The 57671-nt window shown below is 74.3% G+C and carries 44 protein-coding genes, 1 tRNA gene and 1 pseudogene (1 of these 46 running past the window's edge); 24 read left to right on the top strand and 22 right to left on the bottom strand.

Going from position 1 to position 57671, the window contains the following annotated elements; all coding sequences use genetic code 11:
- Together AB0A69_RS29675 and AB0A69_RS29670 are read left to right on the top strand one after the other, a co-directional pair.
- Nucleotides 1-240: the final stretch of a TetR/AcrR family transcriptional regulator gene (locus AB0A69_RS29675; protein WP_361428423.1), read on the top strand. It extends 378 nt beyond the left edge of the window; 240 of the gene's 618 nt are visible here — the last part of the coding sequence; its start codon lies beyond the left edge, outside the window; its stop codon occupies nt 238-240.
- A gap of 84 nt (nt 241-324) precedes the next feature.
- Nucleotides 325-456 (top strand): annotated as a pseudogene (locus tag AB0A69_RS29670) (NAD(P)-dependent oxidoreductase); the annotation flags it as partial.
- A gap of 30 nt (nt 457-486) precedes the next feature.
- On the opposite strand, the gene AB0A69_RS29665 reads toward AB0A69_RS29670, so the two are convergent.
- Nucleotides 487-1065 carry a DUF309 domain-containing protein gene (locus AB0A69_RS29665; protein WP_361428421.1) on the bottom strand — a complete coding sequence of 193 codons (579 nt, stop codon included), beginning with the start codon at nt 1063-1065 and terminating at the stop codon, nt 487-489.
- A 121-nt stretch (nt 1066-1186) separates the two neighbouring features.
- Here AB0A69_RS29665 and AB0A69_RS29660 point away from each other — a divergent pair, with 121 nt between their 5' ends.
- Entirely contained in the window at nt 1187-3850 is a 2664-nt protein-coding gene (locus AB0A69_RS29660) for an AAA family ATPase (RefSeq protein ID WP_361428419.1), read from the top strand.
- Between the two features lie 53 nt (nt 3851-3903).
- Nucleotides 3904-3977, top strand: a tRNA-Pro gene (locus tag AB0A69_RS29655).
- Nucleotides 3978-4744: 767 nt separating this feature from the next.
- On the opposite strand, the gene AB0A69_RS29650 is transcribed toward AB0A69_RS29655, so the two are convergent.
- Nucleotides 4745-5284, bottom strand: coding sequence for a hypothetical protein (locus AB0A69_RS29650; RefSeq protein ID WP_361428417.1), 540 nt, complete (start codon nt 5282-5284; stop codon nt 4745-4747).
- A 191-nt stretch (nt 5285-5475) separates the two neighbouring features.
- Between AB0A69_RS29650 and AB0A69_RS29645 the strand changes: the two genes are divergently transcribed.
- Nucleotides 5476-6351, top strand: coding sequence for an alpha/beta hydrolase (locus AB0A69_RS29645; RefSeq protein WP_361428415.1), 876 nt, complete (start codon nt 5476-5478; stop codon nt 6349-6351).
- Nucleotides 6352-6433: 82 nt separating this feature from the next.
- Here AB0A69_RS29645 and AB0A69_RS29640 read toward each other — a convergent pair whose 3' ends face one another.
- A complete protein-coding gene (locus tag AB0A69_RS29640; RefSeq protein ID WP_361428413.1) occupies nt 6434-6790 on the bottom strand; it encodes a hypothetical protein in 357 nt (118 codons plus the stop codon).
- Between the two features lie 316 nt (nt 6791-7106).
- Complete coding sequence (locus tag AB0A69_RS29635) at nt 7107-7841, bottom strand: hypothetical protein (RefSeq protein WP_361428411.1); 735 nt, start codon at nt 7839-7841, stop codon at nt 7107-7109.
- 143 nt (nt 7842-7984) lie between these two features.
- Here AB0A69_RS29635 and AB0A69_RS29630 point away from each other — a divergent pair, with 143 nt between their 5' ends.
- Both AB0A69_RS29630 and AB0A69_RS29625 read left to right on the top strand, forming a co-directional pair.
- Complete coding sequence (locus AB0A69_RS29630) at nt 7985-8926, top strand: NADP-dependent oxidoreductase (RefSeq protein ID WP_361428409.1); 942 nt, start codon at nt 7985-7987, stop codon at nt 8924-8926.
- Between the two features lie 25 nt (nt 8927-8951).
- Nucleotides 8952-9479, top strand: a complete 528-nt coding sequence (locus AB0A69_RS29625) for a DinB family protein (RefSeq protein ID WP_361428407.1) — start codon at nt 8952-8954, stop codon at nt 9477-9479.
- A 39-nt stretch (nt 9480-9518) separates the two neighbouring features.
- Here the strand turns inward: AB0A69_RS29625 and AB0A69_RS29620 are convergent, their stop codons facing one another.
- Nucleotides 9519-10013: an ATP-binding protein gene (locus tag AB0A69_RS29620; RefSeq protein ID WP_361428405.1), complete on the bottom strand. Its 495-nt coding sequence runs from the start codon at nt 10011-10013 to the stop codon at nt 9519-9521.
- Nucleotides 10014-10165: 152 nt separating this feature from the next.
- Here AB0A69_RS29620 and AB0A69_RS29615 point away from each other — a divergent pair, with 152 nt between their 5' ends.
- Genes AB0A69_RS29615 through AB0A69_RS29605 form a run of 3 tightly spaced genes read left to right on the top strand, consistent with a single transcriptional unit; the run spans nt 10166 to nt 12070 of the window.
- The gene (locus AB0A69_RS29615; RefSeq protein ID WP_361428403.1) at nt 10166-10531 is read left to right on the top strand and encodes a hypothetical protein; all 366 of its coding nucleotides are present in this window, start codon (nt 10166-10168) and stop codon (nt 10529-10531) included.
- Between the two features lie 31 nt (nt 10532-10562).
- Nucleotides 10563-11438: a hypothetical protein gene (locus AB0A69_RS29610; protein WP_361428401.1), complete on the top strand. Its 876-nt coding sequence runs from the start codon at nt 10563-10565 to the stop codon at nt 11436-11438.
- Nucleotides 11435-12070, top strand: a complete 636-nt coding sequence (locus AB0A69_RS29605) for a class F sortase (protein WP_361428399.1) — start codon at nt 11435-11437, stop codon at nt 12068-12070. Before AB0A69_RS29610 ends, AB0A69_RS29605 begins: the two co-directional genes overlap by 4 nt.
- A gap of 70 nt (nt 12071-12140) precedes the next feature.
- Here the strand turns inward: AB0A69_RS29605 and AB0A69_RS29600 are convergent, their stop codons facing one another.
- The 3 genes from AB0A69_RS29600 to AB0A69_RS29590 form a co-directional block, all read right to left on the bottom strand.
- On the bottom strand, nt 12141-13883 hold the full coding sequence (locus AB0A69_RS29600) for a transglycosylase domain-containing protein (protein ID WP_361428397.1): 1743 nt from the start codon (nt 13881-13883) through the stop codon (nt 12141-12143).
- 103 nt (nt 13884-13986) lie between these two features.
- Entirely contained in the window at nt 13987-15648 is a 1662-nt protein-coding gene (locus tag AB0A69_RS29595) for an amidohydrolase (RefSeq protein WP_361428396.1), read from the bottom strand.
- A 22-nt stretch (nt 15649-15670) separates the two neighbouring features.
- Nucleotides 15671-17083 carry a cytosine permease gene (locus tag AB0A69_RS29590; protein ID WP_361428394.1) on the bottom strand — a complete coding sequence of 471 codons (1413 nt, stop codon included), beginning with the start codon at nt 17081-17083 and terminating at the stop codon, nt 15671-15673.
- Nucleotides 17084-17240: 157 nt separating this feature from the next.
- Here AB0A69_RS29590 and AB0A69_RS29585 point away from each other — a divergent pair, with 157 nt between their 5' ends.
- Nucleotides 17241-17873: a helix-turn-helix domain-containing protein gene (locus AB0A69_RS29585; RefSeq protein ID WP_361428392.1), complete on the top strand. Its 633-nt coding sequence runs from the start codon at nt 17241-17243 to the stop codon at nt 17871-17873.
- Here the strand turns inward: AB0A69_RS29585 and AB0A69_RS29580 are convergent.
- The 7 genes from AB0A69_RS29580 to AB0A69_RS29550 are packed head-to-tail and all read right to left on the bottom strand — an operon-like array spanning nt 17839 to nt 37510.
- The gene (locus AB0A69_RS29580) at nt 17839-18624 is read right to left on the bottom strand and encodes a 4'-phosphopantetheinyl transferase superfamily protein (protein WP_361428390.1); all 786 of its coding nucleotides are present in this window, start codon (nt 18622-18624) and stop codon (nt 17839-17841) included. The genes AB0A69_RS29585 and AB0A69_RS29580 overlap by 35 nt on opposite strands.
- Nucleotides 18625-18634: 10 nt before the next feature.
- The gene (locus tag AB0A69_RS29575; RefSeq protein WP_361428388.1) at nt 18635-19807 is read right to left on the bottom strand and encodes an alpha-hydroxy-acid oxidizing protein; all 1173 of its coding nucleotides are present in this window, start codon (nt 19805-19807) and stop codon (nt 18635-18637) included.
- Nucleotides 19808-19818: 11 nt separating this feature from the next.
- Nucleotides 19819-20547, bottom strand: coding sequence for an alpha/beta fold hydrolase (locus AB0A69_RS29570; protein ID WP_361428386.1), 729 nt, complete (start codon nt 20545-20547; stop codon nt 19819-19821).
- Complete coding sequence (locus AB0A69_RS29565; protein ID WP_361428384.1) at nt 20544-26837, bottom strand: type I polyketide synthase; 6294 nt, start codon at nt 26835-26837, stop codon at nt 20544-20546. The genes AB0A69_RS29570 and AB0A69_RS29565 overlap by 4 nt, the downstream gene beginning before the upstream one ends.
- Before the next feature lie 46 nt (nt 26838-26883).
- Nucleotides 26884-35064, bottom strand: a complete 8181-nt coding sequence (locus tag AB0A69_RS29560; protein WP_361428382.1) for a type I polyketide synthase — start codon at nt 35062-35064, stop codon at nt 26884-26886.
- Between the two features lie 23 nt (nt 35065-35087).
- Nucleotides 35088-36266 (bottom strand): cytochrome P450, encoded by a 1179-nt coding sequence (locus AB0A69_RS29555; protein WP_361428380.1) that lies wholly within the window; start codon nt 36264-36266, stop codon nt 35088-35090.
- The gene (locus AB0A69_RS29550; RefSeq protein WP_361428378.1) at nt 36263-37510 is read right to left on the bottom strand and encodes a glutamate--cysteine ligase; all 1248 of its coding nucleotides are present in this window, start codon (nt 37508-37510) and stop codon (nt 36263-36265) included. The genes AB0A69_RS29555 and AB0A69_RS29550 overlap by 4 nt, the downstream gene beginning before the upstream one ends.
- Nucleotides 37511-37664: 154 nt before the next feature.
- Between AB0A69_RS29550 and AB0A69_RS29545 the strand changes: the two genes are divergently transcribed.
- Nucleotides 37665-38393, top strand: a complete 729-nt coding sequence (locus AB0A69_RS29545) for a CAP domain-containing protein (protein WP_361428376.1) — start codon at nt 37665-37667, stop codon at nt 38391-38393.
- 47 nt (nt 38394-38440) lie between these two features.
- On the opposite strand, the gene AB0A69_RS29540 is transcribed toward AB0A69_RS29545, so the two are convergent.
- Nucleotides 38441-39208, bottom strand: coding sequence for a peptidoglycan recognition protein (locus tag AB0A69_RS29540; protein ID WP_361428478.1), 768 nt, complete (start codon nt 39206-39208; stop codon nt 38441-38443).
- A 198-nt stretch (nt 39209-39406) separates the two neighbouring features.
- Between AB0A69_RS29540 and AB0A69_RS29535 the strand changes: the two genes are divergently transcribed.
- Together AB0A69_RS29535 and AB0A69_RS29530 are read left to right on the top strand one after the other, a co-directional pair.
- Nucleotides 39407-40840, top strand: a complete 1434-nt coding sequence (locus tag AB0A69_RS29535) for a WGR domain-containing protein (RefSeq protein WP_361428374.1) — start codon at nt 39407-39409, stop codon at nt 40838-40840.
- On the top strand, nt 40837-41346 hold the full coding sequence (locus tag AB0A69_RS29530; protein WP_361428372.1) for a hypothetical protein: 510 nt from the start codon (nt 40837-40839) through the stop codon (nt 41344-41346). The genes AB0A69_RS29535 and AB0A69_RS29530 overlap by 4 nt, the downstream gene beginning before the upstream one ends.
- A 256-nt stretch (nt 41347-41602) precedes the next feature.
- On the opposite strand, the gene AB0A69_RS29525 is transcribed toward AB0A69_RS29530, so the two are convergent.
- Nucleotides 41603-42025, bottom strand: a complete 423-nt coding sequence (locus AB0A69_RS29525; RefSeq protein WP_361428370.1) for a DUF350 domain-containing protein — start codon at nt 42023-42025, stop codon at nt 41603-41605.
- 191 nt (nt 42026-42216) lie between these two features.
- On the opposite strand from AB0A69_RS29525, the gene AB0A69_RS29520 reads away from it, so the two are divergent.
- Nucleotides 42217-42798 (top strand): DoxX family membrane protein, encoded by a 582-nt coding sequence (locus AB0A69_RS29520; protein WP_361428368.1) that lies wholly within the window; start codon nt 42217-42219, stop codon nt 42796-42798.
- Nucleotides 42799-42806: 8 nt separating this feature from the next.
- On the opposite strand, the gene AB0A69_RS29515 is transcribed toward AB0A69_RS29520, so the two are convergent.
- Nucleotides 42807-43685 carry a DUF5995 family protein gene (locus tag AB0A69_RS29515; protein ID WP_361428366.1) on the bottom strand — a complete coding sequence of 293 codons (879 nt, stop codon included), beginning with the start codon at nt 43683-43685 and terminating at the stop codon, nt 42807-42809.
- A gap of 327 nt (nt 43686-44012) precedes the next feature.
- On the opposite strand from AB0A69_RS29515, the gene AB0A69_RS29510 reads away from it, so the two are divergent.
- Nucleotides 44013-44645, top strand: coding sequence for a GNAT family N-acetyltransferase (locus AB0A69_RS29510; RefSeq protein ID WP_361428364.1), 633 nt, complete (start codon nt 44013-44015; stop codon nt 44643-44645).
- A gap of 21 nt (nt 44646-44666) precedes the next feature.
- Here AB0A69_RS29510 and AB0A69_RS29505 read toward each other — a convergent pair whose 3' ends face one another.
- Complete coding sequence (locus tag AB0A69_RS29505; RefSeq protein WP_361428362.1) at nt 44667-44933, bottom strand: GlsB/YeaQ/YmgE family stress response membrane protein; 267 nt, start codon at nt 44931-44933, stop codon at nt 44667-44669.
- A 199-nt stretch (nt 44934-45132) separates the two neighbouring features.
- Here AB0A69_RS29505 and AB0A69_RS29500 point away from each other — a divergent pair, with 199 nt between their 5' ends.
- Both AB0A69_RS29500 and AB0A69_RS29495 read left to right on the top strand, forming a co-directional pair.
- Nucleotides 45133-45639 (top strand): hypothetical protein, encoded by a 507-nt coding sequence (locus AB0A69_RS29500; RefSeq protein ID WP_361428360.1) that lies wholly within the window; start codon nt 45133-45135, stop codon nt 45637-45639.
- Nucleotides 45640-45716: 77 nt separating this feature from the next.
- Nucleotides 45717-46379, top strand: a complete 663-nt coding sequence (locus AB0A69_RS29495) for a DUF6766 family protein (RefSeq protein ID WP_361428476.1) — start codon at nt 45717-45719, stop codon at nt 46377-46379.
- Nucleotides 46380-46456: 77 nt separating this feature from the next.
- Here AB0A69_RS29495 and AB0A69_RS29490 read toward each other — a convergent pair whose 3' ends face one another.
- The gene (locus AB0A69_RS29490) at nt 46457-46684 is read right to left on the bottom strand and encodes a DUF5133 domain-containing protein (protein ID WP_361428358.1); all 228 of its coding nucleotides are present in this window, start codon (nt 46682-46684) and stop codon (nt 46457-46459) included.
- A 202-nt stretch (nt 46685-46886) separates the two neighbouring features.
- Between AB0A69_RS29490 and AB0A69_RS29485 the strand changes: the two genes are divergently transcribed.
- Both AB0A69_RS29485 and AB0A69_RS29480 read left to right on the top strand, forming a co-directional pair.
- Nucleotides 46887-48056: a polysaccharide pyruvyl transferase family protein gene (locus AB0A69_RS29485; protein WP_361428356.1), complete on the top strand. Its 1170-nt coding sequence runs from the start codon at nt 46887-46889 to the stop codon at nt 48054-48056.
- A 45-nt stretch (nt 48057-48101) separates the two neighbouring features.
- Nucleotides 48102-49499, top strand: coding sequence for an FAD-dependent oxidoreductase (locus AB0A69_RS29480; RefSeq protein ID WP_361428474.1), 1398 nt, complete (start codon nt 48102-48104; stop codon nt 49497-49499).
- A 10-nt stretch (nt 49500-49509) separates the two neighbouring features.
- On the opposite strand, the gene AB0A69_RS29475 is transcribed toward AB0A69_RS29480, so the two are convergent.
- Nucleotides 49510-51726 carry a SpoIIE family protein phosphatase gene (locus AB0A69_RS29475; protein ID WP_361428354.1) on the bottom strand — a complete coding sequence of 739 codons (2217 nt, stop codon included), beginning with the start codon at nt 51724-51726 and terminating at the stop codon, nt 49510-49512.
- 406 nt (nt 51727-52132) lie between these two features.
- On the opposite strand from AB0A69_RS29475, the gene AB0A69_RS29470 reads away from it, so the two are divergent.
- Nucleotides 52133-53089 carry a hypothetical protein gene (locus AB0A69_RS29470; RefSeq protein ID WP_361428352.1) on the top strand — a complete coding sequence of 319 codons (957 nt, stop codon included), beginning with the start codon at nt 52133-52135 and terminating at the stop codon, nt 53087-53089.
- Here the strand turns inward: AB0A69_RS29470 and AB0A69_RS29465 are convergent.
- Nucleotides 53067-54398, bottom strand: coding sequence for an NAD(P)-binding domain-containing protein (locus tag AB0A69_RS29465; protein WP_361428350.1), 1332 nt, complete (start codon nt 54396-54398; stop codon nt 53067-53069). The genes AB0A69_RS29470 and AB0A69_RS29465 overlap by 23 nt on opposite strands.
- Nucleotides 54399-54586: 188 nt before the next feature.
- Here AB0A69_RS29465 and AB0A69_RS29460 point away from each other — a divergent pair, with 188 nt between their 5' ends.
- The 3 genes from AB0A69_RS29460 to AB0A69_RS29450 are packed head-to-tail and all read left to right on the top strand — an operon-like array spanning nt 54587 to nt 57581.
- On the top strand, nt 54587-55240 hold the full coding sequence (locus AB0A69_RS29460; protein WP_361428348.1) for a TetR/AcrR family transcriptional regulator: 654 nt from the start codon (nt 54587-54589) through the stop codon (nt 55238-55240).
- The gene (locus tag AB0A69_RS29455) at nt 55237-56955 is read left to right on the top strand and encodes a GMC family oxidoreductase (protein ID WP_361428346.1); all 1719 of its coding nucleotides are present in this window, start codon (nt 55237-55239) and stop codon (nt 56953-56955) included. Before AB0A69_RS29460 ends, AB0A69_RS29455 begins: the two co-directional genes overlap by 4 nt.
- Nucleotides 56952-57581, top strand: a complete 630-nt coding sequence (locus tag AB0A69_RS29450) for an acetoacetate decarboxylase family protein (protein ID WP_361428344.1) — start codon at nt 56952-56954, stop codon at nt 57579-57581. Before AB0A69_RS29455 ends, AB0A69_RS29450 begins: the two co-directional genes overlap by 4 nt.
- Nucleotides 57582-57671 lie beyond the last annotated feature (90 nt).

The raw sequence follows: 57671 nt of genomic DNA, 5'->3' as shown, positions 1-57671 counted from the left end.
GAGACGGTCATCGACCCCGAGGTCGCCGCGCTCGACGCGATGCTCCAGCGCGGCATCGCCCGCGGCGAACTCGACCCCGCCAACCCGGCCATCGCGTTCGTCGCCCCCTGCTTCCTCGGCGTCCTGCGCGTGGAACGCCTCTTCGACGACCGCTTCACCGGCGAGGACGCCCTCCCGGCCCTCCTGGAGGCGGTCCTGCTCCCGGCGCTGGGCCTCGCGCCGAGCCGGGCCGTGCGGTAGAAGGCCCTTCGGGGGCACGGTCGAAGCGCGGGGGACTTCGAGGCCCACGAGTCGGCGCTCGGCACCCTCGGCACCGTCACGTACCTGGGGGAGGACCATGGGCCGGCGTCCCTCTACGACGTGGCGGGCCTGGCCATGACGCGGAGCGTCCTGAAGGGATGGCTCCAGGGCACCGCCCTGCTCCGGACGGCGGGTGTCGACGCTGTCACGTACCCGCCGTTCGCGCGCCCCTCTCCGGCCCGCCACTCATCCCCGGCCCTCCGCATCCCCCGGCCGGGGCGCGACCAGCCGCGGCGCTTCCGCCGCCGGATCGATCACCGGATCGATCACCGGATCGATCACCGGATCGATCCCCGGGTCGGCCACCAGTTCGACCACCAGTTCGGCCGCGCCCTCCAGCCGGCCCGCCAGCCCCCGTGCCCACTCCACCAGCCCCCCGACATCGATCCCGTACACGGGCGAGAAGGCACGGATCCGCTCCGCTCCGCGCCGCAGCAACCGCGCCCCGCCCGCCCTGTTCCCGCGCGCCGCGTGCGTGAGGCCCACCGCCAGCTGCGCCAGGCCCCGCCACAGCTCGCGTTCCTCCTCCCGCTCCCCGGCGCACGCCTTCCACGCGTCCTCCAGGACCTCGTGCGCGTGGAACGGCAGCCCCGCGTCCAGCAGCCGCTGGGCCTCGCGGAGGGTTTCCCCGGGCGTACGCACCACCCCCTCCGGCTGGCGCTCCACACCCGGCGCGCCGTACGGCAGCGGGCGCCCCAGACCGTCGCGGGGGCGTGCGTTGCGTGCGCGGCCCTCGGGGTCGCGGTCCCTTCGCGTCGTGTTCACGCCTCGATTGTCACCCTTCCGGCGGGAGCGTTCCCAACCATGTCCTCCGCCGCCGGGGCGCGGCTACCCTCGGGTCCGGAGACGCACACATGCCCGGGCACTTCGTGGGGGAGGGAAGGCGATGCTGCCGTCCCGGTCGGAACACCGGCTGTCCGTACCGCTCTTGGAGCGCGAACCGGAGCTCGCCGCGGCGGCCCGCGCGGTGGACACGCTGTGCGGCGCCGGCGCCTCCGGCGGGCTGCTGGTCTACCGGGGTGAATCCGGCATCGGCAAGACGGCGTTACTCGACGCCGTACGCCGGATCGCCGCCGACCGCTGCACCGTCCACGCCGCGCGCGGCGGCGAGACCGTCACGTCCGTCCCCTTCCACGTGGTGCGGCAACTGCTGCAACCCGCCCTCGCCGCGTACGACGGCGACGAGCTGCGGCGGCTGTTCGCCGACCGGTACGACATCACCGCCCCCGCCCTCGGCGTCACCGTCCCGAGCGCCCCGCTCACCGACCCGCAGGGCGTACGGGACGGGCTGGACCGGCTCGTCGCGCGGCTCGCCGAACGCCACCGCCACCAGCACCACCGCCCGCTCGTCCTGATCATCGACGACGCGCACTGGGCGGACGCCGAATCGCTGGGCTGGCTCGCGTCCTTCGCCGTCGGCCTGCCCGCCCTGCCGGTGCTCGTCGTCCTCGCCCACCGCCCCAGAGCCGGGGCGGACCCGGCCACCGCCCTGCTCGACCGGCTCGGCGAGGCGGCCAGGCTCCGCGTCACCCTGCGCGCCCTCACGGCGGACGCCACCGCCGGCATGGTCCGGGCCGTCCTCGGCGACGAGACGGACGAGGCGTTCTGCCGGGAGGTGTGGACCCTGACCGGGGGCAACCCGTACGAGACGGTGGAGCTCCTCGCCAAGGCCCAGGACCGCATGCTGACCCCGGTCGAGGCGTCGGCGGCCCTCCTGCGCGACCTGGCCGCCTCCGCGCGCGGCAGCGGGCTCGTGGCGCGGCTGGAACGGCTCGGCACCGGCCCGACCCGCTTCGCCTGGGCGGCCGCCGTGCTCGGCACCGACATCTCGCAGTCCCTCGCCGCCAGCCTCGCCGGGATGACGGCGGCCGAGGCGGAGAACTGCACGCGACGGCTGCGCGAGGCCCGCATCGTCACCGGATCCGACCACCTGGAGTTCGTCCACCCGCTCATCGCCACCGCCATATACCGCTCCATCCCGCCCGCCCTCCGCACCGCCATGCACGGCCGGGCGGCCTGGGCCCTCACACGCGCGGGCCTCGGTGCCGCGGCCGCCTCCCGCCACCTGCTCGAAATCCACCCGGACGACGACGAGGAGGTCGTCGCCCAGCTGCGCGAGGCCGCCCGCGAGTACCTCGCCCTCGGCGCCCCCGCGGCGGCCCGCCGCTGCCTGGAACGCGCCCTGCAGGAGCCGCCGCCCCCGGAGGCGTACGCGCAGGTCCTGTACGAACTGGGCTGCGCCGCCCTGTTCACCTCGCCGTCCGCCGCCGTGCGCTACCTGCGTTCCGCCCTCGCCCTGCCGGGCCTCACCGGGCCCCGGCGCACCGACGCCACCTGCCGCCTCGCGCAGGCCCTCGCCCACACCGACGAGCCGCGCGAGGCGGCCCGCGCCGTCGCCGCGGAGGCCGCGCGGACGCCGCCGGGGCCGGCCCGGACGCGGTTGGAAGCGGCCCGGTTCATGTACGAGGGGTTCCAGGCCGCCGAGGAGGACGGACCCGGCCGCTCCCGCCGCCTCGCGGACCTCGCCGGCCGCCTCCCCGGAGCCGACAACGCCGAACGCGCCCTGCTGTCGCTGCGCGCCTTCGACGCGATGCTCCGCGGCGAGAACGCCGACCACGTCCTCGACCTGTGCGCGCGCTCCCTCCCCGACGGCCGTCCGGCGCGCGGCCTGGGCTGGACCGACACCGAGTGGGGCTGCGAGACACCGGCCATGGTCGGCGTCGCGTACGCCTTCACCGACCGGCCCGACCACGCCCGCGCCCTGTTCGAGGAGGCGGTGCGCGCCTTCGAGATCTCCGGCTGGAGCGGTGCCCACCTCGCCTTCGCCCACACCCTCCTCGGCCTGGCCCACCGCCGCCGCGGCGCGCTCGTGGAGGCCGAGAGTTTCCTGCGCGAGGCGCTGCGCCTCGCCGACCGACTCGGCACCGGGCTGCCGGTCCAGTGGGACGCCGTCTGCCTGCTCATCGACACGCTGCTGGCCCGGGGCCGGACCGCGGAGGCCCGCGCCGTCGCGGACCACTACCGCTTCGGACCGCCCTGGCCGCACGCGATGGTCGTGCCCGACGGTCCCTGCGTCCACGGCCGGCTCCTGCTCGCCGAAGGCCGCACGCGGGAGGCCGTCACGGAACTGGAGTCGGCCGGCCGCGCATTGGAGCGACGCGGCCGCCTCAACCCCGTCTGGGCCCCTTGGGCCTGCGACCTGGCCCGCGCCCTCGCCCCGGCCGACCGGCCCCGCGCGGCCCGCTATGCCGAACAGGCCCGCGCCCACGCCGAACGTTTCGGCACGGCCACCGCCCTCGGGGAAGCCCTGCGCTGCGCGGCCCTGTTCGCCCGCCCCGACGAGGCCGTCCACCTCCTGGAACGGGCGGTCCGGCACCTGGAGACCTCCCCCTCCGCGTACGAACACGCCCTGGCCCGGTACGACCTCGGGCTCGGCGCCGGCTCCCCGGCGGAACTGACCCGCGCCGCCACCCTGGCCACCACCTGCGGCGCCGACACCCTCGCGACCCGCGCACGCGAGGCCCGGGAGACGAACCCACGCCGAGAGTGAGGTAATCTTTTCCTGCGCGCTCACCGCGGCGACCAGCCGGGGGACACGCGCATCGGGACGTGGCGCAGCTTGGTAGCGCACTTGACTGGGGGTCAAGGGGTCGCAGGTTCAAATCCTGTCGTCCCGACTTTGCGAAGTCGCAGGTCAGGGGCCGTTTCAGAGCAATCTGAAACGGCCCCTTGATCGTTTCTGGGGACCACTTGGGGACCCACGCGCCTTGACCGCGTCAGCGGGCGACCACGATGTGGCGTCATGCAGGGACCGCGGTGGAGATACGGCCGCCCGATGATCGCGAACAAGGCCCTGTCGTGGCTCATCATGCTGGGTGGCGCGATCGTCTCCTGTGGATCGTCGCCCGCTGGGACAAGGGAGCGGAGCGGCCCTTCTCGGCGTACCGCACCTGGTGACGACAGACCCGGCGCACTGGGCTGCCGTCACCCGTGCCCAGCTGGGGCGAGGTCGGTGAGTCGCACCTGACGTACGCCCGGGCGGAGACCGTTAGCCCCAGGACAAGAGGAGCGGTCAGCGGAGGTGCCTGACGGTCGCCCACACCGCCATCCTCAGTAACCCCGGAGGTACTCGGCTATCCGTTCGAACTTGTCCGGGTCATCGGTGCCTCGCCGCCCGCTTGGCGATCTCCTTCTGATCTTCGTGGCACTTGGCGCTGTCGCATACGTACGTCCACACGGTTTCGTCTCCGCTGGACACGAATCTGCGCTCGTTCCTTCCTCCGCAGCACGCGCACTTGGGCGTCCCCTTGATCTGCGACATTCCGACCTTCACGAGTCCTTTCCTCAGGCGCGCCGACTGTTGAGCCGAGAGGTCATTCGGCGTCCGAGCCGCAGTCGGCGACGCGGTGCCCCGACGTGGCGCGGCGGGTACGCGGGTGAGCGGTCACCCTCGGCAAGCCTGTCGTGCGAGGTCCTCGAACGCCCCGCTGGGCATGGCGCCTTGGCCGGTCAGCACCTGTCCGGTCGGCAACGCCGCGAGTTCCCGGGCGTCGAACGTCACCGAGGCGGTGTAGGCGTAGGAGTCGTCGGGGTCGGCGAACGCGAGCTCATACGAGTGAGCCGGTTGCAGGCTTTGCGGACCACGGGTCTCGGCCGACCATGACGAGGGTGGGGCGAACAGGGGGAAGTCGGCGGCCTCGTGGTGCCCACGGGTATCCCAACCGGTCCAGGAGTCCTCCGCCAGGGGCTCCGCCGGTGCGCTGCCCCGCGCCTCGTCCGGTGCGGCACCTTCCGTACCCCGCGCGAGGGTGCCGCGCAGCCCGGGCCCGCGCACCCGGCCGTCGTCGTCGCACGACCTCAGCAGCGCGTACGGGACACCCCGCTGGTCCACGTACACCGCCACCAGCGGACGCTGCTCCGGCGAGCACCCCGTCACAGACAGGAGCAACGCCCCCGCCAGCACCGGAACGAGGCTCGCCCGCATCCTCAGCCTCTTCAGCACACCCACCAGTCAGCCCCCCACCACGAGCATCCGTGTGGCGCGCAGTGTCGCACAGCGCGCACCTTCACGTCCGCGGCCGCACGGCGTCGGTCCGCAGGCGGGGGGAGTCCAACACCCGTGTTCCGCCCCGTCCTATCGTGGAGCGTCGAGCAGATGGACGAACGGTACGGATCATGGACTATGGCGTAGCGGAGCCGGAACGGCTGGGAGAGGCCCGGCTGCCGGACGGCCGGCTCCTCGGCTGGGCGGAGTGGGGCCCGGTCGACGGCATCCCGGTGCTGGTGTGCCCGGGGGCGGCCACCAGCAGATGGCTCGGATTCGGCGGCGGCCTCGTCGATGCGGCCGCGATCCGGCTCATCAGCGTGGACCGGCCCGGCCTCGGCGCCTCCGACCGGGCTCCCGGCCGGACCCTCACCGACTGGGCAACCGACATCCAGCACTTCGTCCAGCAGCGGGCTTTGCGCGACCCGTTGGCGGTGGGGTTCTCGCAAGGGGCCCCGTTCGCGCTCGCGCTGGCGGCAAGCGGCCTGGTGAAGGCGGTGGCCGTGGTCTCCGGCAGCGACGAACTCGCCCATCCGCGCTTCGCTGATGTGCTCGCCCCGCAGGTCAGGGACATGGTGGACGCGGTCGCGGCCGACCCCGACGCCGCCATGGCCTCCTTCGCCGGCTTCGGCAGCGCCGACGCCCTGTGGGAGCTGGTCGTCACCACCGGTTCCGAGGCCGATCGCGCGGTCTACACCGACGCGGTCTTCCGGCACGCCTTCCGGCGCGCGATGGACGAGGCGTTCAGCCAGGGCCCGGCGGGCTACGCCCGCGACACCGTCCTGGCGATGGCCCGCTGGCCCTTCGACCCGGCCGGCATCGCCGTTCCGGTCGACCTCTGGTACGGGGAGCAGGACACGAGCCCGGTCCACTCCCCGGACCTGGGCGCCTCACTGGCCCGGATGATCCCGATGGCGACCCGGCACCTGCTTCCCGCCGCCGCGGGTTCCCTGCTCTGGACACACACCGAGGCCGTGCTGCGCACCCTGCTCTCCCGCGTCCCATGAGGGGCCGGGCGGCGTGCGGGCATGCCCACGGCAGGAGGGCCCGCCGTCACCATCGAGGTGGGCGGGCCGACCCGCCCGGACGTCAGCAGTGCGGGGCGTAATACCGCCACCTGTCCCCGGAGCCGGGCGTGCCGTTGCCCGAGGAGTTGACGTACACGGCGGACGCGTAGCCGTAGACGCCGGTGGCGGCGTTCCGTCCACGCACCCACACCGTGCTGCCGGATACGGACGTGCCGTCCGTCCAGCAGTCCACGTTGAAGGTCTGCAGGCGCTGCCCCTGGCCCACCACCGTGCACGAGGTGTAGGGACAGGTGCGGATGTTCACGCCGTCCCCGAGGAAGAACCCGGCCGTCGCCGCCTGCGCGGTGCCGGCCAGCACCACTCCGCCGAGCGCCAGTGTGGCACTGGCGACCACCGTCGCCCGAAGCGCGTTTCTCATGTGACTACCCCCGTAGGTCGACTCCTCGACTGGCTGCACCCACCCAACAGAGGGGGCATGATCATGTCAAGACCCGGGTGTCCGGCTACACGTCGATCCAGCCGAGATCGACCGCCCGCTCGCGCGTGTCCTCTTCGGCCGAGGATGGGGAGCCTCACTGGAACGGCTCAGGCGCGAGGCGGGCTTCCCGGACGCGGGGGCGGGGACGCGACGCACCGGGCGGCCGGGCCGTCCGCCCATGCCGCACTCCGGCGGCCCGAGGCGGACGGCGCCGCACCCGCACTCCCGGAGCCGACGGCGACGCGGCACCATGCGGTCAGGAGGCCGACGAACCCCAGGCCGTCGTGAGGCCCTCCAGCCAGGCGGGCGGCAGTTCGGCGGCGTCCCACTCCTCCCGCAGTTCCGACGGCGCCGTGGCGAGCCGTTCCAGTACGGCGATGCTGGTGGGGGAGTGGATGAGGGAGTAGCGGCCGTGGATGGCGATGGCGCTGCCGGGGCCGTACTGGGCGTACAGCTGTTCCAGGCGTACGCGGTGGACGGAAGCGAACTCGGCCAGCCGCCCCGCGTACCCGGCCCGCTCGCGGGAGTTCATGGTGCCGAGGACGGCGGTGAGCACCTGTTCGGAGACCTCGGGGTCGAGGTCGGAGACGTCGGTGAAGGAGAGGTAGAGGGGCATGACCGTCACCTTCGCCCGCTCCACCTGCATCTTCCTGACGGGAGGGCGGTCGTCCGGAGCGGAGGCGGACGGGCCGGAGGCGACGGCCTGCCGCAGCGCCCGGTCGGCGAGGTCGCCGAGTCCGTCGGTGACCGCCTGGGCGCCGTCGAGCCAGCCCGTCTCGTACAGCTCTCCCTTCCCGCCCGGAGCGCTCCGCCCGATCTCGCCGATGTTCCGGTACGCGACGGCGAGGGCTCCAGCCTCGACGAGCCCGATCAACTCCTCGGCATCGCCCGAGAAGACCCCCGCCCGGGCGAGCAACTGGAGCAGCGTCTGCTTCGCGTTCAGTACGCTCGCGGCGTCCAACTGCTGCCGTCCTTCGTCGGCGGTGTCCATGAAGTCCTCCTCATCCTCCTCATCGCGTGAGTGGTGCGGCACTCCGCACCATCCTCTCAGCACCACCCCGGTCGGCCCCGGCATCTGCACAGGTGTTCCCGGAACGCCCGCCGTCCGCTGTTGCCGATGCTTATGGTGTGATCATGAAAGCGATGGCACTGCAGCAGTACGGCGGCCCGGAGCAGCTCGCCCTCGTCGAGCTGCCCGAGCCCAAGGTGGCGCCCGGTGAAGTCCTGGTCCGGGTGAAGGCGGCGGGGGTCAATCCGGTCGACTGGAAGATCGCCGAGGGACTCCTCGACGGACTCATGGAGGCCCACTTCCCCATGATCCCCGGCTGGGACGTGGCGGGCGTCGTGGAGCGCGTGGGCCTGGACGCCGGGGAGTTCTCCGTCGGTGACGAGGTGTACGGGTACGTCCGCAAGGACGAGGTCCAGCACGGCGCGTACGCGCAACTGGTGTCCGCGAACGTCCGCATGCTCGCGCGCAAGCCGGCCGCGCTGAGCTGGGAGGAGGCCGCCGGGGTGCCACTCGCGGGCCTGACGGCGTACCAGTCGCTCAAGCGCGTCGGCGTACGCGGGGGCGACACGGTCCTCGTCCACGCCGCGGCCGGCGGGGTGGGGTCCCTCTGCACCCAGATCGCGGTGGCCCTGGGCGCCCGCGTCATCGGTACCGCCGGCCCCCGCAACCACGACTTCCTGCGCTCCCTCGGGGCCGAGCCGGTCGCCTACGGCGAAGGGCTCGCCGACCGGGTCAGGGAGCTCGCGCCCGAGGGCGTGGACGCGGCGCTCGATTTCGTCGGGGAGGGCGCGGTGGAGGTCTCCCGGGAGCTGCTCACGAGCCCCGAGCGCCTGGCGTCCATCGTGGACGCGGACGCCCTGGCGAAGGGCGGCCACTATGTGTGGGTACGCCCCGACAGTGCCGACCTCGCGGCCCTCGCCGCCTTTGCCGACGAAGGGCGCCTCGCGGTCCACGTGGAGCGCGTCCTGCCGCTCGACCAGGCCGCGGAGGCGTGGAACCTCAGCCGCTCGGGCCGTACCCGCGGAAAGCTGGTGCTCAGCGTCGATGGAATGGAGGACGCGAACTGACCTATACGGTTCCTACGGTCAGTCCATGACCACTTCATCGCAGAGCCCCGCCACCCCTCTCCCCGGCGAGCGCGGCGAGTTGCTGCGCGCCCTCGCCGAGCAGCGGGAGCTGCTGCTCATCACCGTCCGCGGCATCACCGACGCGCAGGCCGCGCAGCGCACGACCGTCAGCGAGCTCACGCTGGGCGGGATCGTCAAGCACATGGCCAGTGGCGAGCGGGTGTGGGCGCAGATCATGGCCAAGGGGGACGGGGAGATCCCGGACGGCATGCTCGACACCGGGCAGTACCGCATGAGCGAGGAGGACACCCTCCCCGCGCTGCTGGAGACCTACGAGACCGCGTCGCGCATGCTCGAAGAAGCTGTGATCGCCCTGCCGGACCTGGACCGGAGCGTCCCCCTTCCCAGGACTCCCTGGTCCCCGCCGGAGACCGTCTACTGGTCGGCGCGGCGGATCCTGCTCCACCTGATCCGGGAGACGGCCCATCACTCCGGCCACGCCGACATCATCCGGGAAGCGCTGGACGGGGCCAGCACCACCGCTCAGCGGTAAGCGTTGTCACCGCCCCGTGCGGCGGGGCCGGCCGCCGCCTCAGGGCCGCACCGGCCGCACGGGGTGCAGCGGCCGTACCTCGAAGCCGCCGTGGCCGTCGAACCGCACTTCCCGTACGTCGTCGAACCCGTCCGACCGCGACGGCCTGCGCAGCCGCTTGAGCGTGGCCAGGACGCCGACGTCCGGGACGCGGTCACCGGCCTCGCGGGCGGCGTTGCGGCGGAGCGAGCCCGCCACGTCCGGCGGGAACCAGTACGCCGTCACCGTCGCCCCCTCGGCGTGGGCCAGCTCCACCAGCGGCTCCCACTCCTGCGGCGACGGATTGGTGTTGTCCACCGCCACCGGCCGCCCGGCGGCCAGGTGCTCCCGCACCAGCCGCATCTGCCGCGCCTGCTTGTGGCGGGCCTTCCGCGGCATCAGGTCCTTGCTCACGAGCGCGTACCGGTCCGACAGGCAGCGTGCGTAGAAGGTGGACTTCCCGGACGCCTGCAACCCGACCAGTACGGCGACGTCCTTGCCCGTCGGCGATCCCATACGACCACGATGGCACGTCCGACGACCACGATGGCACGCCCGGGCCCGCCGTGAACATGACGCCCGCGCACTGCGTACTACCGGCTACCTGCGCCCTGCCAGGTGCGGCGACACGTCTCTGCCTCGACGACAGGCTCGACGACAGGAGCGATATGACCGATCGCAGTGAACCGATGATGCAAGGGCTCCCGGGCGGCGGCGCCGAGCTCTCCGTGGTGCTCAGCCTCGGCTGGGACGACGTGGCGGCCCTCGGCCGCGAGGCCAGCCGGCTGGCCGAGCAGCGCGGCGGGCCCGTCACCCTCGACGAGGCCGCCAGCCACCGCCTGCGCACCTGGTCCTCGGTGGCGAACGGACCCGACGAGCGGCACAGGGCCGCACCGCCCCCGCCCCTCCCCGACACCGCGGCAGCCGACCGGGCCCGGCCGCAGGTGACGCGGCTGAGCGAGACGGCGCAGGTCGCCACGCTCCCGCCGCACACCCCCGCCCCCCAGCACGCCCAGGTCCGCCGCACCGGCTGACGGACGACACCCGAAAGGTAACGAACGCATCGTGATAGCCCAGCGCACCGGCCGTCGTACGACCCGCCGTACCGCACGTCTCACCACGCTCATCGCCCTGCCCGCCGCCCTCGCGTTCGCGGCGGCCGCCTCGCCCTCCGCCACGGCCGACGACCACGGCGGCGGACGGACCGGCGGTCAGGCCGGCGGTCAGGCCGCCGAAGGGTCGGCGTTCCAGATCGACCTGGACCCGCTGAACGACTCCGGCGCGAACGGCACGGTGATGCTCAGCCTCGACGGCACCCGGCTGACCGTGAAGATCGAGTCCGAGGGGCTCACACCGGGACAGCCCCACGCGCAGCACATCCACGGCTCCACCGACGGCCACGACTTCCGCTGCCCGGACGCGAGCGCCGACAAGGACGGCGACGGGATCGTCACCACCAGCGAGGGCGTGCCCATCTACGGCGACATCAACATCTCGCTCACCACGGAGGGCGACACCACACCCGACAGCGGGCTCGCCGTGGACCGCATGCCGGTCGCCGACAAGGACGGCAAGCTGTCCTACGAGCGGACCATCGACGTCTCCCAGGACGTCGCCGACCACATCAAGGACCTGCACGTCGTCCAGCACGGCATCGACCCGAACGGCAACGAGGAGTACGACTTCGGCGTCGGCAAGAGCGACCTCGACCCCAAGCTCCCGCAGGAGGCCACCGCTCCCGCCACCTGCGGCCTGGTGGAAGGCGCGGCCGTCGGCTCCATCCCGGTCGGCGGCGTCGAGACCGGCGGAGGCACCGCCGCGACTGCACAGACCAGCGCCGCACTGCTCGGCGCCGGAGCCGCGGGCGTGGCGGCGGTGGCCGGCGCGTTCGTACGGGTCCGGGGGCGCGCACGCGCCGGGTACGGCAGGAGCGCCGCGTGAGGGGCCGCGCCGCGGCGGCGGGCGTCATGGCGGCGGGCCTCCTGCTCGCCGGGTGCGCGGGCGGGGAGCAGCCACCGCAGTCGGCCTCCGTACAGCAGCCCCCGCAGCAGCAGCCGGGACAGCAACCGCCCAGCCAGCAACCGCCGGGACAGCAGGCACAACAGCAGCCCGCGGCGAACGGGAAGCCCGCCCCCCGGAGCCTGTCCATCCCCTCCATCGGCGTCACCTCCACCCTGGAGCGGCTCGGGCAGAACAAGGACGGGGCCATGGAGACCCCCAAGGACCCCGCCAAGGCGGGGTGGTACGTCCCCGGCCCCACCCCCGGTGACAAGGGCCCGGCCGTGATCGCGGGCCATGTCACCTGGAACGGCGCGCCCTCCGTCTTCCACCGGCTCACCTCGCTCAAGGCCGGCGACCCCATCGAGGTCGAGCGCGAGGACGGCAAGAAGGCCACGTTCGAGGTCGAGCGCGTCGCGCAGTACCCGAAGAACCGCTTCCCCACGGTCGAGGTCTACAAGAACATCGACCACGCGGGCCTGCGCCTGATCACCTGCGGCGGCCAGTACGACGAGTCGCAGCGCTACTACTCCGACAACGTGGTGGTCTTCGCCCGGCTCAGCGGAACCGGCTGACCCGCACCGCGTACGCGAAGAGGCCGGCGTCCGGGAGCGGACGCCGGCCTCTTCGCCGTACCCTCGCCGCCTACTGGATCGTGGTCGTGTACGACGACCACATCTCCAGGGGCAGTTCCTCACCACCCGTCAGCGGCAGCAGACCGTCCTTGCCGGGCTCCGCGCGGAAGACGGTCACGGCGGTCGACATCTCCTCCGTCGCGCCCACGAACCAGGCGGCGGGCAGCCGGTCCCCGGGGTCGGTGCGGCCCGCGGCGACCGGGCCGACCGTGCGCAGGGTGCCGGGGTCCAGCGCGTTCACGGCCACGTCCCGCATCTCCTCCACGACCTCCTCCGCCACGCCCCCGTCCAGCACCTGCCGCCCGTCCGGCCGCCCCAGGCCGTCCAGGGGCTCGCCCTGGTAGGTGATCGCGGTGACGGCGTACAGGTCGGCGTGCCGGCCGCCGTTGGCGAAGGTGGCGTACGCGTCCGCCATCCGCACGGCACTGGGGGTCGATGTACCGGAGGTGAAGGACCGGTCCAAGGGGGCCATGCTCTGCGGCAGCAGCCCCGCGCCGACCGCCACGTCCCGCGCGGTACTCGGTTCCACGTCCTGCGGGTCCACCTCCTCCACGCCGTCCGGGCCGCCGCCGTCGCGCACCGCGGCCGCCAGGACGAACGGCCGGAACGCGGACCCCACCGGCACGCCCGAGGTGTCGGCGTTGTTGGCGAAGTGCTCGGTCGCGTCGGGCCCGCCGTACACGGCCAGTACGGCCCCGTCGTCCGGGCGTACGGACGCGGCGCCGACCTGCAGGCCCCGGACGCCCTCGCCGGCTCCGGCCGACCGGGCGGTGACGTCCTCCACGGTCCGTTCGAGCTGCTCCACCAGGGCCCGGTCGAAGGTCGTACGGATGCGGTAGCCGCCGCGGCCCAGGTCTTCGGCGGTCAGCCCGGTCCGCCGCTCGATGTACTTGTTCGCCACGTCCACCAGGTAACCGGTCTGGCCGGACAGGCTGGTGGGCAGGGACGCCGACCGCGGGCGCGGCTCGGGGAAGACGGTGTACCTCGCCCGCTCCTCCTTCGACATGAACCCCAGCTCCACCTGCCGGTCCAGCACGTACCGCCAGCGTGCCTCCGCACGCCGGTGGTGAGCCTCGCTCAGGGAGGGGTCGTACAGGTCCCCTCCCTTGAGCAGCGCGGCCAGCAGGGCGCCGCGGGCCGGGTCGAGCTCCTTGGCGTCGACGCCGTAGTACGCCACCGACGCCGCCTGCACCCCGTAGGCGTTGCGCCCGAACCAGCTGGTGTTGAAGTAGCCCTGGAGGATGTCCTGCTTCGACAGGTTCCTGGACAGCTTCACCGCCAGACACAGCTCCCGCAGCTTGCGGTCCAGCGTCTGCTCCTGCGTCAGGTACGTGTTCTTCACGTACTGCTGCGTGATGGTGGAGCCGCCCTGGATCTCCTCCCCCTGCGCCATGTTGGACACCGCCCGGGCGAGGCCGCGGACCGAGAAGCCGGGGTCGGTGTAGAAGCCGGCGTTCTCGGTCGCGATCACGGCGTTCTGGAGGGAGACCGGGATGTCGGACAGGGGCACGTTCTGCCGGTTGACCGCCCCGACGCTGACCATCTGGGTGCCGTCCGCCCAGTAGTAGACGGTGGCCTCCGTGCGGGCCGAGGCGTTCACGTCCACGATCCGCACCGTGGAGTAGACGTAACCGACCAGCGCGGCCAGCGCGCCGCAGCAGAGCAGCGCCAGGCCCAGCACCTGGCGCCAGGACGGCAGGAACCGCCGCAGCCCGCTGCGGCCCCGGCGCGGGTAGTCGACGCGGAGCCGCACCCTCGCCCTCACCCCCGCCCGATGGATGCGAGGAATCACGGATGATCGCCCCCTTTTCGTACGGTCGCTTCGTCCCGTACTACGCGGGGTGCCGGTGGGGCGTTCAGGCGGCGGCGTGCCGCGCGTGCACCACCTCCCCGCCGACCACGACCGTCTCCGCCACGGTCCCGGGGATGTCCGCGGGGGCGCAGCGCAGGATGTCACGCGAGAGCACGACGAAGTCGGCGAGTTTGCCCACGGTCAGTGAACCGAGGTCGTCCTCCAGGAAGTTGGCGTAGGCGGAGCCCATCGTGTAGCCGTGCACGGCGGTCTCGACGTCCACCGTCTCGTGCGGCATCCACGGATCGCCGCCACCGCCGAGGGGGCGGCGGGTGACCGCCGTGTACAGGCCCACCATGGGGTCCATCTCGGCGACGTTCCAGTCGCTGGAGAAGGCCAGGACCGCGCCGGCGTCCCGCAGGCTGCGCATCGGCCACGCCTTGTGCCAGCGGCCGGCCCCGACGTTCTCCGCCCAGTCCTGCCCCGGGCCGGCGATCTCCGGCGCGCAGTGGCGCGGCTGCATGCACGCCACCACGCCGAGCTCCGCGAAGCGCGGCACGTCCGCCGGGTCCAGGCACTCCACGTGCACCACCTGGTGGCGGGCGTCGCGCGGGCCGTTGACGGCGCGGGCGTGCGCGACCGCGTCGAGGACCGTGCGGATGCCCCGGTCGCCGGTGGCGTGCACGAAGCACTGGAAGCCGCGCGCGTCGAGCCGGGCCAGCAGCTCCGCGAACTCCTCCGGCGGGTAGAACGTGTCGCCGCGGTGCTGCCCGCAGCCCGCGTACGGTTCCAGGAGGGCGGCGGTGCGCGGCTCGACGACGTCGTCGATGTACAGCTTCAGCGGCCCCACGCGCAGCCGGTCGTCGTCGTAGCGGCGGGCCGCCTCGGCGAACGCGTCCAGGTCGGCGTCGCCCGTGCCGCGCGGGTGGAACAGGGCGGCGACGAGACGGCTGCGCAGCCGCCCCTCGGCGCGGGCGCGCTCGAAGAGGGCGAGGTCGTCGAGGGAGTTCTGCGGCTCGACGACGGTGGTGATGCCGAACCGGACCGCGTCGTCGAGGCTCTTGGCGAGGCGCCCGTACTGCCGGTCGGGCGAGGCCCACGGCACGCCCAGCTCGCGCAGCGCCCGGTGGCCGTCCCGGGACAGGCCCTTGATGGCGAAGTTCCTGATGAAGCCGGTCGGTTCGCCGGTGAGGGGGTCGGTCTCGGCGTCGCCGAAGGGCAGGTCCGTACGCCGGCTGTCGATGCCCAGCCGGCGCAGGGCCGCCGTGTTGAGCCAGGCGGTGTGGACGTCGTAACTGAGGACGAAGGCGGGGCGGTCGCCGGTGACCGGATCGAGGTCGCGGGCGTGCGGCATGCGGCCGCCCGGGATGGCCGAGTAGTCGAACGCCTCCGCCTCGATCCACTCGGCGTCCGGGTGGGCCTCGGCCCAGGCGCGTATGCGCGCGTGGATCCCGTCGAGCGTGGAGACGCCCGCCAGCTGGACGCAGGCGTCGTCGGAGCCCAGGCGTACGTGGTTGTGCGCGTCGATGAAGCCGGGCAGGACCAGCCGTCCGGCGGCGTCGATCACGCGGGTGCCGGGGCCGGTCCACGCGTCGGCGTCCGCGTCGGCGCCGAGCCAGACGATCCGCCCGTCGCGTACGGCGAGGGCCTCGGCGTGCGGCAGGCGCGGGTCGACGGTGTGGACGCGGGCGCCGCGCAGGACCAGGTCGGCGGGGGTGGGTGACATGCGGTGGTGCTCCTGAAAGGTCTTAGGCGGCAGAGGTGGGGGTGTGGGTGGGAGTGGGGGTGCGGCGGCTCAGCGCCCAGTAGGTGAGGCCCGCGACGACCGAGCCCAGCAGGGTCAGGTCGGCGCCGCCGAGGGGCGCGACGAGCGGGCCGGTCCACAGCTCCGAGTCGCAGGTGAGCAGCGCGAAGACGAGCCCGGTGAGCAGCGCCGCCATGCCGGCCGGGCTGAAGCCCGCGCGGTACCAGTAGGCGCCGGCGCGGCCGGCGTGCAGGGCGTGGGCGTCGTACCGGCAGCGGCGCAGCAGCATGTCGGCGAGGAACACGCCGCTCCACGGCGCGAACACGATGATCAGCAGCGACAGGAAGGAGAGGAGGGAGGAGGTGAAGTCGGTGAGGAAGAGCGCGGCGAGCGAGCCGGTGGCCGTGACGGCCGCGCTGATGACGATGGTCCTGGCGCGGCTCCACGGGATGCCCAGGACCTGGAGGTTGAGGCTGGAGGAGTAGAGCGTGATGATCGAGTTGGTGACCGAGCCGCCGAGCACCAGGACGAGGAAGAGCGGCTGGAACCAGCCGGGCAACAGGGACTCCGCACCCGCCACCGCGTCCGTCATGTCCGTCTGCGTCGCGGCGGCCACCCCGCCGACGCCGAGCGCCACGGAGGACAGGAACCCGCCGAGCGCCCCGCTCCAGGTGATGGCGCGCAGCGAGGTCTCCTTGGGGAGGTAGCGCGTGTAGTCGGCGGGCATCGGAAGGTACGAGAACGGGCTGGAGAGCGCGACGACCAGCGCCCAGCTCCACGCGGACGCGGCGGCGACGCCCGCGGCGGCGGGTGCGCCGAAGTCGGCCTGCGGGACCGTGAAGACGAGGAACGCGCCGAAGCCCGCGGCGAGGACGTAGGCGAGCCACTGCTCGGCCACCTGCACCGTGGCGTGGCCCCACAGGGCCACCACGAAGGTGAGCGCGAGGGTGACCAGGAGCGCGAGGGCGCGTCCGCCGTCGCCGGGCGAGGCCCAGCCGAGGTCGGTGAAGAAGGCTTCGAGGGCGAGGGTGCCCACCACCGTGTTGACGACGGTGTAGCCGATGCCGACCACCCAGTTGAGGACTCCGGCGGGCAGGTTGCCGCGGTGGCCGAAGGCGGCGCGCGAGATGACGAGCGTCGCGGTGCCGGTGCGGATGCCGCTCAGGCCCGCGGCACTGACGACGAAGAAGGCGAGGCCGCCGATGACGACGACGGCCGTCGCCTGCCAGAAGGAGAGCCCGAACGCGACGGCGAGGGCGCCGTTGATGACGTACGTGAAGGTGAGGTTGGAGCCGAACCAGAGCCAGAAGAGGTCCTTGGGACTGCCGTGGCGGTCCTCGTCGGGGATGGTGTCGATGCCGTGGGTCTCGACCCGGAAGACCTCGTCGCTCTCCACACCGGTGCCGTGCACAACCATCCGGACCCCTCTCCTGTACTTTGAATGCCGTTCTATAAGTTAGAACGGCATTCAAGATGTGGCACACGTCCGCGCCCGTCAAGACCCCGAACCGAATCCGCGGGATAAGGTCACGACGGACAGCACGACGAGGTCGGCCGACTGGAGGAATGGGCGCGTGGCGGCAACGGCGCGGCGGCGGGACGGGCGCATCGCGCAGGAGCGGATGCTCGAAGAGGCCATGACGGTCATCGCCGAGGACGGCCTGGCCTCGCTCACCATGGCGTCCCTCGCCGAACGCCTGGGCACCAGCGGCGGCCACATCCTGTACTACTTCGGCAGCAAGGACCGACTGCTGCTGGAGGCCCTGCGCTGGAGCGAGACCGCGCTCGGCGAGGAGCGGCGGGCCCTGCTCACGCGCCGCACCACGGCCGAGCGCAAACTGGACCTGTTCCTCGGGATGTACCTGCCCCGCGGACCCCGCGACCCGCGCTGGACGCTGTGGATCGAGCTCTGGGCCCGTACGACGGGGGAGGGCCCGCTGCGGGACGCGCAGGAGGAGATGGACCGCGGCTGGCAGACCGACCTGGAGGCGCTCCTCGCCAAGGGCGTCGCCCAGGGGCGTTTCGGGATCACGCGCGACGAGGTCGCCGAGCGGGCCGACCTGCTGCTCGCGCTCCTCGACGGGCTCAGCACCCGTGTCGTCCTCAGCCAGCGCGGCACCGACCGCGCGGCGGCCCTGACGGCGGCGCGGGCCGCCGCCGAGCGGCTGATCGTCAGGGGCGACGCCGCGTCGGCGACGAGTGTCTGATCGTGACGGAGGACCCGCGCCGTGCCGCCCGGCTCCGTACCGCAACCGCCGCCGTGAAGTCCTCGGGGACCACCACGTCGTGGACCCGCCAGTCCGGCGGGCCGTCCGCCGGGTCCGGGCCCGTGCCCACGTAGTCGAGCGACGGGGAGCGGGCCAGGCCCGTGCCGATTCCCTTCAGGTACGCCTCCTTGCGCACCCACGCCCGCGCGAACGCCGCCGGCCGCTCCCCTTCCGGCAGCGCGGCCAACTCCCGCACCTCCGCCGGGTGCAGAGCGGAACGGGCGTCGGCCACCGCCTCGTACCCCGGCCCCTTCTGCACGTCCACGCCCACCGGCACGGCGGCGAAGGCGAGCAGCACCAGGTCGTCGCTGTGCGAGAGGGAGAAGTGCACGCCCCTGTCGTCCTCCGCCGCCGGCCGCCCGTGCGGGCCGCCGCAGCGCGGGCAGGGGTCCCGCACCAGCCGTACCCGGTGCGGCGCCACCCCCAGACACGCCCCGAGGAGCAGCCGCAGCGCCACATGGGCCACGGCGTAGCTGCGGTGGTCCGCGCGCCGCCGGAAGGCGGCCGCCCGCCGCAGTTCCGCCGCGTCCAGGACCGCGGGGGCGAGCCGTACGCCCCGCTCGCCCTGCCGCCCCGCGTCCACCATCCACAGGACGGGTCCGTCGGCGGACGTGGGCCGGGCCACGCTCTGGGGGTGCTCGCCCAGCACGAACTCCGCCGGAACGTACCGCCTGCGCCGCCGGCCGCTCACGCCCGGTCGCTCAGGCCCGGGCGCGGTCGAGCAGACCGGACGTGACGTCACGGACCGACGCGCACCCGGTGAGGGCCAGCGCCAGGTCCAGCTCGGCGAGCAGGCACCGCAGGACGTGCGCGACACCCCGCCGGCCGTCCAGCGCCAGCCCGTACAGGTACGGCCTGCCGTACAGCACCGCGTCGGCGCCGAGCGCGAGCGCCTTGACGACGTCGGCGGCGGTACGCACCCCCGAGTCCAGCAGCACGGGGACCGACGGGCCGACGGCGGCACGCACCGCCGGGAGGGCGTCCAGGGACGCCACGGAGCCGTCGAGCTGGCGCCCGCCGTGGTTCGACACCACCAGCCCGTCCGCGCCGGACTCCAGCGCCCGGCGGGCGTCGTCCGGGTGCAGGACGCCCTTGAGCAGGACGGGCAGCCGGGTCTGCTCGCGCAGCCACGGCAGGTCGTCCCAGCACAGGGCGGGGTGGGCGAAGACCCGCGCCCAGTGCGCGGTGACCGCCTCGTCCTCCGGGTCCGGGCCGAGCCCCTCCCGGAACGCCGGGTCGCTGGTGAAGTTGGCGATGCCCACGCCGTGCAGGAACGGCAGGTACCCCCCGTCGAGGTCCGCCGGACGGTATCCGAACGAGGGCGCGTCGACCGTCACGACCAGCGCCGTGTACCCGCTCTCCTCGGCCCGCCGCACGAACGACCGCGCCACCGCCCGGTCCGACGGCCAGTACAGCTGGAACCAGCGCGGCAGGTCCCCGGCCGCCTCCGTCACCTCCTCCAGCGGGTGCGAGGAGAGCGTCGACAGCACGAACGGCACCCCGGCCTCGCGCGCGCCCCGCACAGCGGCCCGCTCGCCCTCCGGGTGCACCACGGTCTGCGCGGCCACGGGCGCGAGCAGCACCGGCGCCGGCAGCCGCCGCCCGAACAGCTCCACGCCCAGGTCGCGTGCGGCGGCGCAGCCGCGCAGCATCCGCGGCACCAGCCGCCACCGGTCGAACGCCTCACGGTTCGCCCGGGCGGTCGCGCCGACACCCGCGTTGCCCGCCACGTACCCGTACGCGGTCGGCGCCAGCACCTCGCGCGCCGCCGCCTCCAGGGCCGTCAGGTCCGTGGACAGCGCGGGCCGTTCGCCGTCGCGGCCCGCGAGGTAGATGTCGCGCACCAGATCGGCGGCGGCAACGGCGGTCTCCATAGCGGGTCCCCTCACGCCAGGTCGTCGCGGATGTAGCGGGTGAGCAGGGGAGCGGCGCCCGCGTGCCGGTCCGTCAGCCAGAAGTGGCCGCCGGGCAGCACGTCCAGCGTGAAGTCGCCGGTGGTGTGCCGCCGCCAGCCCCGCACCTGCTCGACGGTGTTCTTGGGGTCCGACACGCCGAGCAGCACGGTCGCGGACGCCGCGACGGCCGCGTCCGGCGGACAGCGGTAGCGGCGCAGCGGACGGTGGTCGGCGCGCAGCAGCCGCAGCGCCTCCCGTACGGACTCCTCGTCCTGCAGGAGCGCCTCGGGCACCCCGCCCAAGCGCCGCAGCTCCGCCACCAGCTCGTCGTCGCCGCACGCGTCCAGGTCGAGCTCCTCCCAGTCCTGCGACGGCGGCCGGGCGGCGGACGCGAACAGCCGGACCACGGTGCCCCGCTGTTCGAGCAGCCGGGCGGTCTCGAACGCCACCAGCGCGCCCATGCTGTGCCCGAGGAGGAACAGCGGCCGCTGCGCGTACGGCACCAGCGCCCGCGCCGACTCCTCGGCGAGGGCGCCGATCTCCTCGGCGTACGGCTCCGCGCGCCGCTCCTGGCGGCCGGGGTACTGGACCGCGAGGAGCTCGATGTCGTCCGGCAGCGCCGCCGACAGCGGGCGGAAGGCGCTCGCGCAACCGCCCGCGTGCGGGAAGCACACCAGCCGGGCGGCGCACGCTTCCTTCCCGTCGTACGTACGGATCATGACGTCTGCTCCCGCAGGTGGGCCACCAGGTCGGCGGGGGTCGGCCAGTCGTACAGGAACGTGGCGGGCAGGCGTACGCCGGTGGCCTTGGCGAGCCGGTTGCGCAGCTCGACGGCGGTCAGCGAGTCGAGGCCGATCCGGTCGAAGACGCTGTCCGGTTCGACGGCCGTGCCGGCGGCGTGACCGAGGACGGCGGCGGTCTCGCGGCAGACGGTGCCCAGCAGGTCGTCGGAGGCCGCGGTGGCTGCCGGGGCCGCCGGGGCCGGGGAGGCTTCCGTACCGGCGGCAGCCGGCCCGGACGCGGACACCAGGTCCCTCAGGGGCGGCGGTACGGCGCCCCCGGCGCCCAGTCCGTCGAGGTGCCACCGCGCCGCCACGGCGACCGGCTCGTCGCGGCGGACGGCCGCGTCGAGGAGCCGCAGGCCCTGCTCGACGCCGAGCGGCACGACGCCCGACCGCGCGATGCGGGCGGTGTCGGCGGCCGTCAGCCCGGCGCCCATGCCCGCGCCCTCCCACAGGCCCCACACCACCGAGACGCCCGGCCGCCCCACCGCGCGCCGGTGCTCCACCAGCCCGTCGAGGAAGGCGTTGCCCGCCGCGTACCCGGCCTGTCCGGCGGAGCCGAGCGTCCCGGCGACCGACGAGAAGGCCACGAAGGCGGACAGGTCCAGGTCGCCGGTGAGCTCGTGCAGGTGGAGGGCCGCGTCCACCTTGGGCCGCAGACTCCGGTCCAGCTGCTCGGGCGTGAGCGCGGTGAGCACGCCGTCGTCGAGGACACCCGCCGCGTGGACGACGCCGCCGACGTGTACGCCGTCGGCGGCGAGCCCGGCCAGGGCGGTGGCCAGCGCGTCCCGGTCCGCCGCGTCGCACGCCACCGCGCGGACGTCGGCGCCCAGACGGCTCAGCTCGGTGCCGGCGTCCTCCTGCACGCGGCGGCCCATCAGGACCAGCCGCCGCACGCCGTGTTCGGTGACCAGGTGCCGGGCCACGAGCCGGCCCAGCCAGCCGAAGCCGCCCGTGATCAGCACGGCGCGGTCCCGGTCCCACGGCTCCCCGTCGTCCGGCAGGTCGAGGACCACCTTCCCGACGTGCCGTGCCTCGGCCAGGTACCGGAAGGCGTCCGGGGCCCGGCCGACGGGCCACGACGACACCGGCGGCGGTTTCAGGGCGCCTCCGGCGAAGAGCTCCACGAGGGCGGTGAGCATCTCCCGGATGCGGTCCGGACCCGGTTCGCGCACGTCGTAGGCGCGGTACACCACGCCCGGGTGGCCTGCGGCCACCTCGGCGGCGTCGCGCCGGTCGGTCTTGCCCATCTCCAGGAACCGGCCGCCGTGCGTCAGCAGACGCAGCGACGCGTCCGTGTACTCCCCGGCCAGGCAGTTGAGCACCACGTCCACGCCCCGGCCCTCGGTGGCGTCGCGGAACCGCCGCTCGAAGTCGAGCGTGCGCGAGGACGCGATCCGCTCGTCCGGCAGGCCGGCCGCGCGCAGCGCGTCCCACTTCGCCGGGCTCGCCGTGGCGTACCTCTCGGCGCCGAGGTGACGGGCGAGTTGCAGCGCGGCGGTGCCGACGCCGCCGGTGCCCGCGTGGACCAGGACAGCCTCTCCCGGGCGCAGACCCGCCAGGTCCACCAGCCCGTAGTACGCCGTGAGGTAGGCCACCGGTACCGCCGCCGCCTGCCGGAACGACCAGCCGTCGGGGATCGGGCACACCAGCCGGTGGTCGGTCACCGTGACCGGGCCCACGCCCGAGAACAGGCCCATCACGCGGTCGCCGGGGCGCAGCCCCGTCACGCCCGGACCGACCTCGGTCACCACCCCCGCGCCCTCGCCGCCCTGGCCAGGACCGCCCGCGTCCGGGTCGACGGAGGGCGGGATCATGCCCAGGGCGAGCAGCACGTCACGGAAGTTGAGCCCGGCGGCCCGCAGCCGTACCCGGACCTGGCCCTCGGCGAGCGGGGCTCCCGCCTCCGGCCAGGGCACGAGGGCCAGGTCGTCGAAGGACTCCTTGGCGACGTAGTCCAGCCGCCAGTCCGGTGCGTCGGCGGGCGGACGCAGCCGGGCCGGCGTGCCGTCGGGGGAGAGGGCGGGGCGGTGGGCGGTGCCGCCGCGCAGGGCGAGCTGCGGCTCACCGCAGGCCACCGCCGCCGCGAGTGCCCGGCCGGACGCGGGCGTCCCGTCCGTGTCGATCAGCGTGAACCGGTCCGGGTGCTCGCTCTGCGCCGCGCGCACCAGGCCCCACACGGCCCGGTGCGCCACACCATCGGCCGGCCGGTCGCCGCCCGCGGCGCCCCCCGCGGCGAACGCGCCCCGCGTGAGCACCACGAGCCGCGCGCCCGCCAGCCGTTCGTCGCCCACGAACCGCTGGGTGACGCCGAGGACGCGGTGCAGCAGCTCCCGTACGGAGCCGGCGCCGGGAGCCGTACCGGCGCAGGGGAGCAGGATCACGTCCGGGACGGGCCCACCGGAGGCGAGCGCGCCGGTCAGGGAGTCCCAGTCGGGCTGGACGTACAGCGCCTCCGTACCGAACTCCTCCGTTCCGGACCCCTCGGGGCCGTCGCCCAGCAGGGCCCAGGTCTCCTCCCCCACGGCCGGTGCCTCCGGCAGCGCGGGAAGGGGGGTCCAGGACGGTACGAACAGCCCGTCCCGGACCTCCTCGGCCCGGCTGCCCGGAAGGGGCCGCAGCGCCAGCGAGACGACCGACACCACCGGACGCCCCTCGCCGTCGGACACGTCGACCGCCACCGCGCGCGTGCCCGCCGGGGCCAGCCGCACCCGCAGCCGGGCCTCGGCGCCGCCGTGGAACCGCGCCCCGGACCACACGTACGGGACGAGACCGTGGCCCGCGTCGTACGGGAGGGGGTGCAGGGCCGCGTCCAGCAGCGCCGGGTGCACCCCGTACGACTCCCAGCCGGACGGCCGCTCGTCCCCGAGCGCCACCTCGGCGAACAGCTCCTGGCCGCGCCGCCACAGTGCCCGTACGGAACGGAACTCGGGCCCGTACTCCAGGCCCCGGGCGGCGAGGTCCTCGTAGAACCGGTCGATCGGTACGGGCGCGGCGCCGGGCGGCGGCCACTCCGCCAGGGCGACCGGTGCCGGTGCGCCGGGGACCGAGCGGCCGACCGTACCGTGGGCGGTGCCCACCCACGCACCGGCCGCCCGGGAGTGGACGGTGACCGCGCGGCGGCCCGAGACGTCGGCCGCCGCCACGAACACCCGCAGCTCGGCCTCGCCCTCCTCCGGTACGAGCAGGGGTGCCTGGAGGACCAGCTCCTCCACCAGGTCGCAGCCCGCCTCGTGGCCCGCCCGCGCCACCAGGTCCAACAGCGCCGTACCGGGCAGCAGCACCTCGCCCGCCACCCGGTGGCCGGTCACCCACGGGTGCGTGCCGGCCGACAGCCGCCCGGTCAGCAGCAGCCCTTCCGGATCCGGGACTTCGGTGGCGTCCGTCAGCAGCGGATGGTCCAGCGCTCCGGGGTGCGCGGCGGAAGGACGCGGCGTGTCCGCCGGCCGGGGGCCGCCGCCGTCCAGCCAGTACGTCTCCCGCTGGAAGGGGTACGTCGGCAGCTCGACGCGCCGGGCCCCGCGCCCGGCGAACACCGCGGCCCAGTCGACCTCGGCGCCGCACGCGTACATCCGGGAGACGGCGGTCAGCACGGACACGGCTTCCGGCCCGCCGGGCGGCGCGGCGGCGACCAGCTCCCGCCGGGCCTCACCGGCATCGCCGAGGCAGTCCGCGGCCATCGCCGTCAGGACCGCCGCCGGACCGACCTCCAGGAACCGCGTGCAGCCGAGCTCCGCGAGGGCGTGCACCCCGTCCCGGAAGCGCACGGCGTGGCGGGCGTGGCGCACCCAGTACTCCGGGTCCGCGAGCTCGCCCTGCTCCACGGGCCGCCCGGTGTGGTCCGACACGACGGTGAAGCGCGGGGGCCGGCAGGTCACGCCCGAGGCGACCGTACGGAGCCGGTCCAGCGCCGGCTCCATGAGCGGCGAGTGGAACGCGTGGCTGACGCGCAGCCACACCGCCTTGCCCCCGCCCGCCTCGAAGCGTTCGACGACGGCGGCGAGCGCCTCCCGGTCGCCGGACAGGACGGTCGCGGTGGGACCGTTCACCGCCGCCAGCGACAGCCGGCCCGCGTACTCCCCGGCGCCGGCCAGCAGCCCGGCGGCCTCCTCCTCCGAGGCGCGCAGCGCCACCATGGCCCCGCCGGGCGGGAGCTCCTGCATGATCCGCCCCCGGGTCGCCACCAGCGCGGCGGCGTCCTCCAGGGACAGCACCCCGGCCACGTGAACGGCGGCCAGCGCGCCGACGGAGTGGCCCAGCACCGCGTCCGGCCGTACGCCCCAGGACTCCAGGAGGCGGAACAGCGCCACCTCGTACGCGAACAGCGCGGGCTGCGTGTACTCCGTACGGTCCAGCAGCCCCGCCTCGGCGGAACCCTCCGGAGCGAACACCACCTCCCGCAGCGGACGGTCCAGATGCCCGTCCAGCGCCCCACTGACGGCGTCGAAGGCGGCCGCGTACGCCGGGAACGCCGCGTACAGCTCCTGGCCCATCCGCGCGTGCTGAGCGCCCTGCCCGGTGAAGAGGAACGCGGTCCTGCCGTCACCCGCTCTGCCCCGGACCAGACCGGGCCGCTCGTCGGCACCGCCGGACAGGGCGTTGAGCCCGTCGAGGAGACCGTCCCGGCCCTCCGCCACCAGCACGGCGCGGTGCGGCAGACGGGCGCGGGTCGTGGCCAAGGAGAACCCGACGTCGGTGAGGTCCGCTCCCGGGGCGGCGGACAGGTGCCGGTAGAGGCGGGCCGCCTGTTCGCGCAGGGCGGGCTCGCCGCTCGCGGACAGCAGGCACGGCACGGCGGGCAGCGGCGCCCGCTCCCGCTGCACATCCGGTGCGGGCTCCGGGGCCTGCTCCAGAATGACGTGCGCGTTCGTACCGCTGATGCCGAACGACGACACCGCCGCCCGCCGCGGCCGCCCCCGCTCCGGCCAGGGGGCCGCCTCGCTCAGCAGCGCCACCGCGCCGCTCGACCAGTCCACGTGCGGGGACGGCTCCTCGGCGTGCAGGGTCCGGGGCAGGACACCGTGGCGCATCGCCATCACCGTCTTGATGATGCCGCCGACCCCGGCCGCCGCCTGCGCGTGGCCGATGTTCGACTTCAACGAGCCCAGCAGCAGCGGCCGGTCGGCCGGACGGGCGCTGCCGTACGTCGCCAGGAGCGCCTGCGCCTCGATCGGGTCGCCCAGCGGCGTGCCGGTGCCGTGCGCCTCGACGGCGTCGACCTCGTCCGGCGCGACGCCCGCCGCGGCGAGCGCCTCCCGGATCAGCTCCTCCTGGGCGGGACCGCTGGGCGAGGTCAGGCCGTTGCTCGCGCCGTCCTGGTTGACCGCCGAGCCCCGCACCACGGCGAGGACGGGATGGCCCAGGCGGCGGGCGTCCGACAGCCGCTCCACCACCAGCAGGCCGGCGCCCTCGGACCAGCCGGTGCCGTCCGCCTCCGCCGAGAAGGACTTGCACCGGCCGTCGGGCGCCAGCCCGCGCTGCCTGCTGAACTCCACGAACGGCATCGGCGTCGCCATCACCGTCGCCCCGCCCGCGAGCGCCAGCGCGCACTCCCGCCGCCGCAGCGACGCGCACGCCAGGTGCAGCGCCACCAGCGACGACGAACACGCCGTGTTGACGGTGACGGCCGGACCCTGGAGGCCCAGGGTGTACGCGATCCGGCCGGACGCCACACTGCCGGTGCTGCCCGTCAGCAGGTACCCCTCGAACTCCTCCGGCGCGGGGGACAGGCGCGCGCCGTAGTCGTCGTACATGGTGCCCACGAACACGCCGGTACGGCTGCCGCGCAGCGACGCCGGGTCCACGCCCGCGTGCTCGAACGCCTCCCACGCCGTCTCCAGCAGCAGCCGCTGCTGCGGGTCGACCGCCTGCGCCTCGCGCGGCGAGATGCCGAAGAAGCCCGCGTCGAACAGGGCGGCGTCGTACAGGAACCCGCCCTCCTTGGCGTACGACGTACCCGGCTTGTCGGGGTCCGGGTCGTACAGGGCGGCCAGGTCCCAGCCCCGGTCCGTGGGGAACGGGCCGACGGCGTCCACCTCGTCGAGGACGAGCTGCCACAGGTCCTGCGGGGACCGCACCCCGCCCGGGAAGCGGCAGGCCATCCCGACGATCGCGACGGGCTCGTCGCCGCCTCCCGCGAGGCGCGCGTTCTCGCCCCGGAGCCGCTCGTTCTCCTTCAGGGCGGCCCGCAGGGCCTCGACGATCTGTTCGGGGGATGTGGGTGCCATCGCTTCTCTCCGTAGCTCCGGGGCTCCGTGGGCCGGGCTCCGTGGGTCAGTTCTCGCCGTCGCTGCCGTCGCTGCCGTCGCCGCCGTCGCCGCCGTCGTCGCCCAGTGCCGCGCGCACCAGATGGTCGACGTCCATCGAGTCGAAGTCGGCCGGGTCGGAGCCGGGGTCGGGACCCGAGTCGGAACCCGTGTCGGAACCCGTGTCGGAACCCGGATCGGAAACCGACCCGGCGGAAGGGGCGAGTGCGGTACGCAGCCGGTCCGCCAGCGCGCCCGGGGTGGGGTGGTCGAAGACCAGCGTGGGCGGCAGCTTCACGCCGGTCGCCGCCGTCAGCCGGTTGCGCAGCTCCACCGCGGTGAGCGAGTCGAACCCGAGGTCCTGGAACCGGCGGTCCGCCGTCACCCTGTCCGGCGTGCCGTGCCCCAGCGCGGCCGCGGCCTCCGCCCGGACGGCCTCCAGCAGGATGTGGCGGTGCTCCCCTTCCGGAGCCTGCGCCAGCCGCTGCCGCAGCGCCGCCGACCGCTCCTCGGCGGCTCCCGGCGCCGCCGCCGGGGCGCCCGCCGCACCACCTGGCGCCGGGACGAGCCCGCGCAGCAGGGGCGGCGCCGTGGCGGCGTCGAGGGAGCGCGCGTCCAGGCGGGCGGCCGCCAGTACGGGTACGCCGGCGGCGCAGCCCGCGTCGAAGAGGGCCAGGGCCTCCACGTCGGACAGGGGCGCGAGGCCCGCGCGCGCCAGGCGGTTGAGGTTGGTCTCGCCCGCCTGCCCGGCCATGCCGCCCTCGGCGGCCCAGGGCCCCCACGCGAGTGACACGGCGGGCAGCCCCTCGGCGTGGCGCAGGCGCGCCAGGCCGTCCAGGAAGGCGTTGGCGGCCGCGTAGTTGCCCTGGCCGCCGTTGCCCAGCAGTCCGATGACGGACGAGAAGAGCACGAACGCCGACAGACCGAGCCCGCGGGTCAGCTCGTGGAGGTGGACGGCCGCGTCCGCCTTGGGCCGCAGCACCCGGTCCACGCGCTCGGGGGTGAGCGCGTCCACGAGGGCGTCGTCCAGCACGCCCGCCGCGTGCACCACGCCCGTCAGCGGGTGTCCGGGGTCCACGGCGGCGAGCAGGGCGGCCAGGGCCTCGCGGTCGGCCACGTCGCAGGCCGCGACGGTCACCTGGGCGCCCGCCGCGCGCAGCTCGGCGGTGAACTCGGCGACGCCGGGGGTGCGCTCGCCGCGCCGCCCCGTCAACAGCAGCCGTCGTACACCGTGCCGGTCCACCAGGTGCCGGGCGACCAGACGGCCCAGCGCGCCCAGACCGCCGGTGATCAGCACGTGGCCGTCCTCGCCGAACGGCGGCGGCGCCGACGGCCCCTGGGGCTGAGGCCTGCACCGGCGCAACGCCGGCACCGACACCCTGCCCGCGCGGACCGCGAGCTGCGGTTCGTCCGACGCCGCCGCGCGGACCACCGCGCGGGCGGAGTCCGGGTGCCCGTCGGTGTCCAGCAGGGCGAAACGGCCCGGGTGTTCGAACTGGGCGGCCCGGACGAGCCCCCACACCGGCGCCTGGGCCGGGTCGGGCGCCTCGTCGTCGACCACCGCGACGGCGCCGGTGGTGGCGAGGACCAGCCGGGAGTCGGCGAAGCGCGGCTCCGCCAGCCAGTGCTGGACGAGCGCCAGGGCCGCGTGGCTCACCTGGGCTGCGGCCGCGGCCGGAGAGGCCGACCCGCGGGTGTCCGGCGCCGTGGCGATGACGACTGAGGGCACCCCGGCACCCGGCGCGGAGGTGTCCAGGGCACGTCCCAGGGCCTCCAGGTCCTCGTACGCGTGCACCGTCGCACCCGATGCCCGTACGGCGTCCGCCAGGCCCGTACGGTCACCGACGACCGCCCACACGCCGGACGGATCGGTTTCCGGCGGGGTGTCCGGCCCGGTCCACTCCACGGTGAACAGTCCGTCGGGAGCGGTCGCGGCCCTCTCCCGCAGCACCAGTCCTTCGGCGCTGAGCAGGGGCGTCCCGTCCCCGTCCGCGATCAGGAGTGCGTAGGTGCCCGGTCCGGCCGTGCCCGCTTCCGCCCCGCGCGGGACGAACCGTACGCGCAGGGGACCGGTCGTCCGGACCGGAACCGTGTGCGCGGTCAGGCCCGTCCACGCGAACGGCACCAGGAAGCGTTCCTGCTCGCCCAGCAGCGCGTGCAACGCGGCGTCCAGGGCGGCGGGATGCAGCAGGAAACCGTCTCCCTCGGCGTCCGCCCCGGCCACCTCCGCGTACAGGGCGGTCCCCTGGCGCCATACCGCGCGCAGGTTGCGGAAGGCGGGCCCGTACGCGTAACCCCGCTCCGCCAGGCGCGGGTAGAGGCCGTCGAGGGAGACGGGCGACGAGCCCTGCGGAGGCCACTCGGCGAGTCCCGTGGCGTCGGCCGTCCCCGTACCCAGCGTGCCCGTGGCGTGCCGGGTCCACCCGGCGCCCGGTACGCCCGCGGGCCGGGCGTACAGCGCCACGGTACGGGCCCGGTCCCGGGCCGCGGGGCCCACCAGGAGCTGGATCTCCACCGGCTCCGCCGCGCAGAGCGCCAACGGCGCCTCCAGCGTCAGGTCGGACACCAGGTCCCCGCCCGTCCGGCGTGCCGCGTACAGCGCCAGCTCGGCGACGGCCACGCCGGGCAGCAGCGGCTCGTCCCCGATCGTGTGGTCCAGGAGCCAGGGGGCGGCCGCCGGGTCCAGTCGTCCGGTGAACACCCACCCGCCGCCTTCGGCCAGTTCCGCGCCGCCGTCCAGGAGCGGGTGACCCGCCGCGCCGGAGCCCGGTGCGGGGCGCGCGGACGGTACCGGCAGCCAGAAGCGCTCCCGCTGGTACGGATACGTGGGCAGCGGAACGCTCCGCCCGCCCGGGAAGAACCCGCTCCAGTCGACGTCCACGCCGTTGACGTACGCCCGCGCCAGCCCCTCCACGAACGTCCGTGCCTCGGACCGCCCGTGACGCAGCAGCGGCACGGCGACCACGTCCGCGTCGTGCTCCCTGGTCAGGTTCGTACCGACGAGGGCGGAGAGGACCCCGTCCGGGCCGAGTTCGAGGAACGTGGTGACCCCGTCGTCCTCCAGGGACCGCACCCCGTCGGCGAAGCGGACGGTCTCCCGCAGCTGCCGCACCCAGTAGTCGGGGTCCGTCAGCTGTTCGGCGGTGGCGGGCCGTCCGGTGACGTTGGAGACGACGGGAAGGGAGGGCGGCGCGAAGGACACGCTCGCGGCCACCTCGCGGAACGCGTCGAGGACCTCGTCCATGTGCGGCGAGTGGAAGGCGTGGCTGACGCGGAGGCGCGTGGTGTGCCGCCCGGCGTCCCGCCAGTGGGACGCGACCTCCGCCACGGCCCGTTCGGAACCGGAGACCACCACCGAACGGGGCCCGTTGACGGCGGCGACGACCACCTGCCCGCCGTGTGCCGCGAGCGTCGGACGGACCTCGTCCTCGGTGGCCTGAAGGGCCGCCATGGCGCCGCCCGCCCGCGCGGACTGCATCAGCCGTCCGCGCGCGGCGACGAGCGCACAGGCGTCGTCCAGGGGCAGGACGCCCGCGACGTGCGCCGCAGCGAGCTCGCCGACCGAGTGCCCCAGCAGGTGGTCCGGCACCACCCCGAACCCCTCCACCAGCCGGTACAGCGCCACTTCCAGGGCGAACAGCGCGGGCTGGGTGTAGCGGGTCTCGTCCAGCAGGTGCCCGAGATGGCCCTCGTCGTCCAGGACCAGGTCCTTGAGCGGGACGTCCAGGTGCGGGTCCATCGTGGCGCAGAGCTCGTCGAAGGCCTCGGCGAACGCCGGGTACGTGTCGTACAGCTCCCGGCCCATGCCGGGCCGCTGGCTGCCCTGCCCGGTGAAGAGGAAGGCGGCCTTGCCGCCCGCGCCCGCCCGGCCCGTCACGACGTTCCCCGCGATGCCCGCGGTCCCCGCGTTCGCCGCCGAGGAGGCCTCACCGCGCGCGAGCGCGTCCAGCCCGGCGAGCAGCCCGTCGTACGCCTCGGCACCGGTCACGCCCTCGCCGAGGACGACGGCGCGATCGGTGAGCGCCGGGCGGGTGGTCGCCAGCGAGAAGCCGACGTCCGCCACGGACCACGGCTCCGGGGCCTCCGCCACCGGCCGCCGCAGCTGCCCGGCCCGCGCGCGCAGCGCCTCCTCGCCCCGCGCCGAGAGCACCCACGGGACCGGCCCCGCCAGGGTCTCGGGGACGCGCGGGGGTTCGGCGCGGTCGTCGGCGGGCGCCTGCTCCAGGACGACATGGGCGTTGGTCCCGCTGATGCCGAACGACGAGACGCCCGCCCGGCGCGGACGGTCGCGCTCCGGCCACGGACGCGCCTCCGTCAGGAGCGCCACCGCCCCCGCGCTCCAGTCGATACGCGTGGACGGCCGGTCGACGTGCAGGGTGCGCGGCAGCAGCCCGTGCCGCATGGCCAGCACCATCTTGATCACGCCGCCGACCCCGGCGGCCGCCTGCGCGTGCCCGATGTTGGACTTCAGCGACCCCAGGTGCAGCGGCTGGTCGGCGGGGCGGTCGTGCCCGTACGTCGCCAGCAGCGCCTGCGCCTCGACCGGGTCGCCCAGACGCGTGCCGGTGCCGTGCGCCTCGACGGCGTCGACGTCCGCGCCGGACAGGCCCGCCACGGCGAGGGCCCGCCGGATCACCCGCTCCTGAGAGGGGCCGTTGGGGGCGGTCAGGCCGTTGCTGGCGCCGTCCTGGTTGACCGCCGAACCCCGGACCAGGGCCAGGACCTCATGGCCGTTGCGGCGGGCGTCGGAGAGCCGCTCCAGGAGCAGCACGCCCACGCCCTCGCCCCACCCCGTACCGTCGGCCGCGTCCGCGAACGCCCTGCAGCGGCCGCTCGGCGACAGCCCGCCCTGCCGGCCGAACTCGACGAACATGCCGGGGCTCGCCATCACCGTCACCCCGCCCGCCAGCGCGAGGTCGCACTCGCCCGCGCGCAGCGCCTGCGCGGCCAGGTGCACGGCGACGAGAGACGAGGAGCACGCGGTGTCGACGGTGACGGCCGGGCCCTGGAGGCCGAAGGTGTAGGCGACGCGGCCCGAGATCACGCTGGTGGAGCTGCCGGTGAGCAGATGGCCGCCGCTGTGGTCGTCCGCCTCGTGCAGCCGGGGACCGTAATCCTGCGCCATGGCGCCCATGTAGACGCCGGTGCCACTGTCGCGCAGCGCCTCCGGGTCGATGCCGGCCCGCTCGACGGCCTCCCACACGGTCTCCAGCAGCAGCCGCTGCTGCGGGTCCATGCCGGTGGCCTCGCGGGGGCTGATGCCGAAGAACTCCGCGTCGAACAGGTCGGCGTCGTGGAGGAACCCGCCCTCCCACGGGGAGTGGCCGGCCCAGCCGCGGTTGGCGGGGAAGGGGGAGACGGCGTCCCGCTCGTCCAGCAGCAGCCGCCACAGCTCCTCTGGGGACGACACACCGCCGGGGAAGCGGCAGGCCATCGACACGATCGCCACCGGGTCGTCGGCCGAGGGGGCGGGGGTCGCCGCCGACCGCGCCGGTACGGGCTCGGTTGTGACGCCGACGGCGCCCTCGCCGCCGGAGAATCCGGAGACTGCAGGGGATCCGGTGGCTTCGGCCGCCTCGGAGCCTTCGGCCGCCCCGGCGGTTCCGGTGGCTCCGGCGGCTTCGGCGGCTTCGGAGACGAGGTGGGCGGCGAGCCGCTGCGGCGACGGATGGTCGTAGATCAGCGTCTCGGGCAGGGCCAGCCCGGTGGCGGCCGCGAGCCTCTTCGAGAGCTCCACCCCCGTCACGGAGTCGAAGCCCAGCTCCTGGAAAGGCGCGGCCGGATCGACGGTGTCGGCCGGGTCGAGGCCCAGGACCGCGGCCACCTCGGAGGCCACCAGCCGGAGGGCGAGGCGCGACGCCTCCTCGGGGGAGTGACCACGCAGGCCCGGGAACGCCGGCTGCGGCCCGGCGGCCGATGCGGGACCGGCTTCCTCCGCGGCCGCCTCACCGATCCAGCAGCGGCGGCGCTGGAAGGCGTACGTCGGCAGGCCGACCATCGCGGCGTCGCGCGGGAACACCGGCCCCCAGTCCACCGCCGCGCCGCCCGCGTACAGCCCGGCCAGGGACCTCAGGAAGCTTTGAGGGCCGTCCTCCTCGCCACGGCGCAGCGACTCCACCGCGACGGCGGCCGAGTCCGTGCCCTCCAGCGCCTCCCGTACGGCCGCGAGCAGCACCGGCTCCGGGCCGACGTCGATGAACACGTCGTGGTCCGCGAGCGCACGCACGGCACGGCGGAACTCCGCCGTCCCCCGGTCCCCGCCCGGGCCCGCGTGCCGGTCTGCGGCGACCGCGCGGACGGCGTCCTCCAGGGACAGCGCGCCGGTGACGTACCGGGCGGCGAGCTCTCCTTCGCCGTGGCCCACGGCGGCCGCCGGCCGCACCCCGAAGGACCGCCACAGATCGGCGAGACCCACCATGACGGCGAACAGCGCAGGCGCGCCGGGTACCCCGGCCGTGCCGCGCAGCACCTCCTCAAGCGGCCGGTCCAGATACGGCGCGCACGCGCGGGCGCACGCGCCGACGCTCTCGCGGAAGACGTCCGAGGCGTCGAGGAGTCCGGCGACCGGGCCGGGGTCCCACCCTCCGGCGACGTCCAGCCCGGGGAAGGCGAACACGACCCGCTCCAGCGGCCGGGCCACCCCCGCGAGGTACGACGACGGCGCGCCCTCCGCCAGCGCGGCGAGCTCGGCGGCGAACGCCTCCTGCGTGCCGGCCAGGACGACGGCCCGGTGCCGGAACGCGGTCCGCGACACCGCGAGGGAGTGCCCGATGTCGGTGAGGGCGTCCTCGGTACGGGACGCGTACGCGCGCAGCCGGTCCGCCTGCGCGCGCAGGGCCGCCTCGCTCTGCCCGGACACCACCCACGGCAGCACGGCGCTCCGGAAGGCGGCCGGTCCCGGCTCCCGCACGCCTCGCGCACCGGGCGGCGGCGCGGACACGACGATGTGGCAGTTCGTGCCGCCGATGCCGAACGCCGAGACGCCCGCGACCGGTTCCTCCGGGCGCGGCCAGGGGCTCAGCGTGTCGTTCACCCGCAGCCGGAGGCCGGAGAGCGGGATGCGCGGGTTCGGCGTGGCGTAGTTGAGGCTCGGCGGCAGCCGGCCGTGGTCGATGGAGAGCACCACCTTGAGGAGCCCGGCCACACCCGCCGCCGCCCCCAGGTGCCCCAGGTTCGTCTTGGCCGAGCCGACCAGCAGGCTTCCGCCGTCCGCCGCCCCCGCGCGCGCGGCGCCGAACACCGCCCCCAGGGCGGCCGCCTCGACCGGATCGCCGACCGCCGTGCCCGTACCGTGCAACTCGACGTACTGCACGTCCGCCGGATCCGTCCCGGCCCGCTCGCACGCGCGCCGCAACAGGTCGCGCTGCGCCTCCTCCCGGGGGACGGTCAGCCCGTCACCACCCCCGTCGTTGTTGACGGCGCTGCCGCGCAGGACGGCGAGCACCCGGTCGCCGTCGGCCAGCGCGCGGGAGAGCCGCTTGAGGACGACGACGGCGCCGCCCTCGCCCCGTACGAAACCGTTGGCACGCGCGTCGAACGTGAAGCACCGTCCGTCCGGCGACAGCCCGCCGAACCCCTCGACCAGGGCGGCGCTCTCGGACGCGAGAGCGAGCTCCACACCACCCGCCAGCGCGACCTCGCACTCCCCGGCCCGCAGGCTCTGGCACGCTGTGTGCACCGCGACCAGCGAGGACGCCTGCGCGGCGTCCACCGTCAGGCTCGGGCCGCGCAGGCCGAGGACGTACGAGAGGCGGTTGGCGATCAGGCCGCGGCTCAGCCCCGTGAAGGAGTGGTGCGTGACGGCGGAGGGGCCCTCGTCGCCCGGCCGGTGCACCAGGTGGGCGTAGTCGCCCGTCATCGCGCCGATGAAGACACCCGTGTCCCCGTCCCGCAGCGCGGCGGGGACGATGCCCGCGTGCTCCAGCGCCTCCCAGCCCAGCTCCAGCACCAACCGCTGCTGCGGGTCCGTCATCGCGGCCTCCCGCGGGCCGATGCCGAAGAAGGCCGGGTCGAAGCGGTCGACGGCGTCGAGGAACCCGCCCCTGTCGCCGCACACGACCCCGTCCGGCCGGTCGGCGGGGGGTCCGTCGGTTACGGCGCTGCGCCCCTCCGAGAGCAACCGCCAGTAGGCGTCGGGGTCCTCGGCACCGGGGAAGCGGCAGGACAGGCCGACGACGGCTATGGGTTCGCCTACGGGTTCGCCACGCATGCGTTGCGGTTCCTTTCCGCTGCTCACCACTCCACCAGCAGCCGTGACAGCCCACGTGTGAGCAGGCCGTCCTTCCAGACCACCGGTTCCGGCGCCCCGGCGGCGGGCCGCAGCTCCGGGAACCGGCGCAGCAGGCGCTCCAGGACGATCTGCACCTGGAGCTTGGCCAGCGGCGCGCCCAGGCACCGGTGCACCCCGTGACCGAAGGTCAGGTGGACGGCGTCACGCCCCTCCGGCACCAGGTGCTCGGGCTCCGCGAAGACCTTGCCGTCCCGGTTCCCGTGCAGCAGGGAGACGACGACGGCCTCACCCGCCGCGATGGTGACCCCGTCCAAGGGGACCGGTTCCACCGCCACGCGCGTGAAGCTCACCGGGGTGGCGGGGGTGAGCCGCAGGAACTCCTCCACCGCGGAGGGCAGTGCCTCCGGACGCCCGCGCAACTCCTTGTACGCGTCCGGGTCCGACAGCAGCGCGAGCGCGGACAGGCCGATCTGGCCGACCGTCGTCTCATAGCCGGCCATCAGCAGCGTGAGCCCCATGGTGACCAGCTCGGCCATGGACATCTCGCCCTGGTCGTGCACCCGGATCATGGCGGTGAGCAGGTCGTCCTCGGGCCGCTCCCGTTTGCGTTCGAGCAACCCGGCCATGTAGTCGACCAGTTCGACGCGGCGCCGGGACTTCTCCTTCGGGGTGCTGGCCGTGATGTCGAACAGCACCTCCACCAGGTCCCGGAACCGGTCGCCGTCCTGTGCCGGAACGCCGAGCAGCGAGCAGAGCACGGCACGCGGCAGGGGCAGCGCCAGTTCCTCCACGAGGTCCCCGGGCGGCCCCGCCTCCACCAGCCGGTCGAGGCGCTCGTCGGCCATCCGCTCGATGGCGGGCGCCAGGGCCGCCATCCGGCGGCCGGTGAACGCGCCGGTCACCACGCGCCGCAGCCGGGCGTGTTCCGCCCCGTCCATGCTCATCATCGAGTCGGGCACCGGCTGGGCGTCGTTGAACTTCGGTACGTGCGGCTTGACCGCCTCGGCCCGGCTGAACCTCTTGTCGGTCAGCACCAGGCGCCCCAGCTCGTAGTCGCGCACCAGCCACACCATGTCGCCGGTCGGCGCGGCGATCGGGACGACGGCCTCCTCGCCGTGCGCCATGAACGCCGGCAGCGGGCCCAGCCGTTCCAGCCCGATCCCGTAGCGCGCGGGGCTCATCCGCGTACCTCCGCGCGCAGCAGCCGCTCCCGGTCCGGTGCGCCGGGCCCGGTGCCGGCCTCCGTACGGACGACCAGGTCGTCCACGATGCCGCGCGTGACGCCTCCGTCGCCGTCCGGTGCCCCTTCTTCTAGTTCCGGTGCCCCTTGTCGTTCGGTTCGCCGCTCGGCGGCGGCGCGCTGCCGCTGGGCACCCGTACCGTGCTTCGCGAGCCGCCGCAGGAAGTCCTCGACCGTCTCCAGGTCGCCGTACGCCTCCAGCGCCGGCCGTACGTCCTCGACGAGCCGCTCGGCCTGCACCGAGGACGGCACGATCTCACCCGTGAGCGCGCACACCCCGTCCCCCGGCCAGCCGTCGCGCGCCGCGCGCCAGTACGCCGCGCGCAGCAGCTCGCTGCACGGCTCCGGGCCGGGGTCGCCGCGCCGCGCGCGGTCGACCGCGGTGGCCACGAGCGCCCTGACCAGCAGGGCGAGCGCCGCCGAGTCGTCCACGTCCACCGGGACGTCCATGGCCCGCACCTCCAGGGTCGGGAAGCGCGCGTGCGGCCGCAGGTCCCAGTAGGCGTAGGCGGCGTCCGGCATCGCGTCCACGTCCTGCATGGCGGTGGCCAGCCGCCGGTAGTGCTCCAGGGAGCCGGCGTACGGAGGCGGCCCCCAGCACGGGAACTGGCCGCGCACCATGGAGCGCCAGCTCTCGTAGCCCGTGTCACGGCCGTCGCAGTACGGGGAGTTGGCGCTCATCGCCACCAGCAGCGGCAGCCACGGCCGGACGTGGTTGGCGGCCAGGACCGCCAGCTCGCGGTCGTCGACCCGCACATGGACGTGGAGGGCGCAGACCTCGAAGTCCTCGAGGGCGCTGCGGTACTGGCCGAGGGCCTTCTGGTAGCGCGGATTCGCGCCGATGTCCGAGGGGCCGCCGCTCCTGAGGACGGGTGTGCCGGAGGCGCACAGGCGCAGGCCCTCCTCGCGGGCGGCCGCGGCGGCACCGGCGCGCAGCCGGGCCAGCTCCGCCCGCAGTTGCGCGCCGTCCGAGCAGGGCGGTGTCTTCACCTCGATCTGGCACTGGGTGTACTCGCCGGAGACCAGGTCGCCCAGCACCGGCGTGGCACGGGCGACGACGCGGGGGCCAGCGGACTCGACAGCCCGGCTGCCGGGATGGACGAGGAAGTGCTCCTCCTCGACGCCCACGGTCGGTGCCTGGCCGTCGCCGGCCGCGAGGTGATCGACCTGACCCTGAATGCTCATGTCGACATAATCATCTATATGTCCACTGATGTCGCATCGCTGTCGGCCGGTGAACCGCCCTCGGTCACCACGTGGACGGGCCACCCCGGGGCGAGGCCCGCTCGGGCTCGGTAGGCCGAGTGGGGTACGCCCCCGAGAAGACCTGGAGATACGTGTGCAGGAGCAACACCGTCACCGCGCGAACGACGACCACGACCGCGACCACGACCATGACCACCACGAGGGCCGCACCCGCCTCCGCGACCGCGACCGTGCCCGGCGGCCGCGGACGCGAAGGGCGCACCGGACGCGAATACGCGGCGGTGGACCGGCCCTTGGCGCGGTGCTCACCGGCACGGCGGCGGCAGCGGCCGCCACCGTCGTCGCCGTGACCATGGGCACCGCCCGCCCGGACGGCGACACGCAAGCCGTCGAAGCCGGAGTGGGCGGCCGGCCCGCGCACCCCCGGGCAGCCGCGGACGTGCCCCGGTCCGGCGTGGACAGAGCCCTCGGCAAGGCGGCCACGTACGCCGATCAGGTGGTCGCCCTCGCCAACTCCGAGCGGCGGAAGGCCGGCTGTTCCGCCCTGCGCGTCAACAGCCGGCTGAGGGCCGCCGCCCAGGGACACGCCGACGACATGGCGGCCCGCGGCTACTACCGCCACGACACGCCCGAGGGCCGGGACGCCGGCGAGCGGATGGAGGCCGCCGGCTACAGCTGGAGGACCTGGGGCGAGAACATCCACCGCGGGCCGAGGAGTCCGGCGCGGACCGTGCGCGACTGGATGAAGAGCCCCGAGCACCGCAAGAACGTCCTCGACTGCGCCTTCAAGGACATCGGCGTCGGCGTCAACCTCAGCTCCAACGGCCCGTGGTGGGTCCAGAACTTCGGCGTCCCGGACTGACGGCCGGCCCTTTCGGCGGCGTCCGCGACGGCGCTGGAGCGGCGCCCTCAACGGCGCTGGATACGGGCCGCCCTGGCCGCGATGTCGGGCAGCCTCGCGTACAGGGCGGCGCCCGGGCACCGGGTCGGATAGCCGTCCGCGTGCCCGCCGACCACCGGCAGCAGGGCCTTCGCGCCCTTCGGGTACCGGGCCTCGTCGTTGGTGGAGACCAGGGCGACGCTGCCGCGCGGGTCCGGCCCGAGGGGGTCGAGCTTCCAGGCGACCAGCCGGGCGATGGCGGCGAGCATCGGCTCCGGGACCGTCTCGCCGCCGTCGAACGTGCCGATCGCCGCGATGCCGACCGTCCCCTCGTTGAACCCCCGCGTGTGCGCGCCCACGACGGCCCGGTCGACACCGCCCGCCCGGCCCTCGTAAACGGTGCCGCAGGCGTCGACGAGGAAGTTGTAGCCGATGTCGTCCCAGTGCCGCCCGTACGCGTGCCCGGCGTACAGATCGCGCAGCGTGCGCGGCACGCTCGCGCAGTCGTAACCGTTCGGCGTGCTCGTGTGGTGGATGACGGCGGCCCGCACGGCGGGCGCGTACCGGACGTCCGGCGGGGCCGTGTCCACGGAGTCGGCCTGCCACGCGGCCCGGAGCACGATCGCGGGCCGGGGACCCGGATGGCGGCCGCTCCCGGACGGCGCGCGCGCCTGGGCGACGTCCGCACCGGGCGGTGGGGCGGCGGACGGCGTGAGCCACGGCGAGGCGGCGGCGAACCCCGCGAGCACGGCGACGGAGACGGCGGTTCGCGACCGGCGCCTCCTCGGCTCACGCAGGCTCACCCATGCTCCTCGCTCCTCGCTCCCCGCCGGCCCGATCGGCCCCCGCCGGTCCATCGTCACCACCCCGGCCCCCGTCGCGCCCGCCGGACTGCTCCGACCGGGAGCCGGGCCGATTGTCAGTGGCGGCTTCTACTGTTCAGGAAGTGGGACCCGGGGACACGCCGCCGGGCCTGACCTGGGGAGAGGTCTGCCATGTCGAAGACGTATCTGGAGCTGTCGCAGGACGGTGGCGGTGCGCACAAGTTCTACGAAGTGACGGTGGCGGGGCAGGTCGTGACCGTGCGGTACGGCCGCATCGGTGCCGCCGGGCAGACACAGACGTCGACGTTCCCCACCGCCGAGAAGGCCCAGGCGGCGGCCGCCAAGAAGATAGGCGAGAAGGTGCGCAAGGGGTACGCCCCGGCCGTGCAGGGCCAGCGCGCACCCCGCTCGGTGACGCGCCGCCAGGTGACGTCCGCGCCCTCCACGGCCCATCGGGTCGCGCCGGTGCTGTGGCGGTTCCGCACCGGCTCCGCAGCCTTCGGCATCCACATCGACGACGAGCGCTGCTGGGTGGGCAACCAGGCCGGAGACGTCTACACCCTCGCGCACGGCGGCGACGTCCTCGCCCGCTACCAGCTGCCGGACGGCGTCAAGTGCCTGGTCGCCGACGACTTCTGGATCTACGCCGGCTGCGACGACGGCCGCGTGTACGACCTGTCGTCGAAGCTGCCGTTCGCGGCGTACGACATCGCCGCCGACGTCGACATCTTCTGGCTCGACATCCACCAGGGCGTGCTCAACGTCGCGGACCGCGCCGGACGGCTCACCGTCATCGACCACGAGGACGAGCACCAGTGGTCCCGCGGCGGCCGGGGCGAGCACGCCTGGATGGTGCGCGCCGACGACCGGGCCGTCTACCACGGGCACACCCACGGCGTGACGGCGCACGCCCCGGACGGCGGCGCCGAGTTGTGGCACACGCCCACGCGCGGCGCGGTGCTCTTCGGCTGGCAGGAGGACGACGCCGTGTACGCGGGCACGGGGCAGCGCGTCGTACAGCGGCTGTCGAAGGCCACCGGTGTCATCGAGGCGACGTACGGCTGCGACAGCGCGGTGTACTCCTGCGCCACCTCGCCCGGCGGCCGGTTCGTCTTCGCCGGGGACGGCGCGTCGTCGGTGTACTGCTTCGACCGGGACGGCACACGGCTGTGGAAGCTCGGCACGGGCAGCGGCTCGGCCCTGTCCATGCAGTACCGCGACGAACGGCTGTACCTGGTCACCACGGACGGCTCGCTGGTCTGCGTGGACGCGAGCGAGGCGGCGATCGCGGCCGCCCAGCAGGGCACGGTGCCGGTGGCCCGCGATGTGAAGCTCGCCGCCGCCCTGCCCACCTACGCCCCGGCCACCGCCGCCGCCTCGGTGACGACGGTGACGGCGGCCCCCGCGGGCGCCGTGGTCGTCGAGTGCGTACAGGAGGGCGGCCGGACGCGGGTCCACGTGGTGTCGGACGGGTACGAGCGGTCGTGGAACGTCCAGTTCCCGCGCGCGATACGCGAGCCCGGCGCGCGGTACGTCGTCGACGCGCTGCATGCCGCGTCGGGCGGCTTCTACCGGGTGCGTGGTGACATCAGGAGGCTCCGGTGACCGGCGCGGGGTTCGAGGCCGCCACGGGCGACGGCCCCGCCCCGGCGGAAGGGACCCCGGCGGAAGGGACGCCGGCGGACGAGGCCTCGGCGCAGCGCCGCGCCGCCGAGGTGCGGGTCGCGTTCGAGGGGATGCTCCAGATCCGGCGGCTGACCGGCCCCCGGGGCGGCGACCCCGGGGCCGTGCCCGCCGCCTGGGAGCTGAACCAGCCCGTACGGGCCGTGGCGCTGGCCCTGGAGGCCGCCGGGATCACGCCCTCGGCCGTCGACGCGGAGGGCCGGCGCGTCAGGACGGGGTACCGCGTCACGGCGGGGGAGCGGCCCGGGACGGCGCGGGTGGAATGGCTCGGCCCGCCCGGCGGCAAGGCGGTCCGGGAAGAGGAGGCCGCCCTGTCCGCGTGCGCCCGGGCGCTGGACCCGCTGGGCTGGGAAGCGCTGCTCTACCGGGGCCCGCGCAAACGGCGCTTCCTGGAGGTGGAGCCGCCCCACGGCCACGGCCCGGCGTGAAGGGGACCCGGTTCCTAAGGGGTGTCTTGCCGATCTTGCCGGGCTCGCGACGCCTGGCACCGCTCCCCCAGAGCTTCGCCTGGGGGTGCCCCCACGCCGCGTTGTCGTCGGTCGCCAATGGCCCCCGTAGCCCTGCGGGCAACGGGGGAGGCTCCCTCCTCCGCCTTGCGATCCGTCCCCTCGGCCCCAAGGGGCCTGGGGAGACCCCATGCACCAGACGCCGCTCCCTGATCCGGCCTGACCGACAAGACACCCCCTAGGCGATCGACGCCGAGATGATGGCCGACACCGCGAGGTTGCACGACACCGTCACCCACACCGCCGGGTGCGGCTCCGGCTCGACCAGCGTGGCACCCAGCCGGCCCGGGGTGATCAGGTCCACGACCCAGAAGGCGACGGCCATCATCACCAGCCCCAGCAGGCCGAAGGCCGCCGTGGACACCAGCCCCTTGCCGAAGTCCGTGTACGTCGTCCAGATGGAGGTGAAGACGATCCCGCCGATACCGAGCAGGGCCGAGCTCAGCAGCAGGGCCGCGTTGCGGTTGCGCTGCTCCCAGATCTGCCGGCCGAGCTTTCCGGGCGTCAGCAGGTCCACCAGGACGATGCCGAGAATCAGCAGGACCACGCCCAGGGCTCCGTAGGCGGTGGCCCGGCCAAGTCCGTTGACGATGTCGCTCATTGAGATGCCGGCTCCGTATCGATGAAAAGATCGTGGTGATCGCGGTCAAGGGCGCGCAAAATGTAGCGCACCAGTTCGGTGCCGTGATCCGGCGGCCATGACCCGGACGGCCCAGTAACGGGCCGACTCGGGCCCGTACGGCGGCCAGAGTGGAGGCGTACGCCCCGCCCGCACGCCTCCGGGAGACCTCCATGGACCGCACCATCCGACGCGACCTCGGCCTGTTCCTTCTGCGGGCCGGCACCGGAGCGGTACTCGCCGCGCACGGCAGCCAGAAGCTGTTCGGCTGGTTCGGCGGCGGAGGCATCGCGGGCACGTCCAAGGCCATGGAGGCGATGGGCTTCCGCCCCGGCCGGCAGAGCGCCATCGCCGCCGGGCTCGGTGAGGCGGGCGGCGGAACGCTCCTCGCGCTGGGGTTCGCCACGCCCGCCGCCGGAGCCATCGCGGCCGGTGCCATGGCCGGGGCGGTTGCGGTGCACGCTCCCGCGGGGTTCTTCAACCAGTCCGGTGGCTTCGAGTACCCGGCCTTCCTCGGCTTCACCGCCGCCGCCCTCGGCATGGCGGGCGCGGGCCGCTTCTCCCTCGACCACGCCACCGGCCACCGCTTCGACCAGCCCTGGACCCTGGCGGCCGCCTTCGTCGGCAGCGCACTCGCCGCGGCCGCCGTCATCGGCAAGCGCGTCATCGACCAGGTGAGCGAGGACGGCAGCGAGGACGGCGCCCCCGCGAACGGTACCGCCGGAAACGGCGCCCCCGGGAACGGCGCCGCCTGACCTGCGTCTCACCGGCCGGCCGTGACCCCGCCCGCCGCCGTCCGGCCCTGCTGCTGGGCCCGGCAGTACGTGTCGCGTGTCGTGCGGTAGCCCGGCGCCTCCACCACGGCCAGCATCGACGCCCACTGCGCCGCGTTCGCCTCGATGGCGTCGGCCACGCGGGCGCGGGCGGCGGGGTCCCGGGCCTCCTCGGCGTCGCCGAGCTGCTCGGCGTAGGACCAGGCACGCTGGCGCCACAGGCTGAACAGCCCGTGCGCCGTGTAACCGGCGATCGGGTTCCACCGGTCGTCGGCGAGCGCGACCAACGGGTCGTAACGGCGGGCGACTTCCCTTACGGCAGGGCCGTACGCGCGGTCCACCACGGCCTGGAAGCGGTCGTAGTCGCGCTTGCGGCTGGTGCCGTCGGCGCGGGTGAGGCCCAGCGCGGCGAGGACGTACGGCATGTCCCGCTGGATGTGCGCGTTGGCGCCCAGCAGGACGTCCTGACCGGCGTTCACATCGGCGGTGCGGGCCGCGTCGAAGGCGATCCGCCAGGCCCGCGGAACCGGACGGCCGGCGTCGTCGGCGCGGTAGGCGTCCAGGTACAGGTTGAGGAAACCGGTGTTCAGGTCGCCCGCCAGCCACTGCGGTTCGTCGAAGGAGCCCGGCCGCCGGACGGTGTCCTCCAGCGACTGCTGCAGATGCGTGTAGATGGACGGGAACGGGGCCCGGTGGTCGCACCCCAGACCGTCGCGGAGCCGCGCCAGTACGCGCTTCGCGTCGCGTACGCAGTCGAGCGCGGGGCCGTCACACGTCAGGCCCGGCGGCCGCGGCGCGGGCGCCGGCGCGGCCCCGGCGGGCGTCACCGCCGTCGCACACAGCGCACCCGAGAGCGCGAGCGCGCCCAACGCCCTTGCGACCCTGTTCCTCCACCACATCCTGCGGCCTCCCATCGCCCGGTCGCTGCCCGGCGGCAGCAACGGGACAACGAAGCCCGCGCGTACGGGGTCACGAAGCGGATCAGCGGGCGAAGGGCGCCCCCGGCGCCTGCCGGAAAGGCCTGCCGGAAAGTCCCGCGGGGCGGGCCCGTCAGGCGGTCCGTCAGGCGGTCCGTGAGGTGGTCCGTCAGGTGAGCGGGACCGCCCGCGGCGAGGGCACTCCGACCGTCCGCCCGGACGGCGTGCGGCCGCCCCGGCGGCGGTACCCCGCGCCCCGTCCCGTGTCATCGTGGTGTCATGACCATCGAGGTTCGCCCGGCGTCGGTCTTCGAGGACGTCCGTACCGTGCTCGGCCCGAAGTCACCCGGCGCCAACGTCTGCTGGTGCCTGAGCTACCGGATCCCGTCCAAGCTCAACAACGAGCTCAGCGGGCCCGCCCGGGGCGAGTACGTCGCCGAGCTGTGCCGCAACGACCCCCCTCCCGGGGTGATCGCGTACGACGATGGCGAGCCGGTCGGCTGGGCGGCCGTGGCACCCCGCTCGGACACCTCCTTCGCCCGCAACCGCAAGATCCCGCACGTCGACGACCTGCCGGTCTGGTCGCTGTGGTGCATCCGGGTACGCCCCGGATACCGCAAGCGGGGGATCTCCCACGCCCTCATCGCCGGTGCGGTCGAGTTCGCCCGCACCCACGGCGCACCGGTGGTCGAGGCGTATCCCATCGACAACTCCGCCGCCGGCGGTGCCAAGGTCGACCTGACGATGGCGTACGCAGGGATCCGGAAGAACTTCGAGCGCGCCGGGTTCGTCCACGCCGCCGACACCACCTCGGTGCTGGCCGGCCACCCCCGGGTGCTGATGCGGCTGGACCTGCGCACGGCGGCGGGACGCCGGGGCGGCAAACGGAAAGCCCCGTCAGCCGGGGGCTGACGGGGCTGTGACGCCCGGGGTTCAGGCGTGGGTGCGTCGACGGGCCCACATGGGGCTGACGACGCCGATCAGGAGAGCCGCGATACCCACCTGGAAGATGTGGCGGATCCAGTCGATGCCGCCCGTCTCCCGCACTCCGAAAGCGGAGGCCAGCGCGTTTCCCACAACCGCGCCGACGATACCGAGGAGGACCGTCAGCCACAGGGGGATGGGCTGGCGCCCGGGGAGGACCAGCTTGGCCACGAGACCAATGATCAGACCCGCGATGATGGCCCAGAGGAAAGTCACAGCGTCTCCTTCCGTTCTCTGCCCGACCTTCGGGTAACACTCCGCGTGCCCGCCCTCCGCCGCCCTATGCGTACGCCGTCGGACCAGCCCCGGTTGCGGGGCGGGGAGGGTGGATGTCCGATCGGCGGGTAACCGCTTCGCACATGTCCGACCGGGCGGCCCGCCGCAGGCCCGGGAACGGGTCCGCGCGGGAGGCAGCATGGCACGACGGTGGTACGGGCCCGGCATCGCCGCTGTGGCGGTGGTCGTCACGGTCGCGGTCACCTCGTGCGGCACGCTTCCCGAGCGGCGCGACCGCGTCACGGCGGAGGCCGTCCGGTTCGAACAGGCGCTGGACGCCGGGCGGCACGAGCGCCTGTGCGCCGCCCTCGCGCCGTCCACCAGGGAGGAACTGGAGCAGTCGGCGGGACGGCGGTGCGAGCGGGCGATCGGCGAGGAGGACGTGCCGCGCGGCGGCGGCGTACGGGGCGTGGACGTGTACGGCGACCAGGCCCGGGTGGTCCTGGAGCACGACACCCTCTTCCTGGCGCGGTTTCCCGGGGGGCTGGAAGGTGACCGCAGCCGGCTGCGTGCCGCGTCCCCAGCGGCCGTACCAGTGCGAGATCAAGGGCGGGTGAGGTACATGAGGACGTTGTTCGCGGGAACGCTGCTGGTGATAGTCGCCGGCCTGGCGTACTTCATGACGCTGGGGCTGACACACCGGTGAGCACGTCACCGGCACCCGGCCGGCCCGCCGCCGCGGACAGGCACCGGCACCGGCAGGGGCACCGTGCGCGGCGCTTTCTGCGCGACAACAGCCTGGGACTCTTCTTCCTGGCGACGTTCCTGCTCGCGCTCACGGGCCAGACCGTGGCGGGATACGCGGAGTTCGACAACCAGCTCGTATCCGACGGGGTGGCCCCCATCGGCTTCGCCGCCTACCTGGCCTCGTCGGACTTCGCCGTCGACGTCACGGAGAACTGGCAGTCGGAGTACCTGCAGTTCTTCCTCTACATCTTCGCCACCGTCTGGCTGCTGCAACGCGGCTCACCCGAGTCCAAGGAGCTCGACAAGGCCGGCACCGAGTCCGACGAGGACCAGATGGTCGGCGAGCACGCCAGGAAGGACTCGCCGCGCTGGGCCGCGGCCACGGACTGGCGCGGATTCGTCTTCTCCCGCTCCCTCGGTCTGGTCATGGGCGCCATCTTCCTGCTCTCCTGGCTGACCCAGTCCGTCACGGGCGTCGCCGCCTACAACGAACAGCAGCTGCGCCGGCTCCAGGCGCCCAGCACCTGGACGGAGTACCTCTCCTCGGCGGACTTCTGGAGCCGCACCCTGCAGAACTGGCAGTCCGAGCTCCTGGCCGTCGCCTCCATGGCCATCTTCGCGATCTACCTCAGGCAGCGCGGCTCCCCGGAGTCCAAGCCCGTCGGGGCGCCCCACTCCGCCACCGGAGTCGAAGGCTGACCCCCCCCGCCATGGCTGAGCCCCCGCCACGAGGCGGGGGCTCACGCGGGGACCGGACCGGGGACGGCGCGGCCGGCTCAGCCGGCGAGCAGGGACTCCTCCTGCGACGCCTTGCCGAGCAGCTGGTGGCGCGCGGCTGCCAGGGCGGACTCGCCGTCCTGCGTGCCGGTGGACACGCACAGCGTGTACGTGACGTCTTCGAGGCGCTGCTGTACCGCCGGGCCGCCGGCCTCCGCGTGGAGGGCCTTGAGGGTCTCGTACTCCTCGATCAGCTTCGACAGAACGGCCGGGTGAGCCATCAGCACAACAGATCTCCTTTCGACTCCCGAAAGGCGCCGTACGCCCCGGGTGACAGCGCTGGTTCCCCGCGCGCGCCACTCCATGCGGGCCCGTCCCGGACGATGGCCGGAAACCGTCGGCCGGCGCTCCTCCGCCCTCGAGATGCGTAAATCTCGCCATGGGGTGAACTGGTGTAGGAGTACACGCGAGGCGGCGAGGGGGTCGATCATGGGCGACCGGAGCAGCGTCACCGTAGGAGTCCTCGGTTCCTACGGGGGCCGGAACGTGGGCGATGAGGCGATCCTCACCGCCATGCTGGACCGCATCAGGGTCGGGCGCCCCGACGCCCACCTCGTGGTCTTCTCCCGCCATCCCGACCGCAGCCGCCTCCTCCATCCCGACGTGGAGGTGGTCGGCTGGGAAGGCGTGAACAGGGAGCGGATCTCCGAGCACCTGCGCCGGCTGAGCGTGCTCGTGCTCGGCGGCGGCGGCATCCTCTACAACACCGAGGCCCGCCGCTACCTGCGACTGGCCGGGGCCGCCCAGGAGCACGGCGTCCCCGTCTTCACGTACGCCGTCGGCGCCGGACCCCTCAGCGACGAGGCCGACTGCGCGTGGGTCCGTACGGCGCTCTCCGGCGCGGCCGAGGTGACGGTCCGCGACGAGGAGTCGAAGCTGGTCCTGGAGGAGGCCGGGCTGAACCGGCCGATCACGGTCACCGCCGACCCGGCGCTGCTCCTCGAACCCGGCGACGGCGGCGACGCGCTCCTCCGGGCCGAGGCCGTGCCCAGCGGGGTGCGCCTCGTGGGCATGAGCGTACGGGAGCCCGGCCGGGCGGCCGAGCACCTCGACGAGGACGGCTACCACCAACTCCTCGCCAGCGTCGGCGACTTCCTCGTCCACCGGCTGGACGCCCACGTCGTCTTCGTACCGATGGAGCGCGACGACATCCGGCACGCGCACGCCGTGGTCGCCCACATGATCGAGGCCGAGCGCTGCCGGGTGCTGCACGGCAGCTACCGCCCTCAGGAGGTGCTCGACATCGTCAAGCAGTTGGACCTCGCCATCGGCATGAGGCTGCACTTCCTGATCTTCGCCGCGCTCGCGGGGGTCCCGCTGCTGCCCCTGCCGTACGCGGGGAAGGTCTTCGACTTCGCGCAGGAGATCGGCGCTCCGGCCCTGCGCGGGGTGGTCAGGGAGGCCGCGGGCCCCCTCCTGGCCGAGGTGGACCGCCTCTGGGACGAGCGGTCGGCCCGCGCGGCGCACACGGCCGCCCGGACGGCGGCGATGAAGGTGCGGGCCGCCGAGACCGCCGACCGGCTCCTCGCCTACCTGGACCGCATCGCTCCCCGCCCCCTCGTCCACGACGGCGCGTCGGCCACGGCCGCGGTCGGCTGACCGTACGCACCCTCGGCTCCCCAGGGAGGAACCGTGACCCATCTGATGCCGCCCCGGGTCCCCCGGAGCGTGACGCTGCCCCCGCGCCAGGCGCTGCACGCGGGCGCCACGCAGGTGCTGGTGATCGGGGGCGGACCGGCCGGCATCGGGGCGGCCATCGGAGCGGCGAACGCGGGCGCCGAGGTCGTCCTCGTCGAGCGGTACGGGTTCCTCGGCGGCAACGCCACCGCGGCGCTGGTCATGCCGTTGATGAGCTTCCACAACGAGGTCAAGCAGGCCGTCGTCGGCGACCCGTCCCGGCTGCTGCCGCCCGACCACGGCGAGGGCGAGCCGGTCGTCGGCGGTGTGCTGCGGACACTGCTCGACCGGCTGGTGAGCGCCGGGGCGGCGATCCGCCCCTCACTGGAGACCGGCTACACGGTCCCCTTCGACCCGGAGCTGTTCAAGCTCGTGCTGTACGAGCTGCTGGAGGTCCACGAGGTCCGCACGCTGCTGCACGCCTTCGCCTCCGGCGTCGTCGACCTCCCCGACCGCGCGCGTGCCGTGTTCGAGACCAAGTCGGGGCCGCTGGTCATGGACGCGGACGTGATCGTCGACTGCACCGGCGACGGTGACATCGCCGCCGCGGCGGGCGCCTCGTACGAGATCGGCCGGCCGGAGGACGGCTGGACGCAGCCCATGACGCTGATGTTCCGGCTGGCCCGCTTCGACCACGAGCGGTTCGCCGCGTACGCCCGCGCCAACCCGGACCAGTGGAAGGGCGTGCACGGGCTGTGGGACCTGGTCCGCGCCGCCACCGACGCCGGAGAACTCGACCTGCCGCGCGAGGACGTGCTCTTCTTCGCCACCCCCAACACCGGCGAGGTCGCGGTCAACTCCACCCGCGTCACCGAGGTCCTCGGCACCAGCGTCTGGGACCTCACCCGCGCCGAGTTCACCGCGCACCGCCAGATGGCGCAGATCGCCCGCTTCCTGAAGGCCCGGGTGCCCGGTTTCGCCGACTCGTACGTCGTGCAGAGCGGCGTCCAGACCGGCGTCCGCGAGACCCGCCGCATCACGGGTGAGTACCAGCTGACGGGCGAGGACGTGCTGACCGCCCGCACGTTCGACGACGCCATCGCCCGCGGCGCGTACCCCGTCGACATCCACAACCCCAGCGGCCGCGGCACCACCCTCAAACGACTCCCGCGCGGCCGGTCCTACGACATCCCGCTGCGCTGCCTCTTCCCCCGTGACGTGGACCGGGTCCTGGTCGCCGGCCGCTGCATCTCCGGCGACCACGTCGCCCACTCCTCCTACCGCGTCATGCCGATCGCCATGGCCACCGGGCAGGCGGCGGGCGTCTGCGCGGCCCTCGCCGCCACCCAGGGCAAACGCCCGCAGGACGTCCCCGCGACGGTGGTCCAGCGCGAGCTGCGGGCGCAGGGGGCGAGCCTGCACTGAGCACGGCCGGCTACGACGCCGGTGGTACGGGGAGGGGCTGCTCGGCCCAGATGACCTTGCCCTCCCGGGTGTGGCGGGTGCCCCAGCGTTCGGCGAGCTGGGCCACCAGCAGCAGTCCGCGGCCGCCCTCGTCGAAGGTACGCGCGCGGCGCAGGCGCGGGGACGTGCTGCCGGCGTCGAAGACCTCGCAGGTGAGCGTGGACTGCAGGATCAGCCGCAGCTGAACGGGGCTTCTTCCGTAGCGGATCGCGTTCGTCACCAGTTCGCTGACCATCAGCTCCGTGGTGAAGGACAGGTCCTCGAGCTTCCAGGCGGCCAGCCGGCCGGACGCGAACGAGCGGGCTCCGGCCACGGCCGCCGGGTCCGGGGGGATGTCCAGCACCGCGATGTGCCCGGGGTCGAGAGCGCGTGTGCGTACCACCAGAAGAGTGGCGTCGTCGGTGGTGCGACTGGGCAGGAGCGCGTCCAGCAGCCGGTCGCAGGTCTCGTCGGGCGACTCCGTGGCACCGGCGAGGACCTCGCCGAGCGTCGCGTACGCGGTGTCCAGGTCTCGGGTGCGGCTCTCGATGAGGCCGTCGGTGTACAAAGTCAGGAGGCTGCCTTCGGGAAGTTCGAACTGGGCGGTCTCGAAGGGCAGGCCGCCCAGCCCCAGCGGTGGGCCGATCGGGAGCTCGGGGAAGCGGACCGACCTGGTGACTCCCCCGCCGCCGGGCTCCGGGGGAGTGGCCACGGCCGGCATGACGTGCCCGGCACTGGCCAGCGAGCACATCCGGGTGGCGGCGTCGTAGACGGCGTACAGGCACCTGGCGCTGAGCTCACCGTCCTCGCGCGCCTCCTCGCGCTGGAGGCGGATCACCACGTCGTCCAGGTGCGTGAGCAGTTCGTCGGGCATCAGGTCGATGTCGGCGAACGCGCGGACCGCCATGCGCAGCCGGCCCATGGTGGCGGCCGCCTGCAGGCCCCGGCCGACGACGTCCCCCACGACGAGGGCGACGCGGGCTCCGGACAGCGGGATGACGTCGTACCAGTCGCCGCCCACACCGGCACCGCTCCCGCTCGGCAGGTAGCGGGAGGCCGTCTCGACGGCGGGGTGCTCCACCGTGTGCTGCGGCAGCAGGTTGCGCTGGAGCGTGAGCGCGGTGAGGCGTTCGTGGGTGTAGCGCCGGGCGTTGTCGATGGACACCGCGGCCCGTGCCCCGATCTCCTGCGCCAGGAGCAGGTCGTCGTCGTCGAACGGGACCGCGGCGCGGTCGCGGTAGAAGTGGACGAGGCCGAGGGTGCCGCCGCGCGCCTGCAGGGGCAGCAGCAGGACCGAGCCGGGGGAGTCGCCGGCCGTGCCGCCGTCCGCCGCCGGCGCCCACCACGCCGGGGCGCGGGTACCGGTGACGCGGTGCAGGACCGGCTGCCCGGTGTTCAGGGCCCGAGCGGGCTCCGACCCCTCCGGGTAGCGGTGGGCCGCCCCCTCCGCGGCCCCCTCGGTGGCTCTCTTGGCGGCCCTCTTGGCGGCTTCCTCGGCGGCAGGGCGATCCGGTGCGGCGCGGACGTCCCGCCGAGCGATGCGGCGGAGTGCCGGTCCGGGCGTCGGCTGCTGCCGCGCGGGCGGTTCGTGGACGACGGAGTCGAGAAGGTCGACGACGACCAGGTCGGCGAAGTCCTCGGTGCCGACCTCGGCCAGCTCCTGAGCGGTACGAGCGATGTCGAGGGTGGTCCCGATCCGCCTGTTCGCCGCGTCGGTCAGGGCGAGCCGCCGCCGCAGCCGGCGCTCGCGCTCCGCCTGGTAGGCGGCGACGACCTGCTCCGAGCCCCGGTCCACGTACGCGAACGCCGCGCTGATCAGCCGCATCGCCGTTTCGTCGACCAGCTTCGGATCGTCGGTCAGGCGGGCGGTCTCCGCCCGCAGCCGCTGCAGCAGGAGCAGGTGGCCGAGCCGGTAGGCGCGCAGGAGGGTGCCCAGCGGCAGCCCGCGCCGGGCGGACTCGCGGGCGACCTCCAGGGCCTGGGGCGGCGGCGGGACGGCGGACGTGTCGAGGCCGCTGTCGAGCACGTCCAGGAACGCGGTCGTGTGCCCGCCGATCTCCTCCAGCAGCCGGGCGGCGAGGTCCTCGTGGTCCCACAGCCCGGGCAGCTCGCCGCGGAGGCGTCGGACCAGTACCTCGGCCAACTGGTCCGCCCGCGGCCGGAGCTTTCGAGCCAGACGATGCAGGAGCGCATCGACATCGGTCCCCATGGCTCGAACGTACCGAAAGGTCATGCAGCCCGCTCTCTGTGCGGCGGCGGGCGTGATCCGGGCCGGCCGATCCGGGCCGCTCGATCGGGGTCGGCCGATCCGAGCCGCTCGATCCGGCCGTGCGCTACGCGGCGGCCGTCACCAGCCGGGCCAGTTCGGGCTTGCGGCGCAGCAGTCCTTTCCTGGGAAACCAGGGTGGTGCGGCAGGCGGAACGAGGACCGGCCGCCGACCGATGGGAAAGAATCTAGACGGTACGTTCCGTCTCGTTAAGCGGTGCGGGTGTGCGAGTGGTGCGGTGCAGCGGGTTGACGCGGGAGCTCTCGCGCCCGTTAACTTCCCGGGAGAGAAACGGAGTTTCTCCATTCGAAACGCTCCACTGGTCATCGTCCCAGGATCGAGGTCCCGATGGCACAAACCTCCCTCCGGCGAGGTCTCTTCGCCGGACTGCTGAGCTTCGCCCTGCTGGCGGCGGTCGGCGGCCACGCCGAGGCCCGTCAGACCGTGACGCCCGAGAAGCCGACGACCTTCCCCACCGGCTCGTACGCCACCAAGGTCGGTGCCGACGCCGCCGACGTGTACTACCCGGCGACCACGAGCCGCGGCCTGCCGGTGGCGCTGCTCCTCCAGGGCGCCAACGTCGACAAGGCCCACTACGAGGGCTACGCGCGTACCGTCGCGGCCTTCGGCTTCGTGGTCGTCGTGCCCAACCACGTACGTCCGGTGTTCGGGGTGCCGGGCCTGTGGGCCTCCTCGGACCAGACCCTGGGCGCGGTGGCGTGGGCGGCGGCGGAGAACGGCCGGGACGGCAGCCCGCTCGCCGGCCGCATCGACACCGGCACGCTGACCCTGCTCGGCCACTCCTTCGGCGGGGCCGCCGGGCTGACCGCCCTCCAGGGGCTGTGTGTGCCGCCCTTCTGCGCGGGGCTGCCGCCCGGCGCGGTCAAGCCGGCGCAGCTGAAGGCAGCCGCCTTCTTCGGCACCAACAGCGTGCCGCCGGGCGGCGGGCCCGTCGGCCCCATCAACAACACCGGCGTACCGGTCGCCCTGGTCCAGGGCGACGCGGACGGCGTCGCCGCGCCCGCGGCCGCGCGGGACACCTACCGGGCGCTGACCGCCAAGCCCAGGGCACTCGTCGGCCTGCACGGTGCCAACCACTTCGGGATCACCGACGTCCAGAACCCGCCGGGCGCGGCCCCGGACGCCTCTCCCCAGAGCCTGGACCAGACCGAGTCCATACGGGCCGCCGGCCGCTGGTCGGCCCTGTTCCTCAAGGCGTCCCTGGGCGACCCCGTCGCCGCCTCCTACGTGCGGTACTGGGGCGACGCCACGGACCGGGCCGTCACCGTGGAGCAGGCGTACTGAGCGCACCGCGGCGGCGCTCCGCCCTGAGCTCGCGGAGGTAGGCGAGGGCGTCCACCTGGATCGTGTGACGTGAGGACGCGACGTACCGCCGCGCCGTACGGGCCCGGTACGTCGCGATCTCGCGCCGCATCGCCGCGCGCCCGGGCAGCGCGCACCTCCCCTCGAGGAGGTCGGCCACCCAGTGCGACTGGGCTTCCGCCAGCGGCATGATCGCGCCCAGCGGCTGGACCAGCCCGATGAAGTAGATGCTCTGGTGGTCGGGGTGCACCACCCGGTGGTAGAGCCAGATGTCGTTCCCGGCCGGGTCGACGATCTCGCGGCCGAGGAAGGGGAAGCTGATGGCGTACCCCGTGCAGTAGACGATCGCGTCGACGGTCTCGCGCGACCCGTCGGTGAACACCGCCTCCTTGCCGTCCAGGCGCTCGATCATCGGCTTCACGGTGATCTCGCCGTGCCCCAGCCGGGACAGCAGGTCATCGGAGATCGTCGGGTGCGCGGCCAGCACCCTGTGGGCGGGCACGGGCAGGCCGTAGTCGCTCAACCGGCCGCGGCTGAGCCGCAGCAGCAGCTGGAGCCCCCGGTCCTGGACGGCGAGCGGCGCGCGGGCCAGCCACGAGCCGGTGAGATGGTCCGTGGGTATCCCGAAGAGGTACTTGGGCAGGATGTGTGCGCCGCGCCGCATCGCGAGGAAGGTCCGCCGGGACACCCGGGAGGTCTCCACGGCGATGTCGCACGCCGAGTTGCCGATCCCGAGGACGAGGACCCGCTGGTCGGCGAACGGGTCGGGCGTCCGGTAGTGGTGCGAGTGCGTCTGCGTACCGGCGAAGGACTCCGAGCCGGGCAGCGGGGGGTCGGGCCAACGCGGCTTCCAGTGGTGGCCGTTGGCGACGAGCACCGCGTCGTACGAGCGGACGGTCTCGTCCCCGCCGTCGCGGTGCCGCGTGGTGACGGACCAGCTCCGCCCGTCGGGGGACGGCTCGACGCGTATGACCTCCGTCCGGAAGGTGATGGACGGACGCAGGCCGAAGTGGTCGACGAACTCGTCGAAGTACCGCGCGATGTGGAAGTGGCTCGGGTAGACGGGATACGCCTCCGACATGGGGAAGCAGGCGTACTCCATGACCTGCCGGGAGGTGTTGATGTGCAGGGAGCGGTACGCCGAGGACATGCCGTTGTCGTTGAGGTAGCGCCAGTTGCCGCCCACCTCCGAGCCGGCCTCGAAGCAGTCGTACGGGATCTTCCGCTCCGCGAGCACCTGGCAGGCGGCGATGCCCGAGGATCCCGCTCCTATGACGCAGACACGTTTCATCACGAGCCTTCCGACGAGAGACGGACGGGGGTGACCACCCGGTCACATGACCGGTCGGTCACAGGGTGGGGCCGCGCCTGACGGCTTGTCAACATGCGTGTCCTGCGCGGGGATTGACGTCATACCGGTGCGTTCGCGACGATGACCGAGCGGTCACATGACCGCCCGGTCATACAGCGGGAGCACTCATGCCCACCTCCACCTGGACACACCTCTCGCCCGCGCGGCGCGAACGGGTGCTGGTCGCCGCGATGGACGAGTTCGGCACGCACGGCTACTCCACGGGAAGCCTCAACGTCATCGCCCGCGAAGCGGGAGTGGCCAAGGGATCCCTCTTCCAGTACTTCGCGGGCAAGCTCGACCTCTTCACGTACGTCGCCGAACAGACCTCGCTGCGCATCTACGCGGCGATGCGGCCGTGGCTCGACGGATACGACGGCGGCAAGGAGTTCACCACCCACCTCACCGACGCGCTGGAGGCGTGGCTCGACTACTTCGCCACCCACCCCCTGGAGCGCGGCGTCACCGCCGCCACCAACATGGAAATGGACCCGGCCGTCAGGGAGGCCGTGCGCGCCCCCGTCCACGGGCTCTACCTCGCCGGGCTGCGGCCCCTCGTCCAGCGGGCCGTCGAGGTCGGCGACATCCGCGAGGACGCGGACACCGACGCCCTGCTCTCCCTGCTGCTCCTGCTCCTGCCGCACCTGGCGCTCGCCCCCTTCACCCCGGGGCTCGCCGGACCCGTCGCCTTCGCCGAGGACCGGCCCGGGGCCCGGCGCACCGCGATCGAGCGGCTGGTGATCCCCCTCCTGGCCGGCTTCGTCACGGAGGAACGCCCATGACCGCGACGGCCTTCGACTACGACGTCCTCGTCGTCGGCTCCGGGTTCGGCGGCAGCGTCACCGCGCTGCGGCTGACCGAGAAGGGCTACCGCGTCGGCGTCCTGGAGGCCGGGCGCCGCTTCGACGACGCCGACCTCCCGCGGACGTCGTGGCACGTGCGCGACTACCTCTTCGCGCCCCGGCTCGGCTGCACCGGCATCCTGCGCATGACCCTCCTCGGTGATGTGCTCGTCCTCACCGGCGCGGGCGTCGGAGGGGGCTCCCTCGGCTACGCGAACACCCTGTACGAGCCGCCCGCCGCCTTCTACGAGGGCTCGCACTGGGCCTCCCTGACCGACTGGCGCACCGAACTCGCCCCGTACTTCGACCAGGCCCGCCGCATGCTCGGCGTCACCCCCAACCCGCTGGTCACCGCCTCCGACGAGGTGCTGCGGGCGACCGCCCGCGACCTCGGCCGCGAGGACACCTTCCGCCCCACCCCGGTGGGCGTGCACTTCGGGCCGCCCGGCAGCGCGCCCGGCACCGTCGTACCCGACCCCTACTTCGGGGGCGCCGGACCCGCCCGCGCCGCCTGCCTGCACTGCGGCGCCTGCATGACCGGCTGCCGCCACAACGCCAAGAACACCCTCCCCAAGAACTACCTCGGCCTCGCCGAGCGCGCCGGGGCCACGGTGCACGCCGAACGCACCGTCACCGGCGTCCGCGCCCTCGGCGAGGGATGGGCCGTCACCTCCGTACGCACCGGCCGGACCCTGCGCCGCCGGACGCGGACCCTCACCGCGCGGCACGTCGTCTTCGCCGCCGGCGCCCTGGGCACCCAGCGCCTCCTGCACCGACTGCGCGACACCGGAGCGCTCCCCGGCCTCTCCCCGCGCCTCGGGCGCCTCACCCGCACCAACTCCGAGGCGATCCTCGCCGCCCGCTCCCGCGACCGGAACGCCGACTTCACCCGCGGCGTCGCCATCACCTCCTCCATCCACCTCGACGACACCACGCACGTGGAACCGGTCCGCTACGGACGCGGCAGCAACCTCCTCGGCCTGCTCGGCGCCACCCTCGTGGACCCCGTGCCCGGCCGCTCACGGCTGCTGCTGGGCCTGGCCGCCATGGCGAGGAACCTGCGCGACCTGCCCGCCCTGCACACCCCGCGCCGCTGGGCCCGGCAGTCCCTCGTCCTCCTCGTCATGCAGAGCCTCGACAACTCGGTCACCACCTACACGCGACGCGGCCTCCTCGGACGCCGGCTCACCAGCCGGCCCGGCGAGGGCGACCCCAACCCCACCTGGATACCGGCCGGACACCGGGCCGCGCGACACGCCGCCCGCCACATCGACGGCATACCCTGCGGCACGTGGGCCGACCTCTTCGACATCCCCACCACCGGCCACCTCATCGGCGGCTGCACCATCGGCGACACGGGCGAGACGGGCGTCGTCGACCCCTACCACCGGGTGCACGGCCACCCCGGCCTGCACATCGTCGACGGCTCCACCATCTCCGCCAACCTCGGCGTCAACCCCTCCCTCACCATCACCGCCCTCGCCGAACGCGCCACCGCCCTGTGGCCCAACAAGGGCGACCCCGACCCCCGGCCCGCCCCCGGCGAGCCCTACCGCACCCTGGCACCCGTCCCGCCGCGCACGCCGGCCGTGCCCGCCACCGCCCCCGCCGCGCTGCGGCTGGGACGGGCCGCCCCCAGGAAGGACACACCGTGACGGCCTACCCGCCCGAACCCTGGCACCTCGCCGGGCAGATGTACCTGTCCCTCTGGCTCGTACCGCGCCACGCGCTGCCGCCGGACCTGCCGCCCGGCGCCCGGCCGGTCACCGTCGCCGGACGCGGCGTGGCCGGAGTCGCGTGGATCGTGTACGAGCAGGACAGCGTGCTCCACTACAACGAGCTCCTCGCCGCCGTCCTCGTACGCGACGGTGCCCGCCCACGCGTCACCATCACCGACATCTGGGTCGACAGCCCCGCATCCCTGGCCGGCGGCCGGGAACTGTGGGGCATCCCGAAGGACCCGGCCTCCTTCGACCTCGACCGTCCGGCAGGAGGAGGCCTGCGCGCCACCGCCAAGGCCGACCACGGCACCCTCGCCACCGCCGAGTTCGCAGGCGCCCGCCGCCTGCCGGGCCGCTGGCCCCTCACCTACCACGTCGCCCAGACCCTCCACGGGCGCCTCAAGACCAGCCCGGTCCGCACCCGGACCGGTGTCGCCCTCGCGAGCGGTGCGCGCTGGTCGGTGCCCGACGACAGCCCGCTGAGCCGCTTCACCCGCCGGGCACCGCTGCTCAGCCTGGTGCTGCGGGACTTCCGCCTGCGGTTCGGCGCAGCCTCCTAGGTCGTGTCCGCAAAGTCCCGTCTGCCTGGCGGCGTCTGGCACGCACTCCCCCAGAGCTGCGCCTGGGGGTGCCCCCAGCCGCGTTGTCGT

Origin of the sequence: Streptomyces sp. NPDC045431, assembly GCF_040646655.1 — a bacterium.
GTDB lineage: Bacteria > Actinomycetota > Actinomycetes > Streptomycetales > Streptomycetaceae > Streptomyces.
Note: the sequence above shows the minus strand (reverse complement) of the source record. Positions and strands in the feature narration are given on the sequence as shown.

What these genes read in the sequence shown, in the direction of transcription:
- AB0A69_RS29660 (WP_361428419.1), top strand. Translation starts at nt 1,187, where the DNA reads ATGCTGCCGTCCCGGTCGGAACACCGGCTGTCCGTACCGCTCTTGGAG.
- AB0A69_RS29650 (WP_361428417.1), bottom strand. Translation starts at nt 5,284, where the DNA reads ATGCGGGCGAGCCTCGTTCCGGTGCTGGCGGGGGCGTTGCTCCTGTCT.
- AB0A69_RS29645 (WP_361428415.1), top strand. Translation starts at nt 5,476, where the DNA reads ATGGACTATGGCGTAGCGGAGCCGGAACGGCTGGGAGAGGCCCGGCTG.
- AB0A69_RS29640 (WP_361428413.1), bottom strand. Translation starts at nt 6,790, where the DNA reads ATGAGAAACGCGCTTCGGGCGACGGTGGTCGCCAGTGCCACACTGGCG.
- AB0A69_RS29635 (WP_361428411.1), bottom strand. Translation starts at nt 7,841, where the DNA reads ATGGACACCGCCGACGAAGGACGGCAGCAGTTGGACGCCGCGAGCGTA.
- AB0A69_RS29630 (WP_361428409.1), top strand. Translation starts at nt 7,985, where the DNA reads ATGAAAGCGATGGCACTGCAGCAGTACGGCGGCCCGGAGCAGCTCGCC.
- AB0A69_RS29625 (WP_361428407.1), top strand. Translation starts at nt 8,952, where the DNA reads ATGACCACTTCATCGCAGAGCCCCGCCACCCCTCTCCCCGGCGAGCGC.
- AB0A69_RS29620 (WP_361428405.1), bottom strand. Translation starts at nt 10,013, where the DNA reads ATGGGATCGCCGACGGGCAAGGACGTCGCCGTACTGGTCGGGTTGCAG.
- AB0A69_RS29615 (WP_361428403.1), top strand. Translation starts at nt 10,166, where the DNA reads ATGACCGATCGCAGTGAACCGATGATGCAAGGGCTCCCGGGCGGCGGC.
- AB0A69_RS29595 (WP_361428396.1), bottom strand. Translation starts at nt 15,648, where the DNA reads ATGTCACCCACCCCCGCCGACCTGGTCCTGCGCGGCGCCCGCGTCCAC.
- AB0A69_RS29590 (WP_361428394.1), bottom strand. Translation starts at nt 17,083, where the DNA reads ATGGTTGTGCACGGCACCGGTGTGGAGAGCGACGAGGTCTTCCGGGTC.
- AB0A69_RS29575 (WP_361428388.1), bottom strand. Translation starts at nt 19,807, where the DNA reads ATGGAGACCGCCGTTGCCGCCGCCGATCTGGTGCGCGACATCTACCTC.
- AB0A69_RS29570 (WP_361428386.1), bottom strand. Translation starts at nt 20,547, where the DNA reads ATGATCCGTACGTACGACGGGAAGGAAGCGTGCGCCGCCCGGCTGGTG.
- AB0A69_RS29565 (WP_361428384.1), bottom strand. Translation starts at nt 26,837, where the DNA reads ATGGCACCCACATCCCCCGAACAGATCGTCGAGGCCCTGCGGGCCGCC.
- AB0A69_RS29560 (WP_361428382.1), bottom strand. Translation starts at nt 35,064, where the DNA reads ATGCGTGGCGAACCCGTAGGCGAACCCATAGCCGTCGTCGGCCTGTCC.
- AB0A69_RS29555 (WP_361428380.1), bottom strand. Translation starts at nt 36,266, where the DNA reads ATGAGCCCCGCGCGCTACGGGATCGGGCTGGAACGGCTGGGCCCGCTG.
- AB0A69_RS29550 (WP_361428378.1), bottom strand. Translation starts at nt 37,510, where the DNA reads ATGAGCATTCAGGGTCAGGTCGATCACCTCGCGGCCGGCGACGGCCAG.
- AB0A69_RS29535 (WP_361428374.1), top strand. Translation starts at nt 39,407, where the DNA reads ATGTCGAAGACGTATCTGGAGCTGTCGCAGGACGGTGGCGGTGCGCAC.
- AB0A69_RS29525 (WP_361428370.1), bottom strand. Translation starts at nt 42,025, where the DNA reads ATGAGCGACATCGTCAACGGACTTGGCCGGGCCACCGCCTACGGAGCC.
- AB0A69_RS29520 (WP_361428368.1), top strand. Translation starts at nt 42,217, where the DNA reads ATGGACCGCACCATCCGACGCGACCTCGGCCTGTTCCTTCTGCGGGCC.
- AB0A69_RS29510 (WP_361428364.1), top strand. Translation starts at nt 44,013, where the DNA reads ATGACCATCGAGGTTCGCCCGGCGTCGGTCTTCGAGGACGTCCGTACC.
- AB0A69_RS29500 (WP_361428360.1), top strand. Translation starts at nt 45,133, where the DNA reads ATGGCACGACGGTGGTACGGGCCCGGCATCGCCGCTGTGGCGGTGGTC.
- AB0A69_RS29485 (WP_361428356.1), top strand. Translation starts at nt 46,887, where the DNA reads ATGGGCGACCGGAGCAGCGTCACCGTAGGAGTCCTCGGTTCCTACGGG.
- AB0A69_RS29480 (WP_361428474.1), top strand. Translation starts at nt 48,102, where the DNA reads ATGCCGCCCCGGGTCCCCCGGAGCGTGACGCTGCCCCCGCGCCAGGCG.
- AB0A69_RS29475 (WP_361428354.1), bottom strand. Translation starts at nt 51,726, where the DNA reads ATGGGGACCGATGTCGATGCGCTCCTGCATCGTCTGGCTCGAAAGCTC.
- AB0A69_RS29470 (WP_361428352.1), top strand. Translation starts at nt 52,133, where the DNA reads ATGGCACAAACCTCCCTCCGGCGAGGTCTCTTCGCCGGACTGCTGAGC.
- AB0A69_RS29465 (WP_361428350.1), bottom strand. Translation starts at nt 54,398, where the DNA reads ATGAAACGTGTCTGCGTCATAGGAGCGGGATCCTCGGGCATCGCCGCC.
- AB0A69_RS29460 (WP_361428348.1), top strand. Translation starts at nt 54,587, where the DNA reads ATGCCCACCTCCACCTGGACACACCTCTCGCCCGCGCGGCGCGAACGG.
- AB0A69_RS29455 (WP_361428346.1), top strand. Translation starts at nt 55,237, where the DNA reads ATGACCGCGACGGCCTTCGACTACGACGTCCTCGTCGTCGGCTCCGGG.